This window comes from Aeromonas sp. CD, from assembly GCF_033349375.1.
Taxonomy (GTDB): domain Bacteria; phylum Pseudomonadota; class Gammaproteobacteria; order Enterobacterales; family Aeromonadaceae; genus Aeromonas; species Aeromonas hydrophila.
Window position 1 is genome coordinate 815001 of sequence record NZ_CP137631.1, and the last position, 57671, is coordinate 872671.

At 62.4% G+C, this 57671-nt stretch carries 49 protein-coding genes, 1 tRNA gene and 2 rRNA genes (1 of these 52 only partly in view); 33 read left to right on the plus strand and 19 right to left on the minus strand.

Going from position 1 to position 57671, the window contains the following annotated elements; translation table 11 throughout:
* The first annotated feature begins 16 nt into the window (after positions 1–16).
* From R2E40_RS03795 to R2E40_RS03810, 4 genes are all read left to right on the plus strand, one after another.
* Positions 17–2905 (plus strand): 23S ribosomal RNA (locus tag R2E40_RS03795).
* 122 nt (positions 2906–3027) lie between these two features.
* Positions 3028–3142: ribosomal RNA gene (gene rrf / locus R2E40_RS03800) — 5S ribosomal RNA — on the plus strand.
* A 98-nt stretch (positions 3143–3240) separates the two neighbouring features.
* Positions 3241–3317: transfer RNA gene (locus R2E40_RS03805), tRNA-Asp, on the plus strand.
* Positions 3318–3672: 355 nt separating this feature from the next.
* A complete protein-coding gene (locus tag R2E40_RS03810; RefSeq protein WP_318164808.1) occupies positions 3673–4173 on the plus strand; it encodes an NUDIX hydrolase in 501 nt (166 codons plus the stop codon).
* 29 nt (positions 4174–4202) lie between these two features.
* Here the strand turns inward: R2E40_RS03810 and R2E40_RS03815 are convergent, their stop codons facing one another.
* Together R2E40_RS03815 and R2E40_RS03820 are read right to left on the minus strand one after the other, a co-directional pair.
* Positions 4203–5486, minus strand: coding sequence for an ATP-binding protein (locus R2E40_RS03815; protein WP_318164809.1), 1284 nt, complete (start codon positions 5484–5486; stop codon positions 4203–4205).
* Entirely contained in the window at positions 5483–6163 is a 681-nt protein-coding gene (locus tag R2E40_RS03820; RefSeq protein ID WP_101615699.1) for a response regulator transcription factor, read from the minus strand. The genes R2E40_RS03815 and R2E40_RS03820 overlap by 4 nt, the downstream gene beginning before the upstream one ends.
* A 161-nt stretch (positions 6164–6324) precedes the next feature.
* Here R2E40_RS03820 and R2E40_RS03825 point away from each other — a divergent pair, with 161 nt between their 5' ends.
* Together R2E40_RS03825 and R2E40_RS03830 are read left to right on the plus strand one after the other, a co-directional pair.
* On the plus strand, positions 6325–7485 hold the full coding sequence (locus R2E40_RS03825; protein ID WP_202003785.1) for an efflux RND transporter periplasmic adaptor subunit: 1161 nt from the start codon (positions 6325–6327) through the stop codon (positions 7483–7485).
* Positions 7486–7487: 2 nt separating this feature from the next.
* On the plus strand, positions 7488–9434 hold the full coding sequence (locus tag R2E40_RS03830) for a MacB family efflux pump subunit (protein ID WP_318164810.1): 1947 nt from the start codon (positions 7488–7490) through the stop codon (positions 9432–9434).
* A 304-nt stretch (positions 9435–9738) separates the two neighbouring features.
* Here the strand turns inward: R2E40_RS03830 and R2E40_RS03835 are convergent, their stop codons facing one another.
* The 5 genes from R2E40_RS03835 to R2E40_RS03855 form a co-directional block, all read right to left on the minus strand.
* A complete protein-coding gene (locus tag R2E40_RS03835; protein WP_273765534.1) occupies positions 9739–10575 on the minus strand; it encodes a transporter substrate-binding domain-containing protein in 837 nt (278 codons plus the stop codon).
* Positions 10572–11333, minus strand: a complete 762-nt coding sequence (locus R2E40_RS03840) for an amino acid ABC transporter ATP-binding protein (RefSeq protein WP_318164811.1) — start codon at positions 11331–11333, stop codon at positions 10572–10574. Before R2E40_RS03840 ends, R2E40_RS03835 begins: the two co-directional genes overlap by 4 nt.
* Positions 11330–11992 (minus strand): amino acid ABC transporter permease, encoded by a 663-nt coding sequence (locus R2E40_RS03845; RefSeq protein WP_060390832.1) that lies wholly within the window; start codon positions 11990–11992, stop codon positions 11330–11332. The genes R2E40_RS03840 and R2E40_RS03845 overlap by 4 nt, the downstream gene beginning before the upstream one ends.
* A 92-nt stretch (positions 11993–12084) precedes the next feature.
* Positions 12085–12750, minus strand: coding sequence for an amino acid ABC transporter permease (locus tag R2E40_RS03850; protein WP_318164812.1), 666 nt, complete (start codon positions 12748–12750; stop codon positions 12085–12087).
* A complete protein-coding gene (locus R2E40_RS03855; protein ID WP_318164813.1) occupies positions 12747–13958 on the minus strand; it encodes a threonine synthase in 1212 nt (403 codons plus the stop codon). The genes R2E40_RS03850 and R2E40_RS03855 overlap by 4 nt, the downstream gene beginning before the upstream one ends.
* A gap of 235 nt (positions 13959–14193) precedes the next feature.
* On the opposite strand from R2E40_RS03855, the gene R2E40_RS03860 reads away from it, so the two are divergent.
* The 3 genes from R2E40_RS03860 (at position 14194) to R2E40_RS03870 (ending at position 19416) form a co-directional block, all read left to right on the plus strand.
* Positions 14194–16341: a prolyl oligopeptidase family serine peptidase gene (locus tag R2E40_RS03860; protein WP_318164814.1), complete on the plus strand. Its 2148-nt coding sequence runs from the start codon at positions 14194–14196 to the stop codon at positions 16339–16341.
* Between the two features lie 203 nt (positions 16342–16544).
* The gene (locus tag R2E40_RS03865; protein WP_318164815.1) at positions 16545–18704 is read left to right on the plus strand and encodes an AsmA family protein; all 2160 of its coding nucleotides are present in this window, start codon (positions 16545–16547) and stop codon (positions 18702–18704) included.
* Between the two features lie 175 nt (positions 18705–18879).
* Positions 18880–19416, plus strand: coding sequence for a GNAT family N-acetyltransferase (locus R2E40_RS03870; protein WP_318164816.1), 537 nt, complete (start codon positions 18880–18882; stop codon positions 19414–19416).
* A 62-nt stretch (positions 19417–19478) separates the two neighbouring features.
* On the opposite strand, the gene R2E40_RS03875 is transcribed toward R2E40_RS03870, so the two are convergent.
* The 4 genes from R2E40_RS03875 to R2E40_RS03890 form a co-directional block, all read right to left on the minus strand.
* Positions 19479–20570 carry a type I restriction endonuclease gene (locus R2E40_RS03875; RefSeq protein ID WP_016349498.1) on the minus strand — a complete coding sequence of 364 codons (1092 nt, stop codon included), beginning with the start codon at positions 20568–20570 and terminating at the stop codon, positions 19479–19481.
* Positions 20571–20815: 245 nt separating this feature from the next.
* Positions 20816–23689 carry a bifunctional [glutamate--ammonia ligase]-adenylyl-L-tyrosine phosphorylase/[glutamate--ammonia-ligase] adenylyltransferase gene (glnE, locus tag R2E40_RS03880; protein ID WP_318164817.1) on the minus strand — a complete coding sequence of 958 codons (2874 nt, stop codon included), beginning with the start codon at positions 23687–23689 and terminating at the stop codon, positions 20816–20818.
* A 130-nt stretch (positions 23690–23819) separates the two neighbouring features.
* Positions 23820–24260, minus strand: coding sequence for a GNAT family N-acetyltransferase (locus tag R2E40_RS03885; RefSeq protein ID WP_273765562.1), 441 nt, complete (start codon positions 24258–24260; stop codon positions 23820–23822).
* A gap of 92 nt (positions 24261–24352) precedes the next feature.
* Positions 24353–25603, minus strand: a complete 1251-nt coding sequence (locus tag R2E40_RS03890; protein ID WP_029302409.1) for a methyl-accepting chemotaxis protein — start codon at positions 25601–25603, stop codon at positions 24353–24355.
* Between the two features lie 31 nt (positions 25604–25634).
* Here R2E40_RS03890 and R2E40_RS03895 point away from each other — a divergent pair, with 31 nt between their 5' ends.
* From R2E40_RS03895 to R2E40_RS03940, 10 genes are all read left to right on the plus strand, one after another.
* Positions 25635–26456, plus strand: coding sequence for a potassium channel family protein (locus tag R2E40_RS03895; RefSeq protein ID WP_158197987.1), 822 nt, complete (start codon positions 25635–25637; stop codon positions 26454–26456).
* 152 nt (positions 26457–26608) lie between these two features.
* Positions 26609–27214, plus strand: a complete 606-nt coding sequence (locus R2E40_RS03900) for a TIGR04211 family SH3 domain-containing protein (protein WP_011704726.1) — start codon at positions 26609–26611, stop codon at positions 27212–27214.
* 269 nt (positions 27215–27483) lie between these two features.
* Positions 27484–30648: a bifunctional proline dehydrogenase/L-glutamate gamma-semialdehyde dehydrogenase PutA gene (putA, locus tag R2E40_RS03905; RefSeq protein WP_318164818.1), complete on the plus strand. Its 3165-nt coding sequence runs from the start codon at positions 27484–27486 to the stop codon at positions 30646–30648.
* A gap of 200 nt (positions 30649–30848) precedes the next feature.
* Positions 30849–31628, plus strand: a complete 780-nt coding sequence (gene nudC / locus R2E40_RS03910) for an NAD(+) diphosphatase (protein ID WP_318164819.1) — start codon at positions 30849–30851, stop codon at positions 31626–31628.
* Between the two features lie 142 nt (positions 31629–31770).
* Positions 31771–32838 carry a uroporphyrinogen decarboxylase gene (hemE, locus tag R2E40_RS03915; RefSeq protein ID WP_318164820.1) on the plus strand — a complete coding sequence of 356 codons (1068 nt, stop codon included), beginning with the start codon at positions 31771–31773 and terminating at the stop codon, positions 32836–32838.
* A 180-nt stretch (positions 32839–33018) separates the two neighbouring features.
* The gene (locus tag R2E40_RS03920) at positions 33019–33948 is read left to right on the plus strand and encodes an ROK family protein (protein WP_039214666.1); all 930 of its coding nucleotides are present in this window, start codon (positions 33019–33021) and stop codon (positions 33946–33948) included.
* A 49-nt stretch (positions 33949–33997) separates the two neighbouring features.
* Positions 33998–35008 (plus strand): erythrose-4-phosphate dehydrogenase, encoded by a 1011-nt coding sequence (gene epd / locus R2E40_RS03925; protein ID WP_010635047.1) that lies wholly within the window; start codon positions 33998–34000, stop codon positions 35006–35008.
* Positions 35009–35071: 63 nt separating this feature from the next.
* Positions 35072–36235 carry a phosphoglycerate kinase gene (locus R2E40_RS03930; protein ID WP_011704731.1) on the plus strand — a complete coding sequence of 388 codons (1164 nt, stop codon included), beginning with the start codon at positions 35072–35074 and terminating at the stop codon, positions 36233–36235.
* Between the two features lie 116 nt (positions 36236–36351).
* A complete protein-coding gene (fbaA, locus tag R2E40_RS03935) occupies positions 36352–37431 on the plus strand; it encodes a class II fructose-bisphosphate aldolase (RefSeq protein WP_011704732.1) in 1080 nt (359 codons plus the stop codon).
* Between the two features lie 220 nt (positions 37432–37651).
* Positions 37652–38956 (plus strand): NAD(P)/FAD-dependent oxidoreductase, encoded by a 1305-nt coding sequence (locus tag R2E40_RS03940; RefSeq protein ID WP_219255939.1) that lies wholly within the window; start codon positions 37652–37654, stop codon positions 38954–38956.
* Between the two features lie 184 nt (positions 38957–39140).
* Here R2E40_RS03940 and R2E40_RS03945 read toward each other — a convergent pair whose 3' ends face one another.
* From R2E40_RS03945 to cutA, 4 genes are all read right to left on the minus strand, one after another.
* Positions 39141–39554 carry a hypothetical protein gene (locus R2E40_RS03945; protein WP_318164821.1) on the minus strand — a complete coding sequence of 138 codons (414 nt, stop codon included), beginning with the start codon at positions 39552–39554 and terminating at the stop codon, positions 39141–39143.
* A gap of 86 nt (positions 39555–39640) precedes the next feature.
* On the minus strand, positions 39641–40093 hold the full coding sequence (locus tag R2E40_RS03950) for a GNAT family N-acetyltransferase (RefSeq protein ID WP_318164822.1): 453 nt from the start codon (positions 40091–40093) through the stop codon (positions 39641–39643).
* A 63-nt stretch (positions 40094–40156) separates the two neighbouring features.
* The gene (locus R2E40_RS03955) at positions 40157–41929 is read right to left on the minus strand and encodes a protein-disulfide reductase DsbD (protein WP_318164823.1); all 1773 of its coding nucleotides are present in this window, start codon (positions 41927–41929) and stop codon (positions 40157–40159) included.
* Complete coding sequence (cutA, locus tag R2E40_RS03960) at positions 41926–42243, minus strand: divalent-cation tolerance protein CutA (RefSeq protein WP_318164824.1); 318 nt, start codon at positions 42241–42243, stop codon at positions 41926–41928. The genes R2E40_RS03955 and cutA overlap by 4 nt, the downstream gene beginning before the upstream one ends.
* A gap of 193 nt (positions 42244–42436) precedes the next feature.
* Here cutA and R2E40_RS03965 point away from each other — a divergent pair, with 193 nt between their 5' ends.
* Positions 42437–42778: a hypothetical protein gene (locus tag R2E40_RS03965; protein ID WP_181014809.1), complete on the plus strand. Its 342-nt coding sequence runs from the start codon at positions 42437–42439 to the stop codon at positions 42776–42778.
* A gap of 95 nt (positions 42779–42873) precedes the next feature.
* Here R2E40_RS03965 and R2E40_RS03970 read toward each other — a convergent pair whose 3' ends face one another.
* The gene (locus R2E40_RS03970; protein ID WP_077096113.1) at positions 42874–43311 is read right to left on the minus strand and encodes a PACE efflux transporter; all 438 of its coding nucleotides are present in this window, start codon (positions 43309–43311) and stop codon (positions 42874–42876) included.
* Positions 43312–43437: 126 nt separating this feature from the next.
* Here R2E40_RS03970 and R2E40_RS03975 point away from each other — a divergent pair, with 126 nt between their 5' ends.
* Positions 43438–44316 carry a LysR family transcriptional regulator gene (locus R2E40_RS03975; RefSeq protein ID WP_318164825.1) on the plus strand — a complete coding sequence of 293 codons (879 nt, stop codon included), beginning with the start codon at positions 43438–43440 and terminating at the stop codon, positions 44314–44316.
* Between the two features lie 18 nt (positions 44317–44334).
* On the opposite strand, the gene ygfZ is transcribed toward R2E40_RS03975, so the two are convergent.
* On the minus strand, positions 44335–45240 hold the full coding sequence (gene ygfZ / locus R2E40_RS03980) for a tRNA-modifying protein YgfZ (protein WP_318164826.1): 906 nt from the start codon (positions 45238–45240) through the stop codon (positions 44335–44337).
* Between the two features lie 113 nt (positions 45241–45353).
* Between ygfZ and R2E40_RS03985 the strand changes: the two genes are divergently transcribed.
* Positions 45354–45623, plus strand: a complete 270-nt coding sequence (locus R2E40_RS03985; RefSeq protein ID WP_011704741.1) for a succinate dehydrogenase assembly factor 2 — start codon at positions 45354–45356, stop codon at positions 45621–45623.
* A gap of 19 nt (positions 45624–45642) precedes the next feature.
* Entirely contained in the window at positions 45643–46020 is a 378-nt protein-coding gene (locus tag R2E40_RS03990; protein WP_318164827.1) for a protein YgfX, read from the plus strand.
* A gap of 301 nt (positions 46021–46321) precedes the next feature.
* On the opposite strand, the gene nadB is transcribed toward R2E40_RS03990, so the two are convergent.
* On the minus strand, positions 46322–47929 hold the full coding sequence (nadB, locus tag R2E40_RS03995; protein WP_318164828.1) for an L-aspartate oxidase: 1608 nt from the start codon (positions 47927–47929) through the stop codon (positions 46322–46324).
* Positions 47930–48111: 182 nt separating this feature from the next.
* On the opposite strand from nadB, the gene rpoE reads away from it, so the two are divergent.
* The 10 genes from rpoE (at position 48112) to pdxJ (ending at position 56943) form a co-directional block, all read left to right on the plus strand.
* On the plus strand, positions 48112–48693 hold the full coding sequence (gene rpoE / locus R2E40_RS04000; protein WP_005309371.1) for an RNA polymerase sigma factor RpoE: 582 nt from the start codon (positions 48112–48114) through the stop codon (positions 48691–48693).
* 22 nt (positions 48694–48715) lie between these two features.
* A complete protein-coding gene (locus R2E40_RS04005) occupies positions 48716–49306 on the plus strand; it encodes an RseA family anti-sigma factor (RefSeq protein ID WP_318164829.1) in 591 nt (196 codons plus the stop codon).
* A gap of 19 nt (positions 49307–49325) precedes the next feature.
* Complete coding sequence (locus R2E40_RS04010) at positions 49326–50306, plus strand: MucB/RseB C-terminal domain-containing protein (RefSeq protein ID WP_318164830.1); 981 nt, start codon at positions 49326–49328, stop codon at positions 50304–50306.
* 93 nt (positions 50307–50399) lie between these two features.
* The gene (locus tag R2E40_RS04015; RefSeq protein WP_011704746.1) at positions 50400–50861 is read left to right on the plus strand and encodes a SoxR reducing system RseC family protein; all 462 of its coding nucleotides are present in this window, start codon (positions 50400–50402) and stop codon (positions 50859–50861) included.
* Positions 50862–50981: 120 nt separating this feature from the next.
* Positions 50982–52775: a translation elongation factor 4 gene (gene lepA, locus R2E40_RS04020; RefSeq protein ID WP_016349519.1), complete on the plus strand. Its 1794-nt coding sequence runs from the start codon at positions 50982–50984 to the stop codon at positions 52773–52775.
* Positions 52776–52778: 3 nt separating this feature from the next.
* Positions 52779–53702: a signal peptidase I gene (gene lepB / locus R2E40_RS04025; protein WP_016349520.1), complete on the plus strand. Its 924-nt coding sequence runs from the start codon at positions 52779–52781 to the stop codon at positions 53700–53702.
* A complete protein-coding gene (gene rnc / locus R2E40_RS04030; RefSeq protein WP_011704749.1) occupies positions 53703–54374 on the plus strand; it encodes a ribonuclease III in 672 nt (223 codons plus the stop codon). It begins immediately after the preceding gene.
* 61 nt (positions 54375–54435) lie between these two features.
* Positions 54436–55335, plus strand: a complete 900-nt coding sequence (gene era, locus R2E40_RS04035; protein ID WP_011704750.1) for a GTPase Era — start codon at positions 54436–54438, stop codon at positions 55333–55335.
* The gene (recO, locus tag R2E40_RS04040) at positions 55336–56043 is read left to right on the plus strand and encodes a DNA repair protein RecO (protein WP_226032963.1); all 708 of its coding nucleotides are present in this window, start codon (positions 55336–55338) and stop codon (positions 56041–56043) included. It abuts the gene before it with no gap.
* Positions 56044–56205: 162 nt separating this feature from the next.
* Positions 56206–56943 (plus strand): pyridoxine 5'-phosphate synthase, encoded by a 738-nt coding sequence (pdxJ, locus tag R2E40_RS04045; protein ID WP_016349522.1) that lies wholly within the window; start codon positions 56206–56208, stop codon positions 56941–56943.
* 84 nt (positions 56944–57027) lie between these two features.
* Here pdxJ and ast read toward each other — a convergent pair whose 3' ends face one another.
* Positions 57028–57671: the final stretch of a thermostable cytotonic enterotoxin Ast gene (gene ast / locus R2E40_RS04050; RefSeq protein WP_318164831.1), read on the minus strand. It continues 1267 nt past the right edge of the window; the window shows 644 of its 1911 coding nt (coding positions 1268–1911); its start codon lies off the right edge, out of view; the stop codon is at positions 57028–57030.

The following is a 57671-nucleotide window of genomic DNA, read 5'->3' on the forward strand; positions in this document are numbered from 1 at the left end:
CTTCTTGGGGTTGTATGGTTAAGTGACTAAGCGTACATGGTGGATGCCTTGGCAGTCAGAGGCGATGAAGGACGTACTAACCTGCGATAAGCCGTGAGCAGTCGGTAAGAGACATTACGACTCACGGATTTCCGAATGGGGAAACCCACTTAGCATAAGCTAGGTATCGCTGCGTGAATACATAGCGTAGCGAGGCGAACCGGGAGAACTGAAACATCTAAGTACCCCGAGGAAAAGAAATCAACCGAGATTCCCTCAGTAGCGGCGAGCGAACGGGGATTAGCCCTTAAGCATCTTGGAAGTTAGTGGAACGGTCCTGGAAAGGCCGGCGATACAGGGTGATAGCCCCGTACACGAAAACAACCTTGATGTGAAATCGAGTAGGGCGGGACACGTGACATCCTGTCTGAATATGGGGGGACCATCCTCCAAGGCTAAATACTCCTGACTGACCGATAGTGAACCAGTACCGTGAGGGAAAGGCGAAAAGAACCCCTGTGAGGGGAGTGAAATAGAACCTGAAACCGTGTACGTACAAGCAGTGGGAGCCCTTCGGGGTGACTGCGTACCTTTTGTATAATGGGTCAGCGACTTACATTTTGTAGCGAGGTTAACCGTATAGGGGAGCCGTAGGGAAACCGAGTCTTAACTGGGCGTCTAGTTGCAAGGTGTAGACCCGAAACCGGGTGATCTAGCCATGGGCAGGTTGAAGGTTGAGTAACATCAACTGGAGGACCGAACCCACTAACGTTGCAAAGTTAGGGGATGACCTGTGGCTGGGGGTGAAAGGCCAATCAAACTCGGAGATAGCTGGTTCTCCCCGAAAGCTATTTAGGTAGCGCCTCGGACGAATACTACTGGGGGTAGAGCACTGTTTGGGCTAGGGGGTCATCCCGACTTACCAACCCCATGCAAACTCCGAATACCAGTAAGTAATATCCGGGAGACACACGGCGGGTGCTAACGTCCGTCGTGAAGAGGGAAACAACCCAGACCGCCGGCTAAGGTCCCAAAGTTCTGGTTAAGTGGGAAACGATGTGGGAAGGCTCAGACAGCTAGGATGTTGGCTTAGAAGCAGCCATCATTTAAAGAAAGCGTAATAGCTCACTAGTCGAGTCGGCCTGCGCGGAAGATGTAACGGGGCTCAAACCAGGCACCGAAGCCGCGGATTCACACTAAGTGTGAGTGGTAGGGGAGCGTTCTGTAAGTCTGCGAAGGTGTGTCGAGAGGCATGCTGGAGATATCAGAAGTGCGAATGCTGACGTAAGTAACGATAAAGGGGGTGAAAAGCCTCCTCGCCGGAAGACCAAGGGTTCCTGTCCAACGTTAATCGGGGCAGGGTGAGTCGACCCCTAAGGCGAGGCCGAAAGGCGTAGTCGATGGGAAGCAGGTTAATATTCCTGCACGACTTGTAATTGCGATGGGGGGACGGAGAAGGCTAGGTGGGCCAGGCGACGGTTGTCCTGGTGAAAGTGCGTAGGTGGTGTTTCTAGGCAAATCCGGAGACACAACACTGAGACACGAGACGAACACACTACGGTGTGGAAGCCATTGATGCCCTGCTTCCAGGAAAAGCCTCTAAGCTTCAGATTACAAGTCATCGTACCCCAAACCGACACAGGTGGTCGGGTAGAGAATACCAAGGCGCTTGAGAGAACTCGGGTGAAGGAACTAGGCAAAATAGAACCGTAACTTCGGGAGAAGGTTCGCTCTTGACAGTGAAGTCCCTTGCGGATGGAGCAGTTGGGAGTCGCAGTGACCAGATGGCTGGGACTGTTTATCAAAAACACAGCACTCTGCAAACACGAAAGTGGACGTATAGGGTGTGACACCTGCCCGGTGCCGGAAGGTTAATTGATGGGGTTAGCGCAAGCGAAGCTCTTGATCGAAGCCCCGGTAAACGGCGGCCGTAACTATAACGGTCCTAAGGTAGCGAAATTCCTTGTCGGGTAAGTTCCGACCTGCACGAATGGTGTAACCATGGCCATGCTGTCTCCACCCGAGACTCAGTGAAATCGAATTCGCCGTGAAGATGCGGTGTACCCGCGGCTAGACGGAAAGACCCCGTGAACCTTTACTACAGCTTGGCACTGAACATTGAACCTACATGTGTAGGATAGGTGGGAGGCTTTGAAGGCGTGACGCCAGTTGCGCTGGAGCCGTCCTTGAAATACCACCCTTGTATGTTTGATGTTCTAACGCAGGCCCATGAATCTGGGTCGCGGACAGTGCCTGGTGGGTAGTTTGACTGGGGCGGTCTCCTCCCAAAGAGTAACGGAGGAGCACGAAGGTTGGCTAATCCTGGTCGGACATCAGGAGGTTAGTGCAATGGCATAAGCCAGCTTAACTGCGAGACGGACAGGTCGAGCAGGTACGAAAGTAGGTCATAGTGATCCGGTGGTTCTGAATGGAAGGGCCATCGCTCAACGGATAAAAGGTACTCCGGGGATAACAGGCTGATACCGCCCAAGAGTTCATATCGACGGCGGTGTTTGGCACCTCGATGTCGGCTCATCACATCCTGGGGCTGAAGTCGGTCCCAAGGGTATGGCTGTTCGCCATTTAAAGTGGTACGCGAGCTGGGTTCAGAACGTCGTGAGACAGTTCGGTCCCTATCTGCCGTGGGCGTTGGATGATTGAAGGGAGTTGCTCCTAGTACGAGAGGACCGGAGTGAACGAACCTCTGGTGTTCGGGTTGTCACGCCAGTGGCACTGCCCGGTAGCTAAGTTCGGAATCGATAACCGCTGAAAGCATCTAAGCGGGAAGCGAGCCCTGAGATGAGTCATCCCTGACCCCTTGAGGGTCCTAAAGGGCCGTTGGAGACCACAACGTTGATAGGTGGGGTGTGTAAGCGCGGCGACGTGTTGAGCTAACCCATACTAATTACCCGTGAGGCTTAACCATACAACACCCAAGAAGTGTTTCTGGCCTTGTAGCGAATGAGTGAACTACTAATTCAGTGATAGCGACCACCTCACCAGGTGACAGTTGTTATTCACGTCAGCTTTCCGAGATTGAAGAATTTGCCTGGCGGCCATAGCGCCGTGGAACCACCTGAACCCATGCCGAACTCAGAAGTGAAACGCGGTAGCGCCGATGGTAGTGTGGCATTCGCCATGCGAGAGTAGGACACTGCCAGGCACCCAATTAAACAGTGATGTGAAGAATCACATTACTGGCTGCGAGGATGACACCTCAATGAAGCGGCAGACAATTTAGCAAAAAGCTAACCAGACAGCGGAGCGGTAGTTCAGTCGGTTAGAATACCGGCCTGTCACGCCGGGGGTCGCGGGTTCGAGTCCCGTCCGCTCCGCCACTAATTTTAAAGGCCTTCCCATCTGGGAAGGCCTTTTTGCTATCTGGTTTTGGCGAATGAAATAAGGAAACAAAGGACCACAGACAGGGCTGCGACTTGCCACTGGCAACTCGGTCCCTGTCTGTGGTCCTTTGTGCTTGAGCCGGACTCTGTCCGTCTCCCCGTCTGCTCCGCCACTACTTAAGAAGCCCAGTCTAACGACTGGGCTTCTTTTGGTTTCACTTTCCCCGAATGCCCCCTCTCCCTCTTTTATATCCCGCTGATTTATCACGTCATGGGTGTTGTGCCTCTAGGCTTTCCATCAGGGAGGGAGTTCGGCATACAATGCGCCTTTGGTGTCAGATGGGAGTCCCCTATGTTTTGTCCGCGTTGTGGTTCCGGATCGCTGCAACAGCGCAGTGAGAAAGAGTTTGCCTGTGGCTGTGGTTTTCACTATTTCCAGAATGTGGCGTCGGCCGTGATGGTGGCGCTGTGCTGGCAGGACGAGCTGCTGGTCGCGGTGCGGGCCCGGGATCCCGGCCAGGGCTTGCTGGATCTGCCGGGCGGCTTCGTCGATCCCGGCGAATCGCTGGAGGAAGCCTTGGTGAGGGAGCTCAAGGAGGAACTGGGGCTGGATCTGACGGGGGAGACGCCGCGCTACCTGGGCTCCTATGCCAATGTCTATCCCTATGACGATGTGACCTATCACACCTGCGACACCGTCTTTCTGCTGGAGTTGGCGCACAAACCTTTGGTGGTGGCGGCCGACGATGTGGCCGCCTGTGAGTGGCGCAAGCTGGTCGGCATTGCCCCTGCCGAGTTTGCCTTTCGTTCTACCGGCGCCGCCATCAGTCAATTGCAGCGGCTACGGGGCTAACTGACAGCTGTGATGACAGGGCGAAGCAGCTAGCCCGGCAGGCGGAGGGTGACGATCAGGCCGCCCTCTTCACCGTTTCTGGCGTCGACCCGCCCGCCCTGGGCCTGGATCGCCTTGCGGGTGATGGCAAGGCCCAGCCCATAACCCTTGTCTGCTGCGGGGGAACCGATCCGCACGAAGGGATCGAAGATGCTGGAGAGCTTGCTCTCATCCACCCCTATCCCCTGATCCGCCACCTCGACGATGAACTCGTCGCCCTGCCGCATCAGGGTCAGGCGGATGGTCTGGCCCGTTTGCGAGAAGCGCAGAGCATTGCGCAGCACGTTGTCGAGGGCCCGGCGGATCAGCTCCGCCTGCCCGCAGACCGTGTATTCCCGGGTCTCATCCACCCAGGTTTTGATCTCGACGCCCATGTGCTGCGCCTCGTAGCGGGCATCGCTCACCACGGCGTCAATCAGCCCCTGCAGATCGTAATACTCCTCGCTGTCCCGCTCGCCATGGCCGGCGCGGGTGAGGGTCAGCAGCTCGCCGATCATCTTGTCCATGCGCTGGGTCTCGAGCTGGATCCGCTCGAGGGATCCCTCGATCCTGGCCGGATCCTGCTGGGCGAGGCCGATGGCCAGCTGCAGCCTGGCAAGGGGGGAGCGCAGCTCGTGGGAGACGTCGTGCAGCAGCTGCTCGCGGCTCTCCACCAGCAGTTGCAGCCGCTCGGCCATGGCATCGAAGTCGCGGGCCGCATCGCTGATCTCGTCGTGGCGCCGCCGCATGGCGGGGTAGAGGCGCACTGCCAGATCCCCCTGGGCGAGGCGTTCGAATCCCTGCCGGAAGCGGTTCATGGGGCGGGTCAGGTGCCAGGCGAGCAGGGCGCTGAAGAAGAGGCCGCCAAGCCCGCCGATCCACCACATGGGCGGTGGCATGTTGAGCCAGTTGCGGCGGGGCTGGGGTGGTGCCAGCAACTGCTGCAGGCCGGTACTGTCGTAGTCGAGCCGGTAGTGCCGGCCATCGGCTCCCAGCAGGATGCGGCCGCCCTGTGTTGTGGATGGCTCTGCTGCGACCGCTTCAAGCTGCAGCAGCCTTCGCTCCCGGGCCGGCCAGCTGGCCTGCAGGGCCGCAACCGCAGCCGGTCCCTGCCGCTGCAACAGGCTGGCGGCGGCTGCCAGCTGACGCTCGGCCAGCTGGTTTGCCATCCGCTGCTCCGGCGGCCCTTCGTGGCGATAGAGGCTGAACGCCACCCACAGCAGCTGGCTCATCATGATGATGGTGAACCAGAAGCCGAACAGGATCTTCCAGAACAGGCGCCCCTTGAGGATCATGCCAGCCGGTATCCTATGCTGCGCACCGTCTCGATGCCGACGGCTTCCCCCGCCAGGGCCTGCAGCTTCTGGCGGATATTGCAGATGTGCACATCGACGCTGCGATCATAGGGCTCGCGCGGGCGGCCAAGCCCGTGCAGGGAGAGCTCATCCTTGCTGACCACCCGCTCCGGCGAGCGCAGCAGCAGTTCCAGCAGGTTGAACTCGGTGGCGGTCAACTCCAGCGGCTGCGCCTGCCAGTGACACTGACGGCTGGCAGGGGAGAGCACCAGCTCGCCAAGGCGCAGACCCTGCTCTTTGCCCGGATGGGCGGGGGCAGGCTCGACCCGGCGCAGCACGGCCCTCAGCCTGGCCACCAGTTCCCGCGGGTAGCAGGGCTTGGGCACATAGTCATCGGCCCCCATCTCCAGCCCGATCACCCGATCGATATTGTCCCCCTTGGCGGTGAGCATGATGACGGGGATCCGGCTGTCGCGGCGGATCTGGCGCAGCACCTCGCTGCCATTCAGATCAGGCAGCATGATGTCGAGCACCACGGCGGCATAGTTGCCGGAGAGGGCGTGCTGCACGCCGCTCTTGCCGGTCAGCACATGAGTGGTGGCAAAGCCTTCGCCGCCCAGGTATTCGCTCAGCATGGTGCCAAGTTCCAGATCATCGTCCACCAGCAGGATCTTCATCGCTCTTCTCCGTCTCGGGTTGGCGCCATTTTCCCGTGTCCGTCTCCGCCTGACAGCTGCTTTTACGCAATCCTTACACTGCCCTGCAAGAGGCTTAACCGGACATTGGAGTAGATTGCCCGGGTCTGTTTCACCCTCTGTTTCAGCCAAGGATATCCGCGATGGCCCGTGCCCGTCTCCTCGTTGTTCGCCTGCTGCTGCCCGCCCTGGTGCTGGTCGGTGCCGGCTGGCTGCTGCTGCCTTCCACTGCGGCACCAACCACCTCTTATATCACCACTCCGGTCGAGCGGCGGGATCTGGAGCAGAGCGTGCTGGCCGACGGCACCCTGCAGGCCCAGAAGCTGGTGAGCGTGGGGGCGCAGGTGTCGGGGCAGATCAAGGCACTGCGCGTGGCGCTGGGGGACGAGGTGAAGCAGGGCGATCTGCTGGTCGAGATCGACGATCTCACCCAGCAGAACGCCCTCAAGGATGCCGAAGCCGCCCTCGACAACGTGCAGGCCCAGCTGGCCTCGCGCCGGGCAACTCTGCGCAACAACCAGCTGGCCTTCGAGCGCCAGCGCAAGGTGCTGGCACGGGGATTGGGCAGTCAGGCCGATTACGACAGTGCGGAGGCGACCCTGACGGCGACCCGTGCCGACATCCGGGCGCTGACGGCGCAAGCGGTGCAGGCCCGCATCGCGGTGGACACCGCCAGAGTGAATCTGGGTTACACCCGCATCGTCTCTCCCATGGCGGGCACCATAGTGGCGATCCCGGTGGAGCAGGGGCAGACGGTCAACGCGGTGCAGAGTACTCCGACTATGGTCAAGGTGGCGCGGCTCGACACCATGACGGTGGAGGCGCAGATCTCGGAGGCGGACGTGATCAGGGTGAAGGCCGGTCTGCCCAGCTATTTCACCGTGCTGGGGGCGCCGGAGCAGCGTTACCAGGCCCGTCTGCGCGCCATCGAGCCCGCCCCCGACACCATCAACGACGACACGACCAGCAGCAGTTCGACCAGCACGGCCGTCTACTACCACGGCCTGTTTGAGGTGGAGAACCCTGAAGGGGTCCTGCGTATCGGCATGACGGCCCAGGTGCACATAGTGCTGGCGACCGAGCGTAACGCCCTGGTGATCCCGGCCATCGCCCTGAGCGAGGGGCGGGTGCAGGTGGTGGATGAGGCCGGGCGCCCACAATGGCGGCCGGTGAAGGTGGGCCTCAACAACAAGGTGGATGCCCAGATCCTGGCGGGGTTGGCCGCCGGGGAGGCCGTGGTGGTCAGTCAGCTGAGGGCCAAGAGCCAGCAGAGCGGGCGAATGGGCCCGCCGATGGGTATGTGACCATGAGAGAACCACTGCTGCAACTGAGCGGGATCCGCCGCCATTTTGGTGACGGGGAGCGGCGCGTCGAGGTGCTCAAGGGGATCGACCTGACCATAGCGCGAGGCGAGATGGTGGCCATCGTCGGCGCCTCCGGCTCCGGCAAATCGACCCTGCTCAATATTCTGGGCTGCCTGGAACAGCCGAGCGAGGGTAGCTATCGGGTGGCCGGACGGGGGACGGGCCGGCTGACGGCCGATGCGCTGGCGACCCTGCGCCGCGAGCACTTCGGCTTCATCTTTCAGCGCTACCACCTGCTGGGGGACCTCAGTGCCCGCGACAACGTGGCGCTGCCCGCCCTCTATGCCGGGTTGGCAGGCGATGCGCGCAAGGCGAGGGCCGAGAGCCTGCTGCAGCGACTCGGGCTCGGCAGCCGGCTCGACTACAAGCCGAGCCAGCTCTCCGGCGGCCAGCAGCAACGGGTCAGCATTGCCCGCGCCCTCATCAATGGCGGCCAGGTGATCCTGGCGGACGAACCGACCGGCGCCCTCGACAGCCAGAGCGGGGCCGAGGTGCTTGACATCCTGGGCGCGCTCCATCGGCAGGGCCACACGCTGGTGCTGGTGACCCACGACATGGCGATCGCCGAACAGGCCGAGCGGATCATCGAGCTCAAAGATGGGGTGGTGGTGGCCGACCGTCGTCGCGAGCCGGCACCGTCGTCCCCTTCGCCAACCGCTCCCCGTACCGAAACAGAGGGACGCGGTGGTCTGGCCGGGCGGCTCGGCGCCGCCTTCAAGATGGCGCTGCTGGCCATGCAGGCCCAGCGCATGCGCACCTTCCTCACCATGCTCGGCATCATCATCGGCATCGCCGCCGTGGTGTCGGTGGTGGCGCTGGGACGTGGCTCCCAGCAGCAGGTGCTGGCCAACATCAATGCCATGGGCACCAGCACCCTGGAGATCTTCCCCGGCAGCGGCTTCGGCGATCGGCGGGCCGAGGCGGTCCAGACCCTCAGGGTGGAGGATGCCGAGGCCCTCGCCGGGCTCGGCTATGTGCACAGCGTGACCCCCAGTCTGGCCACCAGCGTCACCCTGCGCCGGGGTAGCCAGGCGGTGCTGGGCTCGGTGAACGGGGTGGGGGAGCAGTTCTTCCAGGTGCGTGGCTACCGATTGCTGCAGGGCATGTTGTTCGATGCCGCCAGCGTGACCGCTCTGGCGCAGGAGGTGGTGATCGAGGAGAACAGCCTGGCGCGCCTGTTCGGTGCGGGGGAGTCGCCGCTCGGTCAGGTGATCCTGCTGGGGAGTCTGCCGTGCCGGGTGATCGGGGTGGTGGCCCGCAATCAGAGCGGCTTTGGCAGCGACGAGAGCCTCAACGTCTGGATCCCCCATACCACGGCCATGACGCGGATGCTGGGCCAGAGCCACCTGCGCAGCATCAGCGTGCGGGTGCAGGACGAGGTGGCGCTGGCCGCCGCCGAGGATGGCATCAGCCGCTTGCTGCGTGAGCGTCACGGCGCTCAGGATTTCTTCGTGCTCAACACCGACAGCATCCGCCAGGCGATCACCAGCACCAATGCCACCCTGACCCTGCTGATCTCCATGATTGCGCTCATCTCCCTGGTGGTGGGCGGCATCGGGGTGATGAACATCATGCTGGTATCGGTGAGCGAGCGCACCCGCGAGATCGGCGTGCGGATGGCGGTGGGGGCCAGAACCGGCGACATACTGCAGCAGTTCTTGATCGAGGCGGTGCTGGTCTGCCTGCTGGGCGGGGCGGCCGGGGTGCTGCTCTCCCTGCTGGTCGGTGTCTTGTTCGAGCACTTCAGCAGCCAGTTCACCCTGAGCTACTCCCTGGACGCCGTGCTGATGGCCTTCTTCTGTTCGAGCCTGATCGGCGTGCTGTTTGGCTTCTTCCCGGCGCGGCGGGCGGCGCGGATGGACCCCATCCACGCACTGGAGCGGGAGTAGGCACCCTCTTCGGCGCCCGCAGCGCCACCCCATTCGCCGGCGTTGCCGAGGGCTCATCCCGCCTCGGTGGCCTGGCGAGTTGGCCGGACGGCACCCTGTGCCAGTCCGGCAGCCTGAACCGTGTCATCGACGTGACACAGCCTGCTCTGCGCGGGTTTTCAACCGGGCCCCTGGCCCGGTTCTTTTTCTCATGCGAAAAAAAGGCGCCACCCGAGGGGGACGCCTGAAAGGTCAAACCTTGCGGTTTGCGGACCAACGGAACCAAGATTTCACACACATCACACTCTCAGCACTTCTGGCAGGCTCAGCCCTGCCACTTGCCTCCTTCCACTATCACGTCGTTGGGATCGGTATCGGCGCTCAGTTTGTCGCGCACATACTGGTCGTAGAGTTTCAGCAGGTACTTCTCTTCCCCCAGCTTGGCGAGACGGTCGTTGACCCAGTCACGCAGCTCGATATTGCCCTTCTTCACCGCCGGCGCGATGGGGTCTTCCGAGCCCAGCTTCTCGGGCAGCACCCGATAGCCTGGGTTCTCCTTGGCCCAGCTGAAGAGCACCAGGTTGTCCTGGGCATAGGCGTCGCCACGGCCCTGGGCCAGCGCCTGCAGGGATTCGGTGTTCTTCTCGAACTTGAGCACCTTCCAGTCCGGGTGGTTGCGGGTCAGCCAGAGGTCGGCCGTGGTGCCGGTAGTGACGATAAGCCGCTTGCCGGCCAGATCGTCGAGCTTCTTGGCGTCGCTGCCTTCCGGCACCAGCACCTGTACCGCCACTCGCAGGTTCGGGTTGGTGAAGTCCACCACCTGCCGCCGCTCCGGGGTGACCGTCATGTTGGCGAGGATCAGATCCACCTTGTCGCTCTGCAGGAAGGGGATGCGGCTGGCGGGCTCCACCGCCACGAACTCGACCTTGTTCTCGTCCCCCAGCAGGTCCTTGGCGAAACGGCGACCGAGGTCGGTGTCAAAGCCGACGTAGTTGCCCTTCTCGTCCACATAGCCGAAGGGGGGCTTGTCGGTGAAGACGCCGACGATGAGCTTGTCGCGCGCCTTGATCTTGTCGAGGGAACCGTCCGCCGCATGGGCGGCGCCGCTGGCGAGACCCAGTCCCAACAAGGCACTGAACAGAACCGAGGTGATTTTTTTCATGCTGACTCCTTTCGTTTGATGACAGTTGTATAAGAAAACTTGGCGAGGAACTGGCGCGCACGCTGGCTGCGCGGGTTCTCGAAAAATTGATGGGGGGCGGCCTGCTCCAGGATGTGGCCGCCGTCCATGAAGACGATGCGATCGGACACCGCCTGGGCGAACGCCAGCTCGTGGGTGACGATGAGCAGGGTCATGCCGCTGCCGGCGAGATCGCGGATCACTTCCAGCACCTCCTGCACCATCTCGGGATCCAGCGCAGCGGTCACCTCGTCAAACAGCATCACCTGCGGGTTCATGCACAGGGCCCGCACGATGGCGATCCGCTGCTGCTGGCCGCCGGAGAGCTGGAGCGGATAGTCGTGGCGCCGCTCCCACAGGCCGATGCGGGTCAGCAGCTGCTCCGCCTGCAGCAGGGCCTCCTGCCGCTCCCGTTTTTGCACTTGAAGGGGGCCGAGCAGCACGTTCTCCAGCACCGTCAGGTTGGGGAAGAGGTGATAGCTCTGGAACACCATGCCGATGCGCTGGCGCAGCCGCTGCCAGTCGGTGCTGGCATCCAGTCGCTCTCCATCGAAGCGAATATCGCCTCCCTGAATGGGTTCGAGCCCGTTGAGGGTGCGCAGCAAGGTGCTCTTGCCGCAGCCGCTCGGCCCCAGGATGACGATCACTTCCCCGGCGTTCACCGTGAGGCTGACCTCGTCCAGTACCCGGTTTTGGCCGAATTGTTTGCTGACAGCATTGAGCTCAAGCAGAGGTGTCATACCGCATTACCCCATTGTTGCTCCAGCCGGCGCGAGGCGAGCGAGAGCGGATAGCAGACCAGAAAAAAGAACAGGAACAGCAGACCGTAGATAAGCAACGAACCATAGGTGCGCTCGATGATCTGCTGGCCCACCTTGATCACCTCCACCACCCCGATCAGCACCGCCAGCGAGCTGGTCTTGATGATGCGGGTGTAGATGTTGATGGTCGGCGGCGTCAGCCGTTGCAGCGCCTGGGGCAGCAACACGTGGCGATAGAGCTGCCAGCGGGAGAGCCCGAGCGCCAGGCCGGCCTCCTGCTGACCACGGGCGAGGGAGTTGAGGCCTCCGCGCACCACTTCACCCACCTCGCTGGCGCCCCAGAGGGCCAGCACCAGCACGGCGCACCAGAAGGCCGGGATGTCTACGCCAAAGAAGATCGGCAGCCCGAAGAAGAAGAGGTAGAGCCAGACCAGCACGGGCACTACCCGAAACAGCTCCAGATAGACTCGCAGCACTCCCCGAGTCAGCCTTCCCCCTTGCTGGGCCAGCACGCCGTAACCGACCCCGCCCAGGGTGGCGAACAGGATGGCGAGCAGCGAGATGGCGAGGGTCTGACCCGCGCCCACCGCCAGCAGCGGCAGCGCCTGCGTCAGCTGCTCAGTGACCGGACTGACCATATTGAGCCCTCCTTTCTGGTGCATGGGTTGCGAGTGACGGTGGCAGCAGGAAGGTAAGTGCCCACATCGGGCTCCTCACCTGCATCAGCGATTCAGTGACCGAACTGACCATGTTGCAGCCTCCTTTCAACGACGCGCATGGCAAGGGACAGCGGCAGAAAGATCAGCACGCACATCAAGGTCAGTACCGCCAGCATCTCGTAGGTCTTGTAGTAGAGGGCGATGTAGTTCTTGGTGGTGTAGAGCAGCTCCGGCACCGCCACCGCCGAGGCCACCGTGGTCTCTTTGAGCAGAAAGATGAAGTTGGCAAACAGTGCCGGCAGGCTGGCGAGCCAGGCCTGGGGCAGCTGCACGTGGCGCAGCAGCTGCCAACGGGAGAGGCCGATGGCTCGCCCCGCCTCCAGCTGGCTGGGGGGGACAGCCTGAATGCCCGCCCGCAGCGCCTCGGTCAGGTAGCCGCCGCCGAGGAAGGTCATGGCGATCACCGCCGTGGCAAAGCCCGACAGCGACAGGCCGAGCGCCGGCAGCCCGAAGTAGAGAAAGAACAGCTGGATCAAGAGCGGCGTGTTGCGGGCCAGCTCCACATAGGCGCGGATCACCCCGTTCAGCCAGGGTGTGTGCAGGCTTTGCAGCGTCACATTGAGCAGCGCCACGGCGAGCGAGGTGAGGATCACGATGGCGCCGAGCTGCAAGGTGATCCAGACCGATTGGCCGAACGCCGGCAGGGTGGTGAGAACAAAGGACCAGTCGAAGCTCATGCCGGGATCCTCCCGTCGCGGCGCAGCCGCTGGGGCACGACCGTGATGGCATCCGGGTACTTGATGCCGGCGCCGGTGTTGAGCACTACCACCCGCTCACCCCCCTGGATCCAGCCCGCCTCCCGCAGCTGACGGGCGGCGGCGAAGGCGGCGGCCCCTTCCGGGCAGACGAAGCAGCCCTCCTGGGAGGCGAGCTGACGCAGCTCGCGCTGGATGGCGCCATCTTCCACCGCGACGGCGCAGCCCTCGGTGCGATAGAGGGCGTCCAGCACCAGAAAATCCCCCAGCGCCTTGGGCACGTTGATGCCGAACGCCAGGGTCTGGGAGTCGGGCCAGAAGTGCGACTCGCGCTCCCCCTGCTGCCAGGCCTGGACGATGGGCGCGCAGCCGCTCGCCTGCACCGCCACCAGTCGCGGCAGCGGCCCCTGCACCCAGCCCAGCTCCTGCAATTCCCGCAGCGCCTTGTAGATGCCGATGAGACCGACCCCGCCGCCGGTGGGGTAGAGGATCACGTCCGGCAGGGTCCAGCCGAGCTGTTCGGCGATTTCAAACCCCATGGTCTTCTTGCCCTCGATGCGATAGGGCTCCTTGAGGGTGGAGGCATCGAACAGCCCCTGCTGCGCCACCGCTTCGGCCACCTGGCGACCGGCGTCGCTGATGAGGCCGTCCACCAGATAGAGGCGGGCACCGGCCAGGGCGCTCTCCAGCCGGGTGATGGCGGGGGCCGCCTGCGGCTGGACTATGGTGCTGCGCAAACCGGCGCGGGCGCCGTAGAGTGCCCAGGCCGCACCGGCGTTGCCGTTGGTGGGCATGGCGAAATGGGTGATGCCGAGTTCGCGGGCGCGGGAGACGCCGACTGCGGCGCCACGGGCCTTGAAGGTGCCGGTGGGGGTGAGGCTCTCATCCTTCATCCAGAGATCCGGGATGCCGACCTGCTTGCCGAGGCGCGGCAGCGGCAACAGCGGGGTGAAGCCTTCTCCCAGGGTGACCACCTGGGCGGGGTCGCGCACCGGCAGCAGCTCGTGGTAGCGCCACAGGCTGGCGGGGCGCCCCAGCAGGGCGGCCGGATGCCAGGCCTGCTTCAGGGCCTCGAGGTCGTAGCTGGCCAGCAAGGGGGCGCCGACCGGGCTCAGCTGCTGGGGCTGATCGGCATCCACAATCTCGCCGGTCTTGCTGCAACGCAGATGTGATAGGTAGCTGTACGGCATGCTTTATCCTGAATGAGTCGAGATGGTCAGTCGCTTATTCCATCCTGTGACCCAAGTGCCGGATAACAAACAAAATAAACTGGCAAACCTAAGCGAAAAAATTCATATGACTCCGATTGCTCAGGGTTGTGGCGGCTTCCCGCTCATGTCGCGTGTTCACCCGCTGGGGGGTTGGGCCGTCCGGCACTCTTTGCTAACCTGCCCGCTTCACCCGAAATCGCAGGGAGCCGCATTGATGCGAGCCATTGTCAGCCTGCTGGCCCTGTCACTGCTGTGTGCATGCAGTGGCCAGTCAACCAAAGAGGATGCCATGTCAGGGAAAGCGCGCCTTCACTACCCCGTTACCCGTCAAGGTGAGCAGGTAGATCACTACTTCGGCCAGGCCGTGGCCGACCCCTATCGCTGGCTGGAGGATGACCGCAGCCTCGAGACCGAGGCCTGGGTCAAGGCCCAGAACGCCGTGACCCAGGACTACCTGGCACAGATCCCGTATCGCGCCGCCATCAAGGCGAAGCTGGCCTCTTCCTGGAATTACGCCAAGGAGGGGGCGCCGTTTCGCGAGGGGCGCTACCACTACTTCTTCAAGAACGACGGCCTGCAGAACCAGAACGTGCTGTGGCGCCAGCTGGAGGGCAAGCCGGCCGAGGTGTTTCTCGATCCCAATACCCTCAGCCCCGATGGCACCACGGCGCTGGATCAGCTGAGCTTCTCCCGCGATGGCCGTATCCTGGCCTACTCCTTGTCGCTGGCGGGCAGCGACTGGCGCGAGATCCACCTGATGGATGTGGAGAGCAAGCAGCCGCTGGAGGCGCCCCTCAAGGACGTGAAGTTCAGCGGCATCAGCTGGCTTGGCAACGAGGGCTTCTTCTACTCGAGCTACGACAAGCCCGACGGCAGCGAGCTGTCGGCCAGGACCGATCAGCACAAGGTCTATTTCCACCGGCTCGGCACGGCGCAGGAGGATGACCGGCTGGTGTTCGGCGCCATCCCGGCCCAGCACCACCGCTATGTGGGGGCGACCGTCACCGAAGATGATCGCTTCCTGCTCATCTCGGCGGCGAACTCCACCTCCGGCAACCGCCTCTATGTGAAGGACCTGAGCCAGGAGAACGCACCGCTGCTGACGGTGCAGGGGGATCTGGAGGCGGACGTGAGCCTGGTGGACAACAAGGGCAGCACCCTTTACCTGCTGACCAACCGGGACGCCCCCAACCGCCGGCTGGTGACGGTGGATGCCGCCAACCCGGGGCCGGCTCGCTGGCGGGATCTGATCCCCGAGCGCCAGCAGGTGCTGACGGTACACAGTGGCAGCGGCTATCTGTTCGCTGAGTACATGGTGGATGCCACCGCCCGGGTCGAGCAGTTCGACTACGAAGGCAAGCGGGTGCGCGAGGTGGCGCTGCCCGGCCTTGGCAGCGTCAGCGGCTTCAACGGCAAGCACGATGATCCCGCCCTCTACTTCGGTTTCGAGAACTATGCCCAGCCGCCCACGCTCTACCGGTTCGAGCCAAAGAGCGGCGCCATCAGCCTCTATCGCGCCTCGGCGGCGCCGTTCAAGCCGGAGGATTACGTCTCCGAGCAGCGCTTCTACCAGAGCAAGGACGGCACCCGGGTGCCGCTCATCATCAGCTACCGCAAGGGGCTGAAACTCGATGGCAGCAACCCGACCATCCTCTACGGCTATGGCGGCTTCGACGTGAGCCTGACTCCGAGCTTCAGCGTGTCGGTGGCCAACTGGCTGGATCTGGGGGGCGTCTATGCGGTGGCCAACCTGCGTGGGGGCGGCGAGTACGGCCAGGCCTGGCACCTGGCGGGCACCAGGATGAACAAGCAGAACGTGTTCGACGACTTCATCGCGGCGGCCGAGTATCTCAAGGCCGAGGGCTACACCCGCACCGATCGGCTGGCGATCCGCGGTGGTTCCAACGGCGGTCTGCTGGTGGGAGCTGTGATGACCCAGCGGCCGGATCTGATGCGGGTCGCTCTGCCGGCGGTGGGGGTGCTCGACATGCTGCGCTACCACACCTTCACCGCCGGTGCGGGCTGGGCCTATGACTACGGCACCAGCGCCGACAGCGAGGCGATGTTCGACTACCTGAAGGGCTACTCGCCGCTGCACCAGGTGCAGCCAGGGGTCAGCTACCCCTCAACCCTGGTGACCACGGCGGATCACGACGATCGGGTGGTGCCGGCCCACTCCTTCAAGTTTGCCGCCACCCTGCAGGCCGACGATGCCGGCCCCCATCCCCAGCTCATCCGCATCGAGACCAATGCCGGGCACGGGGCGGGCACGCCGGTGGCGAAGCTTATCGAGCAGAGTGCGGACATCTATGCCTTCACCCTGTACGAGATGGGTTATCAGCAGTTGCCGCGTCAGCCTTGATCCGGGCGAGACGGGCGCCAGCCATCCACTAACATCAGGGCCCTGCGGGGCCCTTCTCATTGCCGCGCGTTGGAAGGCTTGCGCTGACAGCACTCGCTGCGACCATCCCTGTCTCGCCGCTGGCCCGTTTTGGCAGACGGGCCCCATCTGTCATCCCCCCGGTGGTATAGTCAGCAACAAGATCCGCATTCAAGGAGTCCATCGTGAAGAAGATCATCTACATCCTGCTGGGGTTGGTGCTGGCGGCCGTGGTGGCCATCGCCGCCCTGGTGTCCCTTATCGATCCCAATCAGTTCAAGCCCCAGCTGGTGGAACAGGTGCGCAAGAGCACCGGTCGCGAGCTGGTGATGGAGGGGGCGATCGGCTGGCGTTTCTGGCCAAGCCTCGGCCTCTCCCTCGAGCAGGTGGCGCTGCGCAACCCCGCCGGCTTTGCCGAGCCCGACCTGGTGCGCTTCACCCGCGGGGAGGCCTCGGTGGGCCTGCTGCCGCTGCTCTCCCACAAGCTTGAGATCGGCAAGGTGACCCTGAGCGGCGCCCATCTGTTTATCCAGACCAAGGCTGACGGCAGCTCCAACCTGAACGATCTGCTCAAGGCCTCCACCGAGCCCAAGGGGGAGGCGACGACCTCCGAGCCCGCCGCCACGACGCCCCCGCCCGCCAGTGACAAGCAGCCCTGGCAGATCAGCCTGCAAGGGGTGGAGCTGCAACAGGCCAGCGCCCTGCTGCAGGACGATCGCAACGGCACCGTCTCCCGCCTCGAACAGCTGGACCTGAACCTGGGCCAGCTGGCGGTCGATCAATGGGTGCCGGTGACCCTGGCCGCCAAGGGGGCCCAGGGTGAGCTGGCGTTTGATCTCAAGGGGTCGGCTCAGCTCAAGCTGGCGCCCGATGCCAGCCGCAGCGAGCTGAAAGATGTCGCGCTGGCGGGGAGCCTGAGCGAACCGACCCAGCGGCTGGATGCCTTCTCCCTCAAGGCCGATCGGCTGGCGCTGGGGCAGTGGAGCAGCCTCACCCTCAGTCTGCAGGGGGCCCAGGGGGCGGCGGACAAGCCGACCCTGGCCGGCACGCTGGAGGGAACCCTCAAGGCGCGGCTCGATGAGAACCGGCAACTGCTGGAGCTGTCGGATGCCGTGCTGGCCGCCAAGCTGAGCGGCGATGCCCTGCCGCGCCCGCAGATGCAGGTGAAGCTGGCAGGCTTTGCCCGCGCCGAGCTGGGCAAACAGGCCGTCACCCTCAGCAACCTGGTGATGGGGGTGGATGAGGCCCTGCTGAGCGGCAACGGCAGCGTGCAGTTGGGCGCCGTGCCCAGTGTTGGGTTCGACCTCAAGGGGGAGAAGCTGGATCTCGACAGTTGGCTCGGTCAGCCGGCCAAGGCGGCGCCTGCGACCGCCACCTCGGGCGCCGCAGCGCCGGCCGGAGCGCCGGCGCAGACCGCCGCGCCAGCCACCAAGGCGCTCTCAACCCAAGAGCCCGACCTGGCCGCCCTCAAATCGGTGGACCTGGCTGGCCGGCTGCAACTGGGCAGCTTGCGCCTCAAGGGGCTGGATCTGAGCGCCGTCGATCTGCAACTGGCCCTGGCCGGTGGCCAGCTCACCCTCAAGCAGTTCAGCGCCGGCGTGGCCGGTGGTCAGGTGACCGCCAGCGGCGTGCTCGATGCCCGTCAGCAGCCGGCCCGCTATCAGGTGCACAAGCGGGTGCAAGGGGTCGATGTGCGGCCGCTGCTGCAGACCCTGGCCCAGACCGACCTGCTGGAAGGCAAGGGGGATCTGGAGGTCGAGGCGCAGGGCTCAGGACTCTCCGAGCAGGCGCTGCGCAGCCGGATGCAGGGCAAGGTGAGCCTCAGACTGAGCGACGGTGCCCTGCACGGCATCAACCTGGCGGAGATGATCCGCGAGGCGCGGGCCACCCTGACCGGCAAGGGGGCGGATCAGGTGAAGGAGGTGCGCAAGACCGACTTCAGCGCGCTCACCGCCAGCTTCCAGATTGCCGACGGGGTTGCCAGGAGCGACGACATCCAGCTGTTTGCCCCCGCCCTGCGGGTGAAGGGGCAGGGCCAGACCGTCCTGGTGCCGGAGACCCTCGACTTCCTGTTCCTCACCTCGGTGGTAGAGAGCAGCAAGGGGCAGGGGGGCAAGAGCGTGGACGAGCTCAAGGACATCACCATACCGGTGCGCATCGGCGGCCACTGGCAGGCGCCGAGCTACCGGCTCGACGTGAAGGAGTTGCTCAGCAACAACAAGCTGCTGGAGGAGAAGGCTCGCAAGGAGGCCGAGCGCGGTCTCAAGAAGCTGCTGGGTGACAAGGCCGACAACGAAGGGGTGAAGGGGGTGGCCGACCAGCTGCTCAAGGGCTTGTTCAAATAGCCACAGCCTTTCGCGTTATCGCCATGCAGAGCCCGCCCCGTGCGGGCTCTGTGCATTGTGGGTCGCTGCCTGGCAAGGTGTTCAAGCGGGATGCTGCCGGCGTCGGCAGCAAAAGAGAGGGGTGTTTGGGCCGGACAAAGATGGTATCACTGTGGTTTTACCAAGGAGCAGATGAATGAGTCGAAATGAAATCGCAAGAGAGACATCCCATCCGGACTGGCCGCTGGTCTGGCAGATCTACGGCAGCAGCTTTCCCCGCTACGAACAGCGCCAGCCGCAGCATCAAGAGCTCAAGATGGGAGACTCCCGCTTTCACTGTCAGCTCTTTTATCAGGGTGAGCAGCTGCTCGGCTTTATCTTCTGGTGGGACTGCGGCGAGCAGATCTATATCGAACACCTGGCCATCAACCCGGCCCTGCGCGGCCAGAACCACGGCTCACGCCTGCTTGCCGCCTTCTGCGAGACGGCGGGGCGCCCGGTCATCCTGGAGATAGACCCGCCAGAGGACGAGATCGCCCTGCGCCGGCTGCGCTTCTATCAGTCACTGGGTTTTTGCCTGAACGAGCATGATCACGTGCACCCGCCCTATCAGCCGGATTATCAAGGCCATGCGCTGCGGGTGCTGAGCTATCCGGCCCCGCTCGATGAGCAGGGCTATCGGCGCTTCAACAAGGTGCTGGTGGAGACTGTGATGGATCACGGCCTGATTTAAATAAGGTGACTGATATTTGTATTTTGAATTAAAGGGGGAGGAATCTCCCCCTAATAGCAGGATTATTCGTAGACAGCAGTTGTATGAAGTAATTGATCTGCAAAAGTGAAAATTTCATCTATTGAGTCAATCGGGTGTCTAGTTTCTTTCTTTTCAGCGTCAAACAGCCCTATATACTTTTGGCGAGAGTTAAAATGTAATCTGCAAAGTGGTTTTCGGTTATTATCATCAAGCAGAATCCCAAAATAACTCTGGGTATCCCTCGGCGCAATTCTAGCAACATCAAATTTCTGTCTGAGAATAGCTTTTACAACGTTGAATGCTTCCATTTCTTCAATAGTTGTATCTACTCTAGATTTTTCTTTGTTGTTATCATTTTCACTGTTGTCATTCGGTAGCTCACTCTCTGAGGCTGATGAGACAGACGAGGTGCTGACACTGTTACCTATTGCAGATTTCAATCTGGCATTGATGCTATCGTTGAGGAACTGATTCAGAGCTTTCTTGGTGATATCCGTGAACGACTGTTTTACCCTGGCAGTAAGTACACCATCATAAATTCGAGACGCAAAAAATTTGACAAAATCTTCCTCTGGAGAGGCGAACTGCTCAGCAAGTAGTTTCTTTATCTGGCTAAGATATTTAAGTTCTCCAGCTGCATCAACAACTGACTCAACATCGAAAGCTGTTTTAGTCAGTTTTAATACCTCAGGAACTACATGCTCATCTATGTCCTCAAGATCAAGTGTCAGAAAAGGTTTTTCATCCATTTTATTCGGCGCATCCAAGTCGGTATAAAACTCATATTGAGCGCCATTAGTGAGAATGCCAATTCTGGCATTGGTTACCGAGAAATAACGGAAGAGTTGACCTGAGTGCTTTGCAGACAGTTTTTCACTGTATTTTTTACATTCAACCAAAATTTGAACTTGACCATCCTTGAGGATGGCATAGTCAACCTTTTCTCCCTTTTTGATACCGGTGTCTGCGGTGAACTCAGGGATTACCTCGGTGGGGTCAAAGACATCGTAACCGAGAACGCGGTTGAGAAACGGCATGACAAAGGCATTTTTGGTCGCTTCTTCAGTCGTGATCATCGATGACTGTTGAGCAATTTTCTTGGATAGACTCTGTAGCTGTTCTGAAAAATCCATTTCTTCCTCTCTGTATGGCGGCAAAGTTCTACTTTTTAACGCTATATTCCCCACCATCATCCCTGGTCAGAATAATGGGGGACAGATACCCATAACCTCTGCTTATATTCAGCAAAGCGCCATACGATTCCAAGGCTTGTATTCTTGAAACAGGATCTAGCTCACCGCTATTGAGTTTTATATGGAGAATATTTGTCCATTGTTGCCCCGAGCAATGAGAAGGGGCGCCTCGGCGCCCCTTCTGTTTATTCCCCCAGCAGCTGTTGCCAGACTGCCAGCACATGGCCGCGCTCCGGCAGCAGCCTGTCGTCGCCCACCTTGCGGGAGACCTCGGAGAGGTTGAGGCGATGGCCGAGGTTGCGGATCTCCAGATAGGCATGCTTGAGCCCCTCCGCCTGCTCCAGGGTCAGCACCCCCGCCAGCACGCACTCATCGAAGATGCGCACGTTATCGGACCAGCGAGTGAGCGCCTCGGGTTCGCCGCAGGCATGGGCCAGCACCAGGTATTGAGCGATGAACTCGATGTCCACCATGCCGCCGGGGGACTGCTTGAGGTCGAACTCGCCGGCGCCCGCTTTGAGCAGGTGATCCCGCATCTTGTGGCGCATCTCGCGCACCTCGCGGGCCAGCGTCGGCAGCTCGCGCTCCTTGGCCAGCACGGCGCGGCGGATGCGGGCAAACTCGGCGATCACCGCCTCATCGCCATAGATGGGGCGGGCCCGCACCAGCGCCTGATGCTCCCAGGTCCAGGCCTCGTTTTGCTGGTACTGCTCGTAGGCCGCCAGCGACGAGACCAGCAGGCCTGAGTCGCCGGAGGGGCGCAGCCGCATGTCGATCTCGTAGAGGATGCCGGACGGGGTGCGGGTGCTGAACAGGTGCAGGATCCGCTGGGCCAGGCGCAGGTAGAACTGGCGGCTGTCGATGGGCTTGCGCCCGTCGGTGTAGCTGTTGGGGTCGCCACCGTGCAGGAACACCAGGTCGAGATCCGAGCCGTAGCCGAGCTCGATGCCGCCCAGCTTGCCGTAGGCCACCACCGCAAAGCCGCGCTGGCCGCTCACCGCCACCTCGGGTGGCACCCCGTAGCGCTCGCTCATCTGGGCCCAGGCCTGATTGACCACCTCCTCGGTGATCGCCTCCGCCAGCCAGGTGAGGTGGTCGCTCACCTTCATCAGCGGCAGGGCGCCGGCGATATCGGCCGCCACGATGCGCAGCAGCTGCACCTGCTTGAACTGGCGCAGCGCCTCCATCTGCTGCTCCACGTCCTCTTCGGGGATGCGCAGTAGGAACTGGCGCAGCTGGGGCTTGTACTGATCGAGTGGGGTGGGGTGGTAAAGGTGCTGGGGATCGAGCAGCTCGTCCAGCAAAATGGGGTAGCGGGCCAGCTGCTCGCTCACCAGATGGCTGGCGTCGCACAGCCGCACCAGCTGGCGCAGGGCGCCCGGGTTCTCCGCCAGCAGTTGCAGATAGGCGCTGCGGGTGAAGATGCGGGTCAGCAGCTCGCACACCCGCTCGAACAGGCGGGCAGGTTGCTCGCTGGCCACCACCAGTCGCAGCAGCTCCGGCATCAGCCAGTCCAGCGCGATGCGCCCCTGCGGACCGACCTGACGGCGCTTGTACTCCTCCTTGAAACGCAACAGGGCGGTGCAGAGCGAGGCGGGCTCAGCCACCCCCTGCGCAGTCAACAGTTGCTCCAGCTCGGCGGCGTCGAGCTCAGTGCGCCAGAGATCGAGCCAGAGCTGCTCCAGATGGGCGGGGGCCTCTTTCTCTTCCCCCACCACGGCGGCGAACTCCTGATGGACGGCCGCCATCTCCTCGTCCAGGTGAGCCATGAAGGCGCCCCAGTCGGCAAAGCCGAGGGCGGCGACGAGCCGCTGGCGATCCCGCTCCTCGGTGGGCAGGGTCTGGGTCTGTTGATCGCCGATCTCCTGCAATATGTTCTCGACCCGGCGCAGGAAGCGGTAGGCCGTCAGCAGGCGGTCGCAATGGGCGGATTCGAGGGCGCCGCACTGGGCGATGGCGGCCAGCGCCTCCGGCAGGTGGCGCACCCGCAGCGCTGGCTCACGCCCGCCGCGAATAAGTTGCAGCGCCTGGGCGATGAACTCCACTTCACGGATGCCGCCGGCCCCCAGCTTGATGTTGCCCTCTAGCCCCTTGCGGCGCACCTCGGCAGCGATCATCGCCTTCATCTGGCGCAGGCCGTCGATGACGCCGAAGTCGATATAGCGGCGAAACACGAAGGGGCGCAGCATCTCGGCCAGCTCCACTGCATGTTCGCACTGGGGGCCCAGCACCCGCGCCTTGATCATGGCGTAGCGCTCCCAGTTGCGGCCGTGGTGCTGGTAGTAATCCTCCATGGCGGCAAAGGAGATGGCGAGCGGCCCCGCGTCGCCAAAGGGGCGTAAGCGCATATCGACCCGAAACACCTGACCGTCGACCGTGCTCTGGTGCAGGGCGTTGATGATGCGCTGGCCCAGCTTGATGAAAAATTGCTGGTTGGCGAGCTCGCGCCGCCCGCCGACCGTGTAGCCGTTCTCGGGGAAGGTGAAGATAAGGTCGATGTCCGAGGAGAAGTTGAGCTCACCGCCCCCCAGCTTGCCCATGCCGAGGATCAGCAGCGGCTGCGGATTGCCGTTGCCATCCATCGGGGTGCCCAGCTCGCCGCACTGCTTGGCGTAGAGCCAGTCGCGGGCCGCGCAGATCAGCGCATCCGCCAGCTTGGTGAGGTGGACAAAGCTCTCTTCCACCGCCGCGTGACCCAGCAGCTCGCGCCAGGCGATCACCAGCATGCGGCTGCGACGGAACTGGCGCAGGATGCGCTTGAGCGCCTCCTCGTCATCCACCTCGGCCAGCAGGGCGGTCAGATCGCTCTGGTAGGCGGGCCAGCGTTCGGAGCGCTCCAGATCTCCGGAGGCCATCAGTTGCCCCAGCAACTCCGGCTGTTTGAAGAGGGAATCGGCGACAAAATCGGAGAGGCCGAGCAGGGTCAGCAGGGTCTGGCGCACCGGCTCGGGCTGCGTGCCGTAGTCGGGGGCCAGTTCAATCAGCCGTTGCCAGTGGCGCTGGGCCAGCTCCTGCAGCAGGGGGGAGAAGGCGGAGAAAGAGGGAGAGTGCTGGGCCACGGTTGCCGTCCTTGTGATTAACGAAACTGCCGGATAAAAAGCTGGTTGCCAATCTAGCACTGTCGGGCCCCCGCGTCACAGCGCAGGGGCGAGAAGCATGATCCGGCGGGAATTATCGGCAGCTAGCCATTCAGGTGCGCTGGTAGATATCGGGGTGGTAGATCTCCATCAGGCTGCCGGGGCTGGCGGGTGGCACGAAGCCGAAACCGGCGTAGAGGCCGTGGGCATCGGAGGTGGCGAGGGAGAGACGACGCAATCCCTGCAACTCGGGATGGTCGAGCATGGCCGCCACCAGCGCCTTGCTGTAGCCGCGGCCGCGATACTCAGGCAGGACAAACACGTCGGCCAGATAGCCGAAGGTGGCCTTGTCTGTGATGACCCGGGCGAAGGCGACCTGCTGAGCGCCGAGGTAGCCGCCAAAGCAGAGCGAATGGTTGATGGCCCGCTGCAGGGTGGCAAGGGGAATGCCGCGACACCAGTAGGCCTCTTCAGACAAGAAGCGGTGAATGAGCGGCACGTCGAGCCGTCCCTTGTCGGCGCTGATTTCAAGCGCACGTTCTGTGGTCTGCATCCTGGCTCCTTGCCGCGATGAAAAAAGAAAGGCCCCTCGTGGGGGCCTTCCAGTCTAACCGGATTGCGGCGTTCAACAACAGCGGCCCTGTGTCAGGCCAGCTTGAAGGCCTGGATATGGGTATCCAGGGTCTGGCTGTGGCGCTCCACCAGTTCGGAGGCCTCCTGCAGCTCGCGCAGGACGACCACGGAGCCCTCCACCACCTGCTTGACCTGCTCCAGGTTGCCGCTCATCTCCTCGGCCACCGAGCTCTGCTGCTCGGAGGCGGCGGCGATCTGGCGGTTCATGTCGGCCACCCCCTGTACCCGCTGCACTATGGTGGCGAGCTGGTCGCCGGCCTGGGTCACCTGCTCCACCCCCTTGTCGGCCTGCTGCACGCTCTGGGCCATCAGTTCGGCGGCCTGGCGGGCATTGCCCTGCAGCTGCTCGATCATCTTCTGGATCTCGACGGTGGCGGCCTGGGCCCGGTTGGCCAGTTCGCGCACCTCGGACGCCACCACCGCGAAGCCACGGCCGGCCTCGCCGGCGCGGGCGGCTTCGATGGCGGCGTTCAGCGCCAGCAGGTTGGTCTGCTCCGAGATGCCGCGAATGGTATCCACGACGGAACCGATCTGCTCGACCCCCTGTTCCACCTGATTGACCACGGTGGAGGAGCGCTGAATGTTGCCGGAGAGAGTATCTATGGTGTTGACGGTGGCGGCCACGCAGCGGCTGCCCTCCTCGGCCAGCAGGCTGGTCTCTGCGGTGGCGTGGGAGGCCTGCTCCGCATGGGCGGCCACCTCGCGAATGGCGCCCACCATCTGGCTCATGGCGCTGGCCAGCTGTTCAATCTGGGTGAACTCCTCGCTGATGGCCTCGTTGGCCTCCTCCATGCAAAGGGTGACCTGGGAGGCGATGTCGTTGAGCTCCTTGCAGGCGACGCGCTGGGTACCGAATACCTCCTTGAGGTTCTCCTGGGAGTGGGCCACCGCCTTGGCGATGTCACCGAACTCGTCACGGGACTTGAGCAGCACCCGGTGGCTCAGATCCTTGCGGGCGAAGCGCTCCAGCAGGCCCACCAGATAGTGCACCTGCTTGACCATCAGGCGCGAGCCGGTCAGCAGCAGCACCACGAACAGCAGCCCCATGATGGCGGTCTCCATCAACCCGGTCCAGAGCAGGCTGTTGGCGATAGTGTCCGCCTTGTCGGGCGCGATGCCTTCGCTCAGCAGGGTGGTTTCCAGGTTGCTGGCGTCGAACCAGAGCTTGACCAGCAGAAGCACAGTACTGAACACCATGAGCAGTACCACTTTGGGTACCAGCCGGATATTGCTCATTCGCCTCTCCAGCGGGTTTAACTGCATAATATTTCTCCTTTTAATGACCGGTTTTCCTTTGTCCTCAGGACTATCGGCATTATCTTCCTTTTTATTAATTCGCACCGTGCCTAAAGTGGGAAAATGTATGCGACATCACTTAACTCATCTGCGCGCCATGGATCTGCTGATGGCGTTTCTGTCGGTGATCTCGGTTTTGCTGGTCACTGCCCGCTGGTGGGGGCATGCCCAGCTCACCCCCCAGACCCTGCAGCTGTTCTATGACGTCGACAGTCTGATCTGCTACTTCTTCCTCGCCCACTTCGCCTATGGCTGGGCCCGCGCCTCTGACCGGATGGCCTTCTTCAAGGCCAACTGGTTCTATCTGCCGGGCAGCCTGCCGATGGTGGAGCAGCTGCGCTGGGCACGACTCATTCAGTTGTGGCGGGTCTACCGGCTGCTGCGGGATCAGCCGGATCTGCTGGCCATGTTTCGTCGCGAACGCAACGAGACCACCCTCTCCGGCATTCTGTTCCTGTTCTTCCTGCTGCTGGGGGTCGGTTCCGGGGTCATGTATCTGATCGAATCGGGCCAGCCCGGCAGCCAGATCCAGACGCCCTACGATGCGTTCTGGTGGACCCTGGTGACCTTGTCGACCGTGGGATACGGCGACCTGGTGCCCAAGACGGAGCAAGGGCGCTTCGTCGCCAGCCTGCTGATCCTGTTCGGGGTCGGCCTGTTCGGCGCCATCAGCGGTTTCATGGCCAGCCTGTTTCTGCAGCCGGGGCGAGGGGATGGCGAGCTGGAGAAGTGGCGCCATCAGCAGAGTGCGCAGCAGGATCTGTTGTTGCAGGAGCTGCGTGCCCTGCGGGACGAGGTGAAGGCACTGAAACAGAAATAGGCGGCGGCGTCCGGAATGGTCGCGTCGCGGTGCAGACAAGTTGCGAGCCAGCTCTCAGCTCGGGGGGCGCCACTTTTCTTTGCTTGTCCTTTGACCCGCAGGCGGCTTAACATTCGCCAGTCACCTAACCAAACGAAGAGAACCGATCGACCATGCGCGCCCTTCTCGGGATCCTGATCTGCTTGTGTGCCCAACAGGCACTGGCCGATACCCGTTATGTTTCAGACAACATCTTTACCTTTATTCACAATGGTCCGGGTACCCAGTACCGGATCCTTGGCAGCGTCAAGGCGGGTGAGCCGCTGGACGTCAAGGCAGTGAACAACGAAGCCGGTTTCACCCAGGTGGTGGATGGTCGTGGCCGTGAAGGCTGGATCAAGAGCAGCGAGCTGCAGGGCGAGATCAGCCTGCGCGAACGGCTGCCCCAGGTGCAAAAAGAGCTGGAAGAGGCCAAGGCCCGCCTGCTGAATCTCAACGGTGACAACGAGAAACGCTTCACCGAGAAGGATGGCAAGATCGCCGAGCAGAGCAAGGAGATCGCCAGCCTGAAGGCTCAGCTGGCCAGCCAGAGCGAGGAGATGGGCAATCTCAAAGAGCAGAACGACGCCCTGACCCAGAGCTACGACAACCAGGAGCATGACATGCAGATGGACTGGTTCATCCGCGGTGGTGCCATGGTGGGTGGCGGCATCCTGCTCGGCATCCTGTTGCCCATGCTGCCCCGTCGTCGCAGCCGCGGCGATCGCTGGATGAACTGACAACGGCTGTCGGAAGCAGAGTGAAGGGTCGCCATGGCGACCCTTCTTTTTTGCCTTGAGAAAAATTGTATACAAAATAAGGCGATGAATTTTACCTGGTTAGCATATGGCGCCGATATCGTGCGTCATATGAGCCAATCAGCGATCTTTGTTAATAACAGGCAACAATTTCATTTCATCTATGGGGCGATATTGTATACATTATCGGCGTTTCGGCGGCATGGCCGCCTTCGTCGATATCAGCCCTAGGGCGTACAGGAAGACCCCATATGTTCAAAGCTACCCAAGTGCTTGCCGCTGACTATGTTCCCTCCGATCTGGCCGCCCTGCGCGAAGCCATCACCCAGAACTACGTGGTGGATGAAAATGCCTATCTGGCCGAGCTGTCGGCCATGCTGCCGGGGGACGGCGCCTCGCTGGAACGGGTGACCCAGCGTGCTCGCACCCTGGTGACCAAGGTGCGCAAGGAGAGCGGCTCCGGCGACGGCATCGACGCCTTCTTGCAGGAGTACAGCCTGGATACCCAGGAGGGGATCATCCTGATGTGCCTGGCGGAGGCGCTGCTGCGCATTCCCGATGCCGAGACCGCCGATGCCCTGATCAAGGACAAGCTCTCCGGCGCCAACTGGTCGTCCCATTTTCGCAAGAGCGATTCCACCCTGGTGAACGCCTCCACCTGGGGGCTGATGCTGACCGGCAAGATCATCAAGCTGGACAAGAAGCTGGACGGCAACCCGGCCAACCTGCTGGGCCGCATGGTCAACAAGCTGGGGGAGCCGGTGGTGCGCTCCGCCATGTACGCCGCCATGAAGATCATGGGGAAGCAGTTCGTGCTGGGGCGCGACATGAAGGAAGCCCTCAAGGCGAGCCGCAAGTCCCGCGAGAAGGGCTACACCCACACCTACGACATGCTGGGGGAGTCCGCCCTGACCCTGGCCGATGCCGACAAGTATTTCGGTGACTACCAGCGCGCCATCGAGGCGGTGGGCGGCGAGCGCATCAGCGACGGCGGCCCGGCCCCCTCCATCTCCATCAAGCTGTCGGCGCTGCATCCGCGCTATGACGTGGCCAATCGCGAGCGGGTGCTCGGCGAGATGTGCGAGCGGCTGGTGGGACTGGTGCGTCTGGCCCGTGACAAGGACGTGGCCATCAGCATCGATGCCGAAGAGATGGACCGCCTCGAGTTGTCGCTGGACTTGTTCGAGCAGCTCTATCGCTCCGAGGCGAACCGCGGCTGGGGCAAGCTCGGTATGGTGGTGCAGGCCTACTCCAAGCGCGCCCTGCCGGTGCTCTGCTGGCTCACCGGGCTGGCCCGCGAGCAGGGGGACCTGATCCCGGTGCGGCTGGTGAAAGGCGCCTACTGGGACAGCGAGCTCAAATATGCCCAGCAGGCCGGCCTGCCCGGCTACCCGCTGTTTACCCGCAAAGCGGGTACCGACATATCCTACCTCGCCTGCGCTCGCTACCTGCTGAGCGAGCCGACCCGCGGCTTCATCTCGCCCCAGTTCGCCACCCACAACGCCAATACCGTGGTCAGCATTCTGGAGATGGCTGGCGATCGCCAGTTTGAATTCCAGCGTCTGCACGGCATGGGGGAGGAGCTGCACAACGCCGTACTGAACGAACATCCCGGCCTGCACTGCCGCATCTATGCGCCGGTGGGTGCTCACAAGGATCTGCTGCCCTACCTGGTGCGCCGCCTGCTGGAGAACGGGGCCAACACCTCCTTCGTCCACAAGCTGGTGGACCCCAACACCCCGGTCGACTCCCTGGCCGAGCACCCGCTGCGCACCCTCAAGCGCTACTCCAGCCTGGCCAACGATCGCATTCCGCAGCCGGTGAACCTGTTCAGCGACCGCAAGAACTCCAGCGGCGTCAACATGAACATCGTCTCCATCCAGCGCCCCTTCTTCGCCAAGCTGAAGGAGCTGGAGAGCAAGCAGTGGCTGGCGGGCCCCATCGTCGATGGGGAAACCCTCAAGCGCAACGAGGCCCGCGTGGTGCTGAGCCCGCAGGATGTGAGCCAGCTAGTGGGCAAGATCCACTGGGCCGACGAGCAGGCGGTGGAGCAGGCGCTGGCCTCGGCCCATGCCGCCTTCCCGCGCTGGCGCGAGACCCCGGTGAGCGAGCGTGCCGCCGCCATTGAGAAGCTGGCGGATCTGCTGGAGGCGAACCGCGAGCAGTTCATCTCCCTCTGTACCCGCGAGGCGGGCAAGTTGCTGCAGGACGGCATCGACGAGGTGCGCGAGGCGGTGGACTTCTGCCGCTACTACGCGGTGCAGGCTCGTGGCCTGATGGGGCAGGCGACCCTGCTGCCCGGTTACACCGGCGAGATGAACGAGCTGTTCCTGCAGGGGCGCGGCGTGTTCGTCTGCATCAGCCCGTGGAACTTCCCGCTGGCGATTTTCCTGGGACAAGTCGCCGCGGCGCTGGCTACCGGCAACACCGTCATCGCCAAGCCGGCCGAGCAGACCGGTCTCATCGCCCACCTGGCGGTGACCCTGGCCCATCAGGCCGGCATTCCGGGCGACGTGCTGCAACTGCTGCCGGGTGACGGCGCCACCGTCGGTGCCAAGTTGACGGCGGATGCCCGCATCGGCGGCGTCTGCTTCACCGGCTCCACCGAGACCGCCAAGCTCATCAACATGACTCTGGCCCAGCGCGATGGCGCCATCCTGCCGCTCATCGCCGAGACCGGCGGTCAGAATGCCATGATCGTCGACTCCACCGCACTGCCGGAACAGGTGGTGCGCGATGTGGTGAGCGCCGCCTTCCAGAGCGCCGGCCAGCGCTGTTCCGCCCTGCGGGTGCTCTATCTGCAAGAAGAGATTGCGCCGCGGGTGCTGGAGATTTTGACCGGTGCCCTGCAGGAGCTCAAAGTGGGCAACCCGGCCGAGCACAACACCGACGTCGGCCCGGTCATCGACGCCGAGGCCAAGGCCGGGCTGGATGCGCACCTGGTGCACATGATCCCGCGTGCCCGCCTGATCGCTCAGGCGCCGATGCCGGCCGTGACCCTGGGAGGCCACTTCGTGCAGCCGACCGCGCTGGAGATCGGCTCCATCCGCGAGCTGACCCGCGAGCAGTTCGGCCCCATCCTGCACGTGGTGCGCTACGCCGCCCGGGATCTGGACAAGGTGATCAGCGACATCAACGGCACCGGTTACGGGCTGACACTGGGGATCCACAGCCGCAACGAATCCCATGCCGAGGAGCTGGCGAGCCGCATCAATGTGGGCAACGTCTACATCAACCGCAACCAGATCGGTGCCATGGTCGGGGTGCAGCCGTTTGGCGGGCAGGGCCTCTCCGGCACCGGACCCAAGGCGGGCGGCCCTCATTACCTGAACCGTTTCATTACCGAGAAGACCCGCACCATCAACACCACGGCGGTGGGCGGCAACGCCTCCCTGCTGGCGATGGGCGACGCCTGATCGACCGTAACCAACATCAGGCCGCCTGCGGGCGGCCTTTTTCATGGGCGTTCTCATGAGCATTGAAAAGCCGCCATCTTGGGGTCGCCACCCGGCTTGCCGCGTCTTAATATGGTGGCCGGTTGTCACTTTCATCCGTCACCGCCGCCCAGCCCCGGGCGCGCATTCCGACCGACGTCACAACAAAGAGTGCTGCATCTATGCCATTAACCGAACAGGCCCGCTGGTTCGTGCTGGGGGGAGATCACCTTGTCCTGCTGGATGACCAGAGGCGCATTCCACAAGGCCCCCGTGCCTGTCTGCCCAGCCACTTGCAGCATGCTTCCTTTGAGCGCTTTGACGAGTGGGACGGGCTGCCCTGCCTGCTGCTGGATCTGGGGGAGGCGGCTGACACCGAGGCCCTGACCCCACTGCGCCAACTGATGGTGGCCGGGGATGAAACGGGCTTTCAGCTGGCCGGCCGAGCCTGGCAACTCGCCACCTTTCGCCGCACCCACCGCTTCTGCGGCGAGTGCGGCGCCCCCATGAGGCCGAAGGCTGGGGAGTGGGCGCAAGGGTGCCGCCATGGCCACGTCGTCTATCCGCGGATCTCCCCCTGCATCATAGTGGCGGTGCGCAAAGGGCCCGCCATCTTGCTGGCGGCCCACCGCCGTCACTATCAGGCCGAGGATCCCATGTATACCGTGCTGGCCGGCTTCGTGGAGGCGGGGGAGAACCTCGAGCAGTGCGTGGCGCGGGAGGTGTTCGAGGAGAGCGGCATCCGGGTGAGCAACGTGCGTTACGTGGCGAGCCAGCCCTGGCCGTTTCCTCACAGCCTGATGATGGGCTTCACCGCCGATTATGAGAGTGGCGAGATCCGGGTGCAGGACGAGGAGCTGGTGGCCGCCGATTTCTTCGAGGCCGACGGGCTGCCAAGGCTGCCGCCCCACGGCACCATAGCGCGGCGGCTCATCGCGCTCTGCCTCGACGGCCAAGCCTGAGGGATGCAAAGAGGGGCGCTTGTTTGCGCCCCTTCACATCTTTGCACTCCAACGGCGGCGGCAGGCGTTTGAGCCGCCCCCCGCCGCGTACAAAGTGGTATCATATCCGCCATTTTATGCTGGATATGACTCAGGAACTGGGATGAAAGAGCTGAAGAACGATCGTTACCTGCGTGCCCTGCTGCGCCAGGAAGTGGACATGACCCCGGTATGGATGATGCGCCAGGCTGGCCGCTATCTGCCGGAATACAAGGCCACGCGCGCCCAGGCGGGGGATTTCATGTCCCTGTGCCGCAACGCCGAGCTGGCTTGTGAAGTCACCCTGCAGCCGCTGCGCCGCTATCCACTCGATGCCGCCATCCTCTTCTCCGACATCCTCACCGTGCCCGATGCCATGGGGCTCGGTCTCTACTTCGAACAGGGTGAAGGCCCGCGCTTCGAGCGTCCGATCACCTCCATGGCCGATGTGCAGGCGCTGCCGGTGCCGGATCCGGAAGATGAACTCGGCTACGTGATGAACGCGGTGCGCACCATCCGCCGCGAGCTCAAGGGCGAAGTGCCGCTCATCGGCTTCTCCGGCAGCCCCTGGACCCTGGCCACCTACATGGTGGAGGGGGGCAGCTCCAAGGCGTTCACCAAGATCAAGCAGATGATGTATGCAGAGCCGCAAACCCTGCACCTGCTGCTCGACAAGCTGGCCGACAGCGTGATTGCTTATCTCAACGCCCAGGTCAAGGCGGGTGCCCAGGCGGTCATGGTGTTTGACACCTGGGGCGGCGTGCTCACCCCGCGCGATTACCGCGACTTCTCCCTGCAATACATGCACAAGATCGTCGATGGCCTGATCCGCGAGCACGACGGTCGCCGCGTGCCGGTCACCCTGTTTACCAAGAACGGTGGCCAGTGGTTGGAGCAGATCGCCGCCACCGGTTGCGATGCGCTGGGTCTGGACTGGACCACCGACATCGCGGACGCCAAGCGCCGGGTCGGCGACAAGGTGGCGCTGCAGGGCAACATGGATCCCTCCATGCTCTACGCCAGCCCGGCCCGCATCCGCGAAGAGGTCGCCTCCATCCTGGCCGGCTTCGGCCACGGCAACGGCCACGTCTTCAACCTGGGTCACGGCATCCATCAGGATGTGAACCCGGAACATGCCGGCGTGTTCGTCAACGCGGTACACGAGCTGTCCGCCCAGTACCACGGCCGCTGAGCGCCGCCGCCAGCACAGTGAACAACGGGGCCTGCGGGCCCCGTTTTGCTGCCTGCGGCGGGGGCTGCATCCTGACCGCCGCTCGGGTTACACTGCAACCCGGTAGCGGGCGATCGACTGCAGGCGGGCACGGCAAGGTGCACCCGGGCCTGACGCCCCAAGGTCATGGCTGGAGGCAGGATGAGCAACAGGTTGTTGGATTGGGGTATCGACCTTGGCGGTACCAAGTGCGAATGCGTGGTACTGGACGGGGACGAGGTGCTGCTGCGCCATCGCATTCCCACCGAGCGTGCCGGCGGTTATGACCACATGATCGGCCAGATCGCCAAACTGGTGGCAGAGTGTGCCGACAAGATCGGTCAGCGGCCGACCCTCATCGGCATGGGGACGCCGGGGGCGCGGGATCCGCAAACCGGCCTGATGAAGAACTGCAACACCACCGAGCTCAACGGCAAGCCGTTCAAGGAAGATCTGGAGCGCCGGCTCGGCGTGCCCGTGCTGATCGCCAACGACGCCAACTGCTTCGCGCTGGCGGAAACCCATCTGGGGGCGGTGCGCCAGCACCACCCTGATGCCAAGGTAGTGTTCGGCATCATCATGGGTACCGGAGTGGGCTCCGGCATCGTCATCAACGGCCGCATCCTCAACGGTCACCACGGCATTGCCGGCGAGTGGGGCCACAACGTGCTCTCACCCGACGGCCCCGAGTGCTACTGCGGCAAGCGCGGCTGCGTCGAGACCTTCATCAGCGGCCCGGCGCTGGAGGCCTGGTACGAGGCCAAGGCGAAACGTCACCTCTCGCTGGCCAAGATAGCGGCGGCGACGGCTCACGATCACGTGGCCAAGCTCACCATCGATCGGCTGCATCTGCTGTTTGGCCAGGCGCTCGCCAACGTGGTCAACATCCTGGATCCGGATGTGATCGTCATCGGCGGCGGGGTCGGCAACGTGCAGAGCCTGTACAGCGTGGGACGGGAGACTATTTTGCCCTTCCTCTTTAATCCCCGCTTCGCCACCCCCATTATTGCTCCAGCCCTGGGGGACAGCGCCGGGGTATTCGGGGCGGCACTGCTGGCCCGCGGTGAATTTCAGGATGCCCTGCTGTCGTGAGTCAGCCATCCGCTTGTCCCTTTGTCCCAGTTAAGGACCCAGAGTTTTCATGATCAAGATTGCCATCAACGGGTACGGGCGGATCGGCCGCAACGTGCTGCGGGCCCTCTACGAGAGCGGCCGCGACAAGAACATCAAGATAGTGGCCATCAACGAGCTGGCCGCCCCCGAGGCCATGGTGCACCTGACCCGCTTCGACACCAGTCACGGTCGCTTCCACCATCCGGTGCAGCTGGCCGGCAACAGCATGCTGGTGGGGGAGGATCTCATCTCCCTGTTCGCCGAGCGGGATCCGTCGCGCTTGCCGTGGCGGGCGCTGGGGGTGGACGTGGTGCTGGACTGCACCGGGGTGTTCGGCTCGCGGGCTGATGCCGAGCTGCATCTGGCGGCGGGTGCGGGCAAGGTGTTGTTCTCCCATCCGGCCGAGGCGGACGTGGACGCCACCATCGTCTACGGGGTCAACCATCAGGTGCTGACGGGGCGCGAGCGGATCGTCTCCAACGCCTCCTGCACCACCAACTGCGTGGTCCCCGTCATCGAAACATTGCATCGAGAATTCGAGATAAATTGTGGTACTATTACGACAATTCATTCGGCCATGCATGATCAGCAAGTCATCGATGCCTACCACAGCGACTTGCGTCGAACCCGTGCTGCCAGCCAGTCCATCATCCCGGTGGATACCAAGCTGGCCAAGGGGTTGGAGCGGATCCTCCCCCACTTCGCCGGCAAGTTCGAGGCGATCGCGGTACGGGTACCGACCATCAATGTAACGGCAATGGATCTCAGTATTACTGTTCGTAAAAAAGTGACGGTTACTGACGTAAATCAAGCCCTGCAACGGGCATCCAGAGGTACATTAAGCGGTATTCTGGATTACACGGAAGAGCCACTGGTCTCCGTAGACTTTAATCATGATGCTCACTCCTGCATCATTGATGGTACCCAGACCCGGGTCAGCGATGCCAACCTCGTCAAGATGTTGATGTGGTGTGATAACGAATGGGGCTTCGCCAACCGCATGCTGGATACCACCCGGGCCATGATGGCCGCAGGCTGAGAGCCTGCACGGGTGCAAGGTTACTGTTTTTTTAACATTACCTGAAAATATAGAGGACTGAATATGTCTGTTATCAAGATGACCGACCTGGATCTGGCGGGTAAACGCGTCCTGATCCGTGCTGACCTGAACGTGCCGGTAAAAGACGGCAAGGTCACTTCCGATGCACGTATCGTCGCTACCCTGCCGACCATCAAGCTGGCTCTGGAAAAGGGCGCCAAGCTGATGATCACCTCCCACCTGGGTCGTCCGACCGAGGGTGAATACAACGAAGAATTCTCCCTGGCTCCGGTTGTCAACTATCTGAAAGACGCACTGTCCTGCCCGGTTCGTCTGGCCAAAGACTACCTGGATGGCGTAGAAGTCGCCGCCGGTGAGCTGGTTGTGCTGGAAAACTGCCGCTTCAACAAAGGCGAGAAGAAGAACACCGAAGAGCTGGCCAAAAAATACGCCGCCCTGTGTGACGTCTTTGTAATGGATGCGTTCGGTACTGCTCACCGCGCCGAAGGCTCCACCTACGGTGTGGCCCAGTTCGCTCCGGTCGCCTGTGCCGGCCCGCTGCTGGCGGGTGAACTGGAAGCCCTGGGCAAAGCCATGCTGAAGCCTGAGCGCCCGATGGTTGCCATCGTTGGCGGCTCCAAGGTCTCCACCAAGCTGACCGTACTGGAATCCCTCTCCAAGATCGCTGACCAGCTGGTGGTCGGTGGTGGCATCGCCAACACCTTCATCGCTGCTGCCGGTCACAACGTCGGCAAGTCCCTGTGCGAGCACGACCTGATCGACACTGCCAAGAAACTGGCTGCCGAAACCAACATCCCGGTGACCACCGACGTAGTTGTCGGTGCCGAGTTCTCCGAGTCCACCCCGGCCACCATCAAGTCCGTCGCTGACGTGACCGACGGCGACATGATCTTCGACATCGGCCCTGACTCTGCCAAGGCCCTGGCCGACATCATCATGAACGCCAAGACCATCCTGTGGAACGGCCCGGTCGGCGTGTTCGAGTTCGACCAGTTCGCTGAAGGTACCAAGGTGATCGCCGAAGCCATCGCTGCTTCTCCGGCCTTCTCCATCGCTGGCGGTGGTGACACCCTGGCTGCCATCGACAAGTTCGGCATCGCCGACAAGGTCTCCTACATCTCCACCGGCGGCGGCGCCTTCTTGGAGTTCGTGGAAGGCAAGGTACTGCCGGCTGTTGCGATTCTGGAACAGCGCGCCAAAGCCTAATTGACCCGAGACGGGGGGCAAAAGCCTCCCGTTTCGTTTATCATGTGCCCGCTGTGCCGGTTCATGATGAACCCCCCATTTTTTATTAACGGCATACGAGAACAGGACGATTAAACATGTCTAAGAAAATTTTCGACTTCGTAAAACCCGGCGTGATCACTGGTGATGACGTTCAGAAAGTGTTCGCCATCGCGAAAGAGAACGGCTTCGCTCTGCCGGCCGTCAACTGCGTCGGTACCGACTCCGTCAACGCCGTACTGGAAGCTGCCGCCAAGGTGAAAGCACCGGTTATCGTTCAGTTCTCCAACGGTGGTGCCGTGTTCACCGCCGGTAAGGGTCTGAAACTGGAAGGCCAGCAAGCTGCCATCATCGGTGCCATCTCCGGTGCCAAGCACGTTCACGCCGTTGCCGAAGCCTACGGTGTACCGGTCATCCTGCACACCGACCACGCCGCCAAGAAGCTGCTGCCGTGGATCGACGGTCTGCTGGATGCGGGCGAGAAGCACTTTGCTGAAACCGGCAAGCCGCTGTTCTCCTCCCACATGCTGGATCTGTCCGAAGAGTCTCTGGAAGAGAACATCGACATCTGCTGCGAATACCTGACCCGCATGGCCAAGATGAACATGACTCTGGAGCTGGAACTGGGTTGCACCGGTGGCGAAGAAGACGGCGTCGACAACAGCCACATGGACCAGTCCGCCCTGTACACCCAGCCGGAAGACGTGGCCTACGCCTACGAGCGTCTGTCCAAGATCAGCCCGCGCTTCACCATCGCTGCCTCCTTCGGCAACGTACACGGTGTTTACAAGCCGGGTAACGTCAAGCTGACCCCGTCCATCCTGGACGCTTCCCAGAAGTACGTTTCCGAGAAGTTCGGCATCCCTGCCAAGTCTCTGGACTTCGTATTCCACGGTGGTTCAGGTTCCACTCTGGAAGAGATCCGCGAATCCATCTCCTACGGCGTGGTGAAGATGAACATCGACACCGACACCCAGTGGGCGACCTGGGAAGGCATTCTGGGCTTCTACAAGAAGAACGAAGCCTACCTGCAAGGTCAGCTGGGCAACCCGGAAGGCGCCGACAAGCCGAACAAGAAGTTCTACGATCCGCGTGTATGGCTGCGTGCCGGCCAGACTACCATGATCGCTCGTCTGGAGAAGGCTTTCTCCGACCTGAACGCCATCGACGTACTGTAATTCGTTACGGTAGTTTGATTGCATGAAAAGGCGCCCTGCGGGGCGCCTTTTTCATTGCAGCATGGCGGGGTCGCCAGCGGACGTAAGCAAGGTGTCTTTCGAGGCACCTTTTGCATTTCTGTGATCCCTGCGGGCTGGATTGGCGGCGGGTGGCTGAGTATTATCGATGACAGGCCGTTTATTTTAGTAAACGCAACGCTATCAAGGCAGGATGCTGAGCATGCAGGCAGGAAAGCACTACCCCCATCAGGAGCACGTAGCCTCCTATTACGCGGCTACCCGCAACGACAATCAGCAGTGGCCTGAGCTCAGTGGCGAACTGAATGCCGAGGTCTGCATCATCGGCGGCGGTTTCAGCGGTCTCAACACCGCCATCAATCTGGCCGAAGCCGGCTACAAGGTGGTATTGCTGGAGGCCAACCGCATCGGCTGGGGCGCCTCCGGGCGCAATGGCGGTCAGCTCATTCGCGGTATTGGTCACGACACCAGCCAGTTCGCCCGCTGGATTGGTGACGAGGGCGTGCGCGAGCTGGATCTGATGGGGCTGGAGGCGGTCGAGCTGGTGCGCGAGCGGATCGAGCGCTTCAACATCGATTGCGACCTGCGCTGGGGCTACTGCGATCTCGCCACCCGTCAGCGCCATCTGGCCGGGTTTGCAGAGGAGGCGGCGCATCTGGCGAGTCTCGGCTACCGGCATGAGGTGAAGCTGGTGGCACGGGAGGATATTCACAGTGTGGTGGGCTCGGATCGCTACATCGGCGGCATGATCGACATGGGCTCCGGCCATCTGCACCCTCTCAACCTGGCGCTCGGTGAGGCGCGCGCGGCGGCCAGCCTGGGAGTGGCCCTGTTTGAGCAGTCCAGAGTGGTGCACATCGACTATGGCGATCGGCTGCAGGTCACCACGGCCCACGGCCGGGTCAGTGCCGACTACCTGGTGATCGGCTGCAACGCCTATCTCAACGACCTCAACCCCGAGCTGGGGGGCAAGGTGCTGCCGGCGGGCTCCTACATCCTCGCCACCGAGGTGCTGGAGAAGCGGCTGCGCCAGCGCCTGCTGCCGCAGAACATGGCGGTGTGCGATCAGAACGTGGCACTCGACTACTACCGTCTCTCCGCCGACGGTCGGCTGCTGTTTGGCGGCGCCTGCAACTACTCGGGCCGGGATCCCCGCGACATCAAGGCCTTCATGCTGCCCAAGTTGCTGCGGGTGTTTCCCGAGCTGGCGGATACCGCCATCGAATTTCAGTGGGGCGGCATGATAGGCATCGGGGCCAACCGGCTGCCCCAGATCGGCCGTCTGCCGGAGCAGCCCAACGTCTTCTATGCCCAGGCCTATTCCGGCCACGGTCTCAATGCCACCCACATGGCGGGCAAGCTGGTGGCGGAGGCGATCAAGGGGGAGAGCCGGGGTTTCGACCTGTTCGGCAGCGTGCCCCACATGACCTTCCCCGGCGGCCCGGCGCTGCGCTCGCCCCTGTTGGCGCTCGGCATGCTCTGGTACCGCTTCAAGGATCTGTTTTAAGGGGCGCTGGATCTGGTGCGCCACGGCGTGGTGGTTGGTCGGATTGATACTGCTATTTGGCTGGAGCAGTCAAACAATCAGCGTCCGCCCACCCCGTGTGTTGAACGGGGCTGCGCGCCGAATAGCGAGGGGATAGGGCGGATACCCAGGCCTGAGTCAGCCTGGGTATTCTGGCTGGCTAAGCTCAGTGCGCAGGCTCGGCCAGACGCCAGCCCTGCTCGGTTTTCATCATCCACACTTCGGCCTGCTGCGGCAGCACCTGGCCCGCCTCGAACTGGCCGTATTTGCGTTCCAGCTCCATCAGCCCCATCTCCTGCTGGAAGGGACCGACCCTGTCATAGACCAGATCCTCGTCGTGCAGCATCTGCAGCTGTTCCATCCCCTGCTTGAAGTGGAGCTGGTAGCTCACCTTGACCAGATAGACCCCCTCCATGCGCTCTTCCTTGTCCAGGATGGTGAAGTCACTGATCTCGAACAGATTGGCGTCGGTGTCTGCCTGCAGTTTGGCGGTGACCTGGGTCCGGATTGCCTCTTCACCTGGACCTGCGTAACAGCCATACAGCCAGAGGGCCAGCAGGGGGATGAACCACTTTTTCATCAAAACTCCGGATGATGCGAGACAGGAGGGGCAAAGTTTGCCACGGTACGGGCTAGATACAAGGGATAGCCAGAAAAATCAGCAGTCTATGTCTGGTCCGAGGTAAGGGGACTGCGAACGATGCAGGTCATGACCAGGGTATCGCCGCTGAACCCGGCGATCTGTTTGCGATCGACTTGTTGGAAGCCGTGCTTGGTCCAAAAATGCAGGGCGGGCAGGTTGGTTTCTATGACCCCGAGCCGCATTGTGGTGCAACCCCAGTGTGCCGCCATCTCCATGAGCCGTAGGACGACTTGGCTGCCGATGCCACGGCCTTGCCAGCACTCCTTCAACAGCAGCAGACCGAGATAGGCGGTATCCGGTGTGGGATAGCCACGGATGAGATCGACGCAGCCAAGCAATTCTTCCCCCTCCAGCACGGCCAGCACAAACTTGTCCTCTTTCCCCATACCCGGTGGACAGACCTTGAGTATCTCTTCGGCATCTGCAGGGACAGGCCCCTTGCTTTCGGTCAGCCAGCTGTAGGCTGGGGCTGCCATGACAACTTCCTCCAGCCAGCCCCTGTGCTCTGGGTGAACCGCTGACAGACGCCGAAGCTCCATCTAGCGCAGCTTGTCCAGCTGGCCGAGAAATTCGGCGGGCCCCATAAAGCCGGTGACCCGCTGGCCGCTCACTTCATTGCCGGCGCGGTCGAAGAAGATCAGGGTCGGCAGCCCCAGCACGTTGAGGCCGTTGAGCAGCTCCACATCGGCATCATCGTTGGCGGTGACGTCTGCCTGCAGCAGCACCATCTGGCCGAACCGCTCGCGCACGGCCGGGTCGCTGAAGGTCTTGTGTTCAAACTCCTTGCAGGCCACGCACCAGTCGGCATAGAGATCGAGCAGCACCGGCTTGCCGCGAGCGGCGGCCAGCTGGGTCTTGAGATCGTCCAGCGTCTTGATGCGGATGAAGGCCGGCGCCTCGGCCTGAGCGGCTGCGCTGGCACCCTGGGGTGGCAGCAGCAGATCCTTGCCCACCACCACGGCGCTGATCATGGCCAGCAGCAGCACGAAGCCGCGCAGACTGCGACCTACCGAATGGCCCTGATGCTGGTTGTGATGATAGAGGTAGCCGCACAGCAGCAGCCCCCAGCCGAGCCAGGCCAGGGTGGTGACCTGATCGCTCCAGAGCCTCGAGAGCAGCAGGATGGGTACCGCCAGCAGTGCAAATCCGAACAGCTGCTTGATCACGTCCATCCAGGCGCCCGCCTTGGGCAGCAGCTTGCCGCCCGAGGTGCCGAGCAGCAGCAGTGGCAGCCCCATGCCGAGCGACAGGGCGTAGAGAGCCGCACCGCCGAGCCAGAGATCGCCGCTCTGGGCCACGTAGATGAGGGCGCCTGAGAGCGGCGCCGTGGTGCAAGGGGAGCAGACCAGGCCGGAGATCATCCCCATGATGCCGACTCCGAGCACGGAGCCGCCCTGCTGGCGGTTGGAGAGGCCGGACAGCCGGGTCTGCAGGCTGCTAGGCAGCTGCAGGGTGTAGAGCCCGAACATGGAGAGGGCCAGCAGCACGAACATCACCGAGAGGCCGATCAAGACGTAGGGGTGCTGCAGCGCAGCCTGGAATTTCAAGCCGGCCGACGCCACCACCAACCCGAGCAGGGTGTAGGTGACCGCCATCCCCTGTACGTAGACGAAGGAGAGCAGAAAGGCGCGGCGGGTGGAGAGGCGATGGCCGGCCCCGGCGATGATCCCGGTCAGGATGGGATACATGGGGAAGACGCAGGGGGTGAAGGCGAGGCCGAGCCCGAGTGCGAAGAAGGCAGCGACGCTGAGCCAGAAGCCCTGGCTGCCGAGGGCGGCCGCCAGCTGATCCTGCTGGCTGCTGGCCGGTGTGGGCTGGTCAGGCTGCTCGCCCTGCTGGGCGGTGAGCGGCTGGATGCTGATCAGCTTGTCGGTGGGGGGATAGCAGAGGCCGTCGGTACAGCCCTGATAACTGATCTTGAGACTGGCCTGCTGGCCGGCCTCGGTCAGGGTGACGGGGATCTGCACCTCCCGGTAATAGACCTGGGTCTTGCCGAAGAAGTCATCTTCATGCTCGGTGCCAGCGGGCAGCACCGGCTCCTCGAAGGCGAGGTTTTCCCCCTTGAAGCGGAAGCTGTGGCGATAGAGGTAGTAGTCGTCGGCGATACGCAGGTGCAGCAGCAGCCGATTGCCCTGCTGTTCGCGCTCGAGGACGAACGCCTCGTCCACTTTCAGAAATTTGGGTTGGGCGCTGGCCTCGATGCCGAGGGCGCTCAGCAGATCCGTGCTGCTGGCGCGGGCCGGCAGTGAGCCCAGGCCGGCCAGCAGGACACAGAGCAACAGCAGGGGAAAGAGCAGGCGAGACGGTGTCATGAGGTTTCCTGTTTTATCCAGTCGAGATAGGGCTGGTGGCCCTGGCTTGTGGGCAGCGCCAGGATCTCCGGCACCTCATAGGGGTGATGAGCAAGAATGCACTGGCGCAGCGGCTCGAACAGGGCGGCGTGCGACTTGATGATGAGCTGGATCTCCGTGGCCCGTTCGATCTGGCCCTGCCAGCGGTAGACGGAGGTGAGGCCGGGCAGCTGATTGATACAGGCCGCCAGCCGCTGGTTCAGCAGTTGTGCGCAGATGAGGTTGGCACTGGCCTCATCCGGGCAGGTGCAAAGCACCAGAATGGTGTCGGTCATGGTGAAATATCTCGTCCGATCGGGGCGGCTCGGCGCCCGTAAACCAGTGGCTACTATACCTAGCGACGGGTCAAATAGCATCTGGCGCACTTTGCGGCTGCGACATGAAAATAAGTGGGGGGCATGAGATAGACGCTGTCAGAGCGACAAGGCAGAATGAGCGGGCTTGTTCCCATTCGACGTAAGGAAATGTATGACCCAACAGAATGAGCAGCAGAGAAACCGCATGTTGAGCCTGTTGCGCGAAGGTGAGCGCCGTATGTTGGTGCAACTGGCCGGTCTGCTGCGTACCAGTGCCGATGAAATCAATGCCGAGCTGGAAAAAGAGGAGTTGCTGGATACCCTCGAGCAACCGGTCACGGTGGAGTATCTCAACGGCGTGGTGCAGCACCATCTGTTCGAGCGCCTGCACAAGGGTGACATGGTCGCAGCCCAGCGACTGCTGACCCAGTACCAGAGTGACCTTGAGGCCATGCTGACGCAGGAGTCGGCCGAGGCAGAGGCCCCGACCGAAGAGCTGAAGGCACAAGCCTGAACGCCGCGGCAGGCCCGCCGGGCTTGTCCTCCCCCAGCACCATCATGCCCCTTGCATGATGGTGCCTCGTTTTTCCTGCCGTTTTTTGCCGTCGTTCAACCCAGTGCGTTCTGCTGCAACTGACCCGGGATCGGGTACACCTTGTCGTAGCTCCAGTTGTAGATGAAGGCGTAGACCAGGTAGAACAGCACGAAGCCCAGATCCAGTACCAGCGCCTCCATCATGCTGATGTCGAGCCACCAGGACATCACCGGCAGGGCGACGAACAGCAGGCCCCCCTCGAAACCGAAAGTATGTGCTACCCGCTGCCACAGGCTCTTGTGGGTATGCCCCTGATATTTGAGCAGCAGCTTGTCGACCCCGATGTTGTAGACATAGTTCCAGACGGTGGCGAGCACCGAGAAGAACAGGGCCAGCGGCCCCATGTGGTTGAGCCCTACGCCGGTCACCCAGCTGGCCAGCGGGGCGGCGATGAGCAGGCCAATCAATTCGAAGCCAATGGCGTGGCGCAGGCGGTCACGTGTGTTGCGCATAGTCAGTCTCTCTATCTGGCTGAGTGTCGATGGCGCTCAATTTATCGCTATTTTCTGATAGGTTCACGCTAGTATCTATCGTTAAAACAGATAGAGCCATCAGTCGACCCCGACAGGAGCCATTGCATGAACCCTTCACTGGAACAACTCAAGGCGCTGCTGGCCGCGGCAGAGAGCGGCTCCTTCTCGGCGGCGGCCCGCCAGCTGGGCAAGGCGCAGTCCGTGGTCAGCACCGCCATCGCCAACCTGGAGATAGATCTGGGGCTCGAGCTGTTCGATCGCAGCGGCCGTTATCCGGTTCTGACCGAGGCGGGTGTGCGCATCAGCCAGGAGGCGGGCATTTTGCTGGCCCAGAGCGAGCGCTTGCAGGCCATCGCTGGCGAGCTGGCCACCGGTGTCGAGTCGCGCCTGACCCTGGCCATTGACGATGACTCCCACCTGCCCTGGCTCGGCTCCGTGCTGGAGGGGTTCGCCACCCGCTATCCGACGGTGGAGCTGGAGCTGCTGTTTCCGTTGATGGAGGACCTCACCGAGATGCTGACCAGCGGCCGCGCCCAGCTCGGCATCAGCTATCAGAAGGAGCACCCGCAGCGGGAGATCGTCGCCCGCTCGCTGGGGGGCGTGCCCATGCCGCTGGTGGTCTCTCCCGAGCATCCGCTGGCCCACAAGGCGCCGCTGCGGGAGAGCGACCTGCAGGGGGCACGTCAGTTGATGGTGACGGGGCGGCGGGAAGGAACGGAGCGTCATCGTTTCCGCCTGTCGGCACAGGTGTGGTGGGTCGAGGGGGATCTGGGCGTACTGGAGCTGGTCAAGCTGGGGCTGGGCTGGGCGGCGGTGCCCGATTTTCTGTTGCACCGGCCGCTGGCCCGGGGCGAGGTAGTGGTGCTCAAGCCGGACTTCATTACCCAGCCGGAGCTGGCACTGGAGCTGCAGTGGCATCGCGCCCGACCGCTCGGGCAGGCGGGGCGCTGGCTGAAGGAGGCCCTGCTGGCGCGGGCGCGCTAGCAGGGTGCTCCGCTTCGCTTACTCGGTCAGCTGATAGGGGAGGGGCTGCAGGCTCAGGCTTGAGCCCTCCTCCTGCTTGAGCCGGAAACGGGCGTCGGCTTCGGTGTCCTTGGGCAGCACGGCGGTGAGCCACAGCTCGCCATCCTGCTGCCAGGCGTTGAGCACCATGCCGCTGCGGCGCCAGTTGTCACCGAGCTGGATCTCCAGGGTATCGCCGCTGGCAACCGGCGTAGTGGCGGTGCCGCTCAGCACGAACAGGGCGCGGTTGTTGGCGCCACGATATTTGGCGCGGGCCACCGTCTCCTGCCCCATGTAGCAGCCCTTGGTGAAGCTGATGCCGTCCAGCGCCTGCAGGTTGAGCATCTGGGGAATGTACTCACCCTGATGAACCGCCTCCAGATGGGGGATGCCGGCCTTGATCTCCAGTCCCCACCAGAGCGACTCGGGGCCGCTGGGCAGAGTCAGCACCAGCGGCTGTTCGCTGACCAGCAGCCAGCGATCGGCCTCGATTCGCACCGCCATGCCACCCTCGATGAGACCGCTCTGCTGCAGGCCGTATTGCCCTGCGATCCAGCCATCGGTCCCCTGACCGGCCACGCCGACCGCCTGGCCGTGATTTTCGCTGATCTCGACCTTGGCAAAGATCGCGAACTTCTTGAGCTCGGGCAGCTGGCGGGCCAGCACCGACGGCTTGGTCAGCATCAGCAGGCGATCGCTCAGGCAGAGCAGGCGAAAATCGCTCCACAGCTTGCCCTTGGGATCGCAGTGGCCACCCAGGGTGTGCTGACCCGGCTGCAGGGCGTTGACGTCACAGGTGACCTGGCCCTGCAGGTATTTGGCGCGATCCTGGCCGCTCAGGCTGGTGATGGCCAGATCGGTCAGAGGGAACAGGGTTGGCTCGGCGGGAAGGGTTGGCAGGCTCACGATGGCATTCCAGAGACAGAAAGTATGTGACCTGCATGGTAAAGACGTAAGGAATGTTTGTCAGCCGGAAAATCCAGCTGTTACCATCGCCGGGTCTTTGTAAGGAGAGTTCCATGTTGAGCCCAATTGAAAAATCCCGCCTGAAGTGGGCCTGCCGCCGTGGCATGCTCGAGCTGGATGTGATCTTTATGCCTTTCTTCGAACACGAGTTCGACGGTCTGAGCGAGGCGGAGCAGCAAACCTTCATCCGCCTGCTGGAGTGCGAGGATCCTGAGCTGTTCCGCTGGAGCATGGGCCACGGCGTGCCGGAAGATCCTGCGTTTGCCGCCATGATCCCGCTGATCCTGGAGCGCAATCAGGCCCGCCACGATCGCCAGCGCTGATCTGCCCGTACGGGTGTCGATGCCCGTCACAGCCTCCAGACAGCAGCGCCTGCTGCTGTTGTCGTTGTTTCTGCTGATCCTGTGGCCGCTCGCCGCCCTGATCCACGGCTGGCAGTGGGCACTGTTGCTGCCCTGCTGGGCGCTGGGGTTGTGGCGTGCCTGGCTTGGCGCCAGCCGGATGAGCGGTGTGCTGGAGTGGGACGGGCAGTGGCTCACCTGGCAGGGCCGTCGTTACCAGCTGGGGACGGGCAGCCGCATTTGGCCCGGGGTACTCTGGCTGCAACTGGTGACGACGGAGCGTCCCGCCATCCGGCTCTGGCTGTTCAGCGATGCGCTGGCACCGGCCCACTACCGCACACTGGCTCGCGCCATCCACTTCTCCCAGCCGACCCGCTAGTTTCTCTTCCCCATAAAACAGATGACCCCGCCGGAGCGAGGTCATCTGGATGTTGCTGCTTGCGGCAGAGGTTAGTCCCGCTCCGGCGTCAGCACGGTCGGCCTGGAGTCCGGCTGCATGTCCGGGTAGTCCGGGTTGCAGCAGTGCAGGCCGCGTGACTCTCAGGCTCATTGCGAAGCGAAAGGGTTAGTCTCGTTCCGGCGTCAGCACGGTCGGCTTGGAGTCCGGCTGCATGTCCGGATAGTCCGGGTTGCAGCGGTGCAGGCCGCGGGACCCTCTGGCTCATTGCGAAGCGAAAGGATTAGTCCCGCTCCGGCGTCAGCACGGTTGGCTTGGAGTCCGGCTGCATGTCCGGGTAGTCCAGGTTGTAGTGCAGGCCGCGCGACTCCTTGCGCTGCAGGGCGCAGTTGACGATGAGTTCGGCCACCTGCAGCAGGTTGCGCAGCTCCAGCAGGTTGTTGGAGACCCGGAAGTGAGCGTAGTACTCCTGCACCTCCTGCTTGAGCAGGTCGATGCGGCGCTTGGCCCGGGCCAGGCGTTTGTTGGTACGCACTATCCCCACGTAGTCCCACATCATCAGCCGCAGCTCGTGCCAGTTGTGCTGGATCACCACCAGTTCGTCCGAATCTTCCACCTTGCTCTCGTCCCACACCGGCAGATGGGGCGGCTCCACGCTCATCGGCAGCTTGGCCAGAATGTCGGCCCCCGCCTGGTGGGCATAGACCACGCATTCGAGCAGGGAGTTAGAGGCCATCCGGTTGGCGCCGTGCAGCCCGGTGTAGGTCACCTCGCCGATGGCGTAGAGGCCGGGGATGTCGGTCTGGCCGTTGTTGTCGATCATCACGCCGCCGCAGGTGTAGTGGGCGGCAGGGACGATGGGCATCGCCTCCTTGGTGATGTCGATGCCGACCGCGAGGCAGCGCTCGTAGATGGTCGGGAAGTGCTTGATGATGAAGTCGGCCGGCTTGTGGCTGATGTCCAGATACATGCAGTCGGCGCCGAGCCGCTTCATCTCGTGGTCGATGGCGCGGGCGACTATGTCCCGTGGCGCCAGCTCGGCCCGCTCGTCAAACTCCGGCATGAAGCGGCTGCCATCGGGACGGCGCAGGTAGGCCCCCTCACCGCGCAGGGCTTCGGTCAGCAGGAAGTTGGGGTCATCGGGGTGGAACAGGCTGGTGGGGTGGAACTGGTTGAACTCCAGGTTCGCCACCCGGCAGCCGGCGCGCCACGCCATGGCGATGCCGTCACCGGAGCTGACGTCCGGGTTGGAGGTGTACTGATACACCTTGGAGGCGCCACCGGTGGCCAGTGCCACGAAGCGGGCGCGGATCACCTCGACCTGCTCGGCGTTGCGGTTCCAGACATAGGCACCCAGCACCCGGTTGCCCGGCAGACCCAGCTTGCGGGTGGTGATGAGGTCGACCGCGTTGAAGCGCTCCATCAGCTGGATGTTGGGGTGAGCGCGGACCTGATCTATCAGGGTGAGCTGCACCGCCTTGCCGGTGGCATCCGCGGCGTGGAAGATGCGGCGATGGCTGTGGCCCCCTTCCCGGGTCAGGTGATAGTGGGATTCGCCCTCGGCGTCTTCCTCCTGATCGAAGGGGACCCCCTGCTTGATCAACCACTGGATGGATTCGCGGGCGTTGCGAGCGGTGAACTCCACCACGGCCGGGTCACACAACCCGGCCCCGGCGTTGAGCGTGTCGCTCACGTGGGATTCGATGCTGTCGGTCTCGTCGAATACGGCAGCGATGCCTCCTTGCGCATAGAAAGTGGCCCCTTCACTGATGGGCCCCTTGCTCAGAACCAGGACTTTGGCCTGGTCTGCCAATCGCAACGCGAGAGACAAACCGGCGGCACCGCTGCCAATGATCAGTACGTCGCAAAGGTATTCAACACTTGCTTTCATAAGTATCATTGGCCTGGATTAAGAACTGGCACCATGGTAGCCCAAGCGAGGGGGGTGATGCAGCCTGCGTCACATTTTTTTCAATGCAAGCGAACTTTCCCTGATTCCTCCTGTCTGAACTTGTGCGCTTAGGAAGGGCCGGAAAAGAAAAACGATAACCTGATGGGGGTTTTACGGCTCTGATGAGCGACCAGAATCTACTGGACGAACAGCTGGTTGAACGGGTCCAGCGTGGCGATAAAAATGCATTCAACCTGTTGGTAAAAAAATACCAGCACAAGGTGGTCAACCTGGTGGCCAGGTATGTCAACAACCCGGGCGATGTACCGGATGTGGCGCAGGAGGCATTCATCAAAGCCTACCGTGCGCTGCCGACATTCCGTGGCGAGAGCGCGTTTTACACTTGGTTGTACCGGATCGCCGTGAACACGGCCAAAAATTATCTGACCTCTCAAGGGCGCAGGCCGCCCAGCAGTGACGTAGAGGCGGAAGAGGCAGAATACTATGGCGGTGGCGAAGCCTTGCAAGAGGTGGCTACCCCGGAAAACCTGACGCTGACCGACGAGATCAAGCGCACCGTGTTTTCTGCCATAGAAGCTTTGCCGGAAGACTTGAGGACAGCTATCACCCTTCGCGAACTGGAAGGGCTGAGCTACGAAGAGATTGCCGAAATCATGGATTGTCCGGTGGGTACGGTGAGATCCCGCATCTTCCGGGCGAGGGAAGCAATCGATAAAAAGCTGCAACCTCTGATCGAGAATTAACTGGGGAAAGACAGGTTAACTTATGGCAACTAAAGAGCAACTCTCGGCCCTGATGGACGGTGACTTGAGCGATGTTGAGGTTCTGAACGAGCTGGGAACGGATCCGGCTCTACAAGACACCTGGTCTCGTTACCACCTGATCGGTGATGCCATGCGGGGGGACCTGCCGGTCAATCTGCAACTGGATCTGAGCGACAGCATCATGGCTGCGCTGGAAGATGAACCCACCATCTTGGCGCCCAAGCCGGTGGATAGCAAACCTGCCGTACCGCAGCCGGGGACCGCCAAGGTCGTGCCGTTTCTGCGCCGTGCTGGCCAGCAGGTGGGGCAGTACGCCATCGCCGCATCGGTCGCTGCCGCCGTCATCTTCGGGGTGCAGCAGTATCAGGGGCAGGATGGGCTGCCAACTAACCCAGTACTCAACACTATCCCCGTTGGTGGCAGTGCCTCACCGGTGAGTGTGCACTACCCGCAGGATGGCAACCGGGCCACTGCCCGTCAGCAAGGGCTGAGCGAGCAGCAGATGCAGGAGCAGCGCGAGCGCATCAATGCTTTCCTGCGTGACCACCAGTTGCAACAGCGTCTGCTGCAAGACAAGCAGATTCAGGAATAACGGATTTAGGGATCAGAACGTGCGCCAGTCCAGCCGTATTTTGCTGGCCTCTTTCCTGCTGATCAGTGCCAAGGCCTCGGCCGACGACAAGTCGGCCGAGGCCTTGTTGCAGCAGATGCAGAGTGCCGTCTCGCAACAGAATTTTGAATTGTCCATGGTCAAGGCCCGGCAGGGGCGCCTCGAACCCATCCGCTTCAGCCACGGCGTGATCGATGGCAAGGAGGTGGCTCACCTCAGCTATCTCGATGGCAAGACCATCGAGTATCTGCAGCGCCAGGATGAATACACCTTCTTCGAAAATACCCACGAACCTTACACCCTCAAGGGAGCCCGCTTCCCCGGTGTGTGGGCGAGCCTGGTCAGGATGCCGCTGCCACGGGTGCTGGAGAGCTATGACCCCGTGCTGGCCGGTCGCAGCCGGGCGGCCGGGTTGGTGGCTCAGGTAGTGCGGCTGGTACCCAAAGAGGCTGACAAGTACGGCTTCGTGCTCTGGATCGACGAGCAGAGCCACCTGCTGGTGCGGGTGGACATGGTGGATCGGGAAGGCAATCTGGTTGAACAGGTGCTGGGGGTGGATTTGGACAGGCTGCCTGCCCCGGCGCCCTGGCTGGTGAAGCTGGCTGGCAGCAAGCTGCCTCAGGCACTGGCACTGGAAGACGCCTACCCGGCGCCGCAGCAGCAGCTGAATTGGCACCTGACCTGGTTGCCGGAGGGGTTCAAGGTGCTCTCGCGGGATCGGCATCAGCTGGTCACCACCAGCCTGCCGGTGGATTACATGATGCTCTCCGATGGACTGGTGGATCTCTCGGTCTACGTTGCCCGGGTCGATCCCAAGCAGGCGGTGCGCCAGCAGTTGATCCGCCAGGGTGCCACCTCGCTGGTGAGCTATGTCAATGACGTGGGGGTCGAGATCACGGTGGTGGGGGAAGTGCCGGCCGACACCGCCAAACGCATCGCCGAGTCGGTGCAACCGCTGGCCCGCAACGAGACCGTCCAGTAGTCGTCGATGCACTGTTGCTTGCCCAATCCGGGCAGTCATGTTCAGATTGGGTCAATCTCTGTCTAGTTAATGTGGAACCGTCTTGTGAGTGGAATGAGCGAAGAGCTGGCAACCGTAGTGGCCATTGATGGACAACATGCCTGGGTGGAGTGCGAACGGCGCTCCGCCTGCAGCGGTTGTCATCAACAGTCCAACTGCGGTACCGGCACGGTAGCCAAGGCGTTTCCGTTGCAGGCGCAGCGGCTGCGGGTGGCGCTCACCATCGAGGTGAGCGTCGGCCAGCAGGTGAGGCTCGGCATCCCACAGGCGAGCATTCTGCAGGGGGCTGCGCTGGTCTACGTGCTGCCGCTGTTCTGTCTGCTGGCGGGAGCCCTGCTGGGGCAACTCTGGCTGGCTCCCTTGCTGTCGGCCGGGGAGGGGGTCACCATCCTCAGCTGCCTGCTGGGCGGCCTTATCGGATTTTCACTGGTTCGTTACTTTTCCAACCGGCTCGATCAGGGGGCTTATGGTCCCCGCATGCTGGGTGTGGTCCTGCCCACCCGCCACCTCTCCTGACACTGTCCAGGCCTGTATTTCTGGTGCTTCGTCGACTAAAGATTGGCCGTCGACCGGGTTATCCAGTAAAATCCTGCCTCCATATCCGGCCCTAACCTAATTTTGAGTGATTCTTGCTCGATGAAACACATTCGTAACTTTTCGATTATTGCGCACATCGACCACGGTAAATCGACCCTGTCGGACCGTCTGATCCAGACTTGTGGCGGCCTGTCCGACCGCGAGATGCAGGCTCAGGTGCTTGACTCCATGGACCTGGAGCGCGAGCGCGGCATTACCATCAAAGCACAGAGTGTGACCCTGAACTACCAGGCACAAGACGGTAACACCTACCAGCTGAACTTTATCGACACCCCTGGCCACGTGGATTTCTCCTACGAGGTTTCCCGCTCGTTGGCGGCCTGTGAAGGGGCGCTGCTGGTGGTGGATGCCGGCCAGGGGGTTGAGGCACAGACTCTGGCCAACTGCTATACCGCCATGGAAATGGATCTGGAAGTGGTGCCAGTGCTGAACAAGATCGACCTGCCGGCCGCAGAACCTGAGCGGGTTGCCGAAGAGATCGAAGACATCGTCGGCATCGACGCGGTCGATGCGGTGCGCTGCTCCGCCAAGACCGGCCTGGGTGTTGACCTGGTGCTGGAAGAGATCGTGGCCCGGATCCCGGCGCCGGAAGGTGATCCGGATGCGCCGCTGCAGGCGCTGATCATCGACTCCTGGTTCGACTCCTATCTGGGCGTCGTGTCGCTGGTGCGGATCAAGAATGGCTCGCTGAAGAAGAACGACAAGATCAAGGTGATGAGCACCGGTCAGGTGTGGGGTGTCGATCGTATCGGTATCTTCACGCCCAAGCAGGTGGACACCATGGGACTGGGTTGCGGCGAGGTAGGTTGGGTTGTCTGCGGTATCAAGGACATCCACGGCGCGCCGGTGGGCGATACCCTGACCCAGGCCAAGAACGGTGCCGAGAAGGCGCTGGCTGGCTTCAAGAAGGTGAAGCCGCAGGTGTATGCGGGCCTGTTCCCCATCTCCAGCGATGACTACGAGTCGTTCCGTGACGCCCTCGACAAGCTCTCCCTGAACGATGCCTCCCTGTTCTTCGAACCGGAGAGCTCCACCGCGCTGGGCTTTGGCTTCCGCTGCGGCTTCCTCGGCATGCTGCACATGGAGATCATTCAGGAGCGGCTGGAGCGTGAATACGATCTGGATCTGATCACCACGGCACCGACCGTGGTCTACGAAATCGAGCTGACCGACGGTACCACCATCCACATCGACAGCCCGGCCCAGATGCCTGCCATCACCAGCATCAAGGAGATGCGCGAGCCGATCGCCGAGTGTCATATCCTGCTGCCGCAGGAGTACATGGGCAACGTGATCACCCTCTGTATCGAGAAGCGTGGCGTGCAGACCAACATGGTCTATCACGGCAAGCAGGTGGCGCTGACCTACGAGATCCCGATGGCGGAAGTGGTGCTCGACTTCTTCGACCGCCTGAAGTCCACCAGCCGCGGCTATGCCTCGCTGGACTACGGCTTCAAGCGCTTCGAGACCTCCGACATGGTCCGTCTGGACATCATGATCAACGGCGAACGGGTCGACGCCCTGGCCATCATCACCCACAAGGAGAACGCCCAGTACCGCGGTCGCCAGGTGGTGGAGAAGATGCGCGAGCTGATCCCGCGCCAGATGTTCGATATCGCCATCCAGGCTGCCATCGGCAACCAGATCATCGCCCGCAGTACCGTCAAGGCGCTGCGCAAGGACGTGACCGCCAAGTGTTACGGTGGTGACGTGAGCCGGAAGAAGAAGCTGCTGAACAAGCAGAAAGAAGGTAAGAAGCGGATGAAGTCTCTGGGCCGTGTCGACGTGCCGCAGGAAGCTTTCCTCGCAATTCTCCACGTCGGAAAGGACTAATAGATGGCAAGCACGTTTTCCCTGATCCTGGTGGTGGTCTGCGCGATCACCGGTGTTATCTGGTGTCTGGACAAGATGATCTGGTCCAAGCAGCGGGCCGCCAAGATTGCCGTGGCCCGTGCCCACGGCGGCGCCCATCTGGACGAGAAAACCCTGGCCAAGGTGGCGCCGGTGCCGGTCTGGATCGAGCAGACCGCCGGGGTATTCCCGGTCATCACGCTCGTGCTGATCCTGCGTTCGTTCATCTTTGAACCGTTCCAGATCCCGTCGGGCTCCATGATGCCCACCCTGCTGGTGGGCGACTTCATCCTGGTGGAGAAGTTTGCTTATGGCCTCAAGGATCCGGTGACCAACACCAAGTTCCTCGAGACCGGTGAGCCCAAACGCGGCGACGTGGTGGTGTTCAAGTATCCGCTGGATACCCGGGTGGACTACATCAAGCGCGTAGTCGGCATGCCGGGGGATCGGGTCATCTATCGCAACAAGGAGCTGATGATCCGGCCCAAGTGCGATGAGCAGGAAGGGAAAACGTGCCCGGGCTTCCAGAAGCTCGACGTCAAGTTTGAACAAAGGGGTGAATTTACCCAGATGGGGATCCCGCTTGACCGCTATACCGAGCAGCTGGGCGAGGTGTCTCACGAGACCCTGCGCAACCCGCTGATGCCCGATATGGTCGGCCGTTACTACCGCCAGCCCGGTACCTACCCAGACGAATGGGTAGTGCCGGAAGGCCAGTACTTCGTGATGGGTGACAACCGTGACAACAGTACCGACAGTCGTTTCTGGGGCTTCGTGCCCGAGCAGAACCTGGTCGGCAAGGCGGTCGCTATCTGGATAAGTTTTGAATTCGAGCGCGAAGAAGGCTCCCTGCTGCCAAGCTGGGTACCGACAGGGGTGCGCTTCAACCGCATTGGCGGAATCAAGTAAATGAATATCAAGATGAACAGACTGCAGTCCCGTCTCGGGCATGTCTTTCAGGATCAAGAACTGCTGACCCGGGCGCTGACTCACCGCAGCGCCGGTTCCCGTCACAACGAGCGACTGGAATTCCTGGGTGACTCCATTTTGAGTCTGGTGATTGCCGATGATCTCTTCCACCGCTTCCCGCAGGCGGCGGAAGGGGATCTCAGCCGCATGCGCGCCACCCTGGTGCGCGAGAAGACCCTGGCCGAACTGGGCCGGGAGTTCGACCTCGGGGATCACCTGATCCTGGGGCCGGGTGAGCTGAAAAGCGGCGGTTTTCGCCGTGAATCCATTCTGGCCGACACGGTCGAGGCGGTGATCGGTGCCGTCTATCTGGATACCAATCTTGAGACGGTACGGACGCTGCTGCTGGGCTGGTACGCCAGCCGCCTGGACGAGATCAAGCCAGGCATAGAGCAGAAGGATCCCAAGACCCGTCTGCAAGAAATTCTGCAGGGAAGCCGCAAATCCCTGCCGACCTACACAGTGACCAACGTCAAGGGCGAAGCCCACAACCAGGAGTTCACCGTCCAGTGTGACGTGGAAGGCCTGGATGGTCCGCTGGTCGGGGTCGGCACCAGCCGTCGCAAGGCCGAACAGGCCGCAGCGCAGCAAGCATTGGAAAAACTGTCATGACAGATACTACCCATTCAACAAGGCGCGGTCTTTTGACACAACAGGCATTGGAAACACTGGCATGACAGATACCACTTATTGCGGCTTTGTCGCCATCGTGGGCCGCCCCAACGTGGGCAAGTCCACCCTGCTCAACAAGCTGCTTGGCCAGAAGGTCAGCATCACCTCGAAGAAGCCCCAGACCACCCGTCACCGGATTCTGGGGATCGACACCGAGGAGAACTACCAGACCATCTATGTCGACACGCCGGGTCTGCACATCGAAGAGAAACGGGCCATCAACCGCCTGATGAACCGCGCCGCCACCAGTTCGCTGGGGGACGTGGCCATGGTGGTGTTCATGGTGGACGGGACTCACTGGACCAAGGACGACGAGATGGTGCTGGGCAAGTTGCGCCACCTCAAGTGCCCGGTGGTGCTGGCGGTCAACAAGATCGACAACGTCAAGGAGAAAGAGGATCTGCTGCCGCACCTCGAGTGGCTGGGCCAGCAGATGAACTTCGCCCACATCCTGCCCATCAGTGCCGAGAAGGGCACCAACGTGGAGAAGATCCGCGAGTGGGCCAAGGATCTGCTGCCGGAGAACGTCCACTTCTTCCCGGAAGACTACGTGACCGACCGCTCCTCCCGCTTCATGGCTTCTGAAATCATCCGCGAGAAGCTGATGCGCTTCACCGGTGAGGAGCTGCCCTACTCGGTAACGGTGGAGATCGAGCGCTTCAAGGTGGAGGAGAACGGTCTCTACCATATCCATGGCCTCATTCTGGTGGAGCGCGATGGCCAGAAGAAGATGGTCATCGGCAACAAGGGCGAGAAGATCAAGACCATCGGCACCGAGGCGCGCCTCGACATGGAACGGCTGTTCCAGAACAAGGTGCACCTGGAGCTGTGGGTCAAGGTCAAATCCGGTTGGGCTGACGACGAGCGCGCCCTGCGCAGTCTCGGCTACGGTGACGACTGATTGCTGACCCCGGCTTTCGTCATCCACAGTCGGCCCTATCGGGAGACCAGTCAGCTGGTCGAGGTTTTCACCCAGGATAGTGGCCGTTTTACTCTGGTGGCTCGCGGTTCCCGCGGGCCACGCTCGCCTCTGAAGGGGCTGCTGCAACCCTTCACCCTGCTCACCATCGCCTGGCGCGGCAAGGGCGATCTCAAGAATCTCACCCAGGTCGAGTGCCCGGATCACTCCCTGCGGCTCGGCGGCGATCGCCTCTTCTACGGCCTCTATCTCAACGAGCTGGTCTACTACCTGCTGGAAGCGCACACCCCGTTCCCCGAAGTGTTTGACGCCTATGCCCGCGCCATCATGGCGCTGGCTGATGGCGAGACGCCTGAGCTGCCGCTGCGCCGCTTCGAGTTCCTGCTGTTGCAGGCGCTCGGCTATGCGGTGGATTTCGAATACACGGCGGACGACGAGTCGCCCATCGAGCCGACCTTGCTCTATGGCTTCGAGCGTGAATTGGGCTTTGTTGCTTGCGAGCGGGCGCCGGATCCCCGTACCCTGTTTCTCGGCGCGCACCTGCTGGCCTTTGCCGAGGGGCGCTTCGACAGTCCGCCCCTGCTGCAGGCGGCCAAGCGTTTCAGCAGGCTGGCGCTGCAGCCCTATCTGGGGCGGCGCCAGTTGAAGAGCCGGGAGCTGTTTTTAAAACGCCGTAATAGCTTGGGTTAATCGCCCTGCGGCGTTACCCGACATGGCAAGAATGTTACCTAGGTCCGATTACGCTGCGCTAATCGAACCTACGAGCTGCCACACACGTGACATATGGATATCGGCGCTGGCGCCAAGGCGGCAGTTGCACAGTTAACAGCGAAGAGTTTCAAGGAGTCCTCAATGAGTGAAATCTATCTGGGTGTGAACATCGATCACATCGCCACCCTGCGCAACGCCCGCGGCACCCAGTATCCGGATCCGGTGCAGGCCGCCTTCGTGGCCGAGCAGGCCGGAGCCGATGGCATCACTGTGCACCTGCGCGAAGATCGCCGTCACATCACCGACCGCGACGTGGAGATCCTGCGCCAGACCATCCAGACCAGAATGAACCTGGAGATGGCGGTGACCGAAGAGATGATCGGCATCGCCTGCCGCATCCAGCCCCACTTCGTCTGCCTGGTGCCGGAGAAGCGCACCGAGGTGACCACCGAGGGTGGTCTGGACGTGGCCGGCCAGCTGGACAAGGTGACCGATGCCGTGGCCCGTCTTGCGGCTGTCGGCGCTCAGGTATCCCTCTTCATCGATGCGGATCCGCTGCAGATCGATGCCGCCGCCGAGAGCGGCGCCCCCTTCATCGAGATCCACACCGGTCGTTACGCCGATGCCACCACCGATGCCGAGCGCAACGCCGAGTTCAAGCGCATTGCCGCCGGTGCCTCCTATGCCGCTGGCAAGGGGCTCAAGGTCAATGCCGGCCACGGTCTGCACTACCACAACGTCAAGGCCATCGCCGCCATCCCCGAGCTCTATGAGCTCAACATCGGCCACGCCATTATCGGCCGCGCCGCCTTCGACGGTCTGGCCAAGGCGGTCAGCGACATGCGCCTGTTGATGCAGGAAGCCCGTCAGGGGATCTGATCTGTCGGCAGGGGCTGGGCCCCGCGGCACGAAGAAAAAGGGACGCCACGGCGTCCCTTTTTGTCAGGTCAAACTTGGTCTAGGTCAGGACTTTTTCACCGCAGCGGGTTTGGCTCCCGCCGGGGTCAGCTCCAGGGTGATCAGTTCCAGCGGAGCCAGCGTGATGAGGCGGGGGGCATCGAGGGTGGCCGGTACGCTGGCATTGCTGCCATAGCGTGGCTGCACCGTGAAGCGGGTGGCCTCGCCCGCCGGGATCTCCAGCTGGCGCTGAGGCTCCAGCAGGAATGTCTGCGGCTTACTGGAGGGGTTGCGCAGGGTGATGAAGGCGCGGCTCGGACTCCAGGCCGCCCAGCCATACACCGCCAGCAGGGTGGGGTCGCCGCCGATCCAGTGGCTGTCGAACAGCACGGCCTGGTTCTGCTGTGACCAGAGTGCGGCCTTGGCCAGCAGGTCCCAGTTCTGACCGCTCAACAGTTCCGGCGTGAGATAGAGCTCCTGCAACTGGGTGCCGGTGGCGAAATAGCTCCAGGCCTGATCGGCGAAGTCTTGCGGTGACTGCCGATCCAGATGCTTGGCCTGTTTGGCATAGACCAGCCCGTGCAGCATCAGGGAGTTGAGCGGGAACAGGGGGCCGTTCTTGACGATGGAGCGATAGGTCTCGGCATCCCGGTAGGTGATCCACTGCTGTACCCTGGAGCCGGGTCCGTAGAAGTTGATGTCATCGCCGC

Bases quoted from the DNA above. Each gene is read 5' to 3' on its own strand.
- R2E40_RS03965 (WP_181014809.1), top strand. From the start codon at position 42,437: ATGACCCAACAGAATGAGCAGCAGAGAAACCGCATGTTGAGCCTGTTG.
- R2E40_RS03815 (WP_318164809.1), bottom strand. From the start codon at position 5,486: ATGATCCTCAAGGGGCGCCTGTTCTGGAAGATCCTGTTCGGCTTCTGG.
- epd (WP_010635047.1), top strand. From the start codon at position 33,998: ATGATCAAGATTGCCATCAACGGGTACGGGCGGATCGGCCGCAACGTG.
- R2E40_RS03835 (WP_273765534.1), bottom strand. From the start codon at position 10,575: ATGAAAAAAATCACCTCGGTTCTGTTCAGTGCCTTGTTGGGACTGGGT.
- R2E40_RS03950 (WP_318164822.1), bottom strand. From the start codon at position 40,093: ATGGCAGCCCCAGCCTACAGCTGGCTGACCGAAAGCAAGGGGCCTGTC.
- R2E40_RS03990 (WP_318164827.1), top strand. From the start codon at position 45,643: ATGCCCGTCACAGCCTCCAGACAGCAGCGCCTGCTGCTGTTGTCGTTG.
- pdxJ (WP_016349522.1), top strand. From the start codon at position 56,206: ATGAGTGAAATCTATCTGGGTGTGAACATCGATCACATCGCCACCCTG.
- R2E40_RS03870 (WP_318164816.1), top strand. From the start codon at position 18,880: ATGAGTCGAAATGAAATCGCAAGAGAGACATCCCATCCGGACTGGCCG.
- R2E40_RS03945 (WP_318164821.1), bottom strand. From the start codon at position 39,554: ATGAAAAAGTGGTTCATCCCCCTGCTGGCCCTCTGGCTGTATGGCTGT.
- lepB (WP_016349520.1), top strand. From the start codon at position 52,779: ATGGCAAGCACGTTTTCCCTGATCCTGGTGGTGGTCTGCGCGATCACC.
- putA (WP_318164818.1), top strand. From the start codon at position 27,484: ATGTTCAAAGCTACCCAAGTGCTTGCCGCTGACTATGTTCCCTCCGAT.
- fbaA (WP_011704732.1), top strand. From the start codon at position 36,352: ATGTCTAAGAAAATTTTCGACTTCGTAAAACCCGGCGTGATCACTGGT.
- R2E40_RS03820 (WP_101615699.1), bottom strand. From the start codon at position 6,163: ATGAAGATCCTGCTGGTGGACGATGATCTGGAACTTGGCACCATGCTG.
- R2E40_RS04005 (WP_318164829.1), top strand. From the start codon at position 48,716: ATGGCAACTAAAGAGCAACTCTCGGCCCTGATGGACGGTGACTTGAGC.
- nadB (WP_318164828.1), bottom strand. From the start codon at position 47,929: ATGAAAGCAAGTGTTGAATACCTTTGCGACGTACTGATCATTGGCAGC.
- R2E40_RS03875 (WP_016349498.1), bottom strand. From the start codon at position 20,570: ATGGATTTTTCAGAACAGCTACAGAGTCTATCCAAGAAAATTGCTCAA.
- rpoE (WP_005309371.1), top strand. From the start codon at position 48,112: ATGAGCGACCAGAATCTACTGGACGAACAGCTGGTTGAACGGGTCCAG.
- R2E40_RS03825 (WP_202003785.1), top strand. From the start codon at position 6,325: ATGGCCCGTGCCCGTCTCCTCGTTGTTCGCCTGCTGCTGCCCGCCCTG.
- R2E40_RS03930 (WP_011704731.1), top strand. From the start codon at position 35,072: ATGTCTGTTATCAAGATGACCGACCTGGATCTGGCGGGTAAACGCGTC.
- R2E40_RS03850 (WP_318164812.1), bottom strand. From the start codon at position 12,750: ATGAGCTTCGACTGGTCCTTTGTTCTCACCACCCTGCCGGCGTTCGGC.
- R2E40_RS03890 (WP_029302409.1), bottom strand. From the start codon at position 25,603: ATGCAGTTAAACCCGCTGGAGAGGCGAATGAGCAATATCCGGCTGGTA.
- R2E40_RS03810 (WP_318164808.1), top strand. From the start codon at position 3,673: ATGTTTTGTCCGCGTTGTGGTTCCGGATCGCTGCAACAGCGCAGTGAG.
- R2E40_RS04015 (WP_011704746.1), top strand. From the start codon at position 50,400: ATGAGCGAAGAGCTGGCAACCGTAGTGGCCATTGATGGACAACATGCC.
- R2E40_RS03900 (WP_011704726.1), top strand. From the start codon at position 26,609: ATGCGCGCCCTTCTCGGGATCCTGATCTGCTTGTGTGCCCAACAGGCA.
- cutA (WP_318164824.1), bottom strand. From the start codon at position 42,243: ATGACCGACACCATTCTGGTGCTTTGCACCTGCCCGGATGAGGCCAGT.
- R2E40_RS03985 (WP_011704741.1), top strand. From the start codon at position 45,354: ATGTTGAGCCCAATTGAAAAATCCCGCCTGAAGTGGGCCTGCCGCCGT.
- R2E40_RS03920 (WP_039214666.1), top strand. From the start codon at position 33,019: ATGAGCAACAGGTTGTTGGATTGGGGTATCGACCTTGGCGGTACCAAG.
- R2E40_RS03840 (WP_318164811.1), bottom strand. From the start codon at position 11,333: ATGACACCTCTGCTTGAGCTCAATGCTGTCAGCAAACAATTCGGCCAA.
- R2E40_RS03860 (WP_318164814.1), top strand. From the start codon at position 14,194: ATGCGAGCCATTGTCAGCCTGCTGGCCCTGTCACTGCTGTGTGCATGC.
- lepA (WP_016349519.1), top strand. From the start codon at position 50,982: ATGAAACACATTCGTAACTTTTCGATTATTGCGCACATCGACCACGGT.
- R2E40_RS03970 (WP_077096113.1), bottom strand. From the start codon at position 43,311: ATGCGCAACACACGTGACCGCCTGCGCCACGCCATTGGCTTCGAATTG.
- R2E40_RS03830 (WP_318164810.1), top strand. From the start codon at position 7,488: ATGAGAGAACCACTGCTGCAACTGAGCGGGATCCGCCGCCATTTTGGT.
- R2E40_RS03885 (WP_273765562.1), bottom strand. From the start codon at position 24,260: ATGCAGACCACAGAACGTGCGCTTGAAATCAGCGCCGACAAGGGACGG.
- R2E40_RS03845 (WP_060390832.1), bottom strand. From the start codon at position 11,992: ATGGTCAGTCCGGTCACTGAGCAGCTGACGCAGGCGCTGCCGCTGCTG.
- nudC (WP_318164819.1), top strand. From the start codon at position 30,849: ATGCCATTAACCGAACAGGCCCGCTGGTTCGTGCTGGGGGGAGATCAC.
- era (WP_011704750.1), top strand. From the start codon at position 54,436: ATGACAGATACCACTTATTGCGGCTTTGTCGCCATCGTGGGCCGCCCC.
- R2E40_RS03975 (WP_318164825.1), top strand. From the start codon at position 43,438: ATGAACCCTTCACTGGAACAACTCAAGGCGCTGCTGGCCGCGGCAGAG.
- R2E40_RS03940 (WP_219255939.1), top strand. From the start codon at position 37,652: ATGCAGGCAGGAAAGCACTACCCCCATCAGGAGCACGTAGCCTCCTAT.
- rnc (WP_011704749.1), top strand. From the start codon at position 53,703: ATGAATATCAAGATGAACAGACTGCAGTCCCGTCTCGGGCATGTCTTT.
- R2E40_RS03855 (WP_318164813.1), bottom strand. From the start codon at position 13,958: ATGCCGTACAGCTACCTATCACATCTGCGTTGCAGCAAGACCGGCGAG.
- hemE (WP_318164820.1), top strand. From the start codon at position 31,771: ATGAAAGAGCTGAAGAACGATCGTTACCTGCGTGCCCTGCTGCGCCAG.
- R2E40_RS03955 (WP_318164823.1), bottom strand. From the start codon at position 41,929: ATGACACCGTCTCGCCTGCTCTTTCCCCTGCTGTTGCTCTGTGTCCTG.